The sequence below is a fragment of the Acetobacter syzygii genome (assembly GCF_000964225.1).
In the GTDB taxonomy this organism is placed as follows: Bacteria; Pseudomonadota; Alphaproteobacteria; order Acetobacterales; family Acetobacteraceae; genus Acetobacter; species Acetobacter syzygii.
Genome location: NZ_BAMZ01000010.1, coordinates 1 through 56536 on the forward strand (window position 1 = coordinate 1; position 56536 = coordinate 56536).

Below are 56536 nucleotides of genomic sequence, written 5' to 3' on the forward strand. Positions count from 1 at the left end.
CCGGAAAACGGCCAAGAGTGGGAATCGGGGACGGGGCGTTCTTGTTGTCAGAACTGACCATGCGATTGTTTCCATCTTCTTTTTAGCGGGGAACGGCACACAACTGCCCTTCCAAGGCAGGGTGTAACGCCCCCCGGCGTGCCTTACATCGCGTTAACATGCCGACAGACATCGCGAACCAATGGGGTTTGGTTTAATGTTTTGTGAAAGAACGCAAGCATGGAAACAAAAGTCACTGGCGATTGTGTCTTTTTTGCAACAGGGGTCGAAAAAGACTTGAGCTTGACAAACGAGGCCACCTATATGCAGGCGAATACCTCATACACGCATGGCTATACATGTTCCGTGCCTGTCGCTCCTTCAAACAGTCCACTGGTGGAGTAGCAGGCCACGCTGGCAACAGGTCTGGTCACGCGCTTGATGGACAGACTCACTACTGATTTGTCTTAATTAACTTTACTACCAGTCACGATACGGGCGTTAAGTGGATGCGCCGAAGCGGGGGTTTATGGCCGTACCGATAATGCAGGCCGTCAGGGTCGGCAGTTACGTTGTCAAACAGCACATTACGGGGCGCAAGCGCTATCCGCTGGTGCTTATGCTTGAGCCGCTTTTTCGCTGCAATCTGGCCTGTGCAGGCTGCGGAAAAATCGATTACCCAGCGGCTATTCTCAACCAGCGCATGACCGTGCAGGAATGTCTGGATGCAGATGCGGAAGCAGGCGCACCAGTTATTGCCGTGGCCGGCGGGGAACCGCTGCTACACAAGGAAATGCCGGAAATCATCCGTGGGCTGATCGCGCGCAAGAAGTACGTTTACCTGTGCACGAACGCCCTGCTGCTTGAGAAGAAGATGGATGATTATGAACCATCTCCCTTCTTCTCATGGGATGTGCATCTGGATGGCGACAAAGCCCAGCATGATGCCTCCGTCTGCCAGGATGGTGTGTACGAACGTGCGGTTGCGGCCATTAAAAAGGCCAAGGCGCGCGGCTTCCGTGTGTCCATCAACTGCACCGTGTTTGATGGGGCAGACCCGCAGCGCATGGCCAACTTCTTTGATGAAGTGATGGCGATGGGTGTGGACGGGATTATGACTGCACCGGGCTACGCTTACGAGCGTGCGCCTGATCAGGCACACTTCCTCAACCGCCAGAAGACCAAGCAGCTCTTCCGTGATGTGTTCCGCCTTGGCAAGGGCAAGAAGTGGCGCTTTACGCAGTCTCCTCTCTTCCTCAACTTCCTTGCCGGGAACGAGCAGTACCACTGCACGCCGTGGGGCAAACCCCTGCGCAACGTGTTTGGCTGGCAGCGTCCGTGCTATCTGCTGGGTGAAGGGTATGCCAAGTCCTTCCGTGAGCTGATGGAAGACACCAAATGGGATGACTACGGCACCGGCAACTACGAAAAGTGCGCCGACTGCATGGTCCATTCCGGCTATGAATCCACAGCGGTCATGGATGCTGTGCGCCGCCCCTGGCACATTGCCAAGGTTGCGCTGTTTGGCCCTGAAACCGAAAAGCCCATGGTGCCGGAAATCTCGCTCGCTAACCAGCGGCCTGCCCAGTATGTCTTCTCCAAACAGGTGGAAGAGCAGATGGAAGCCATTGCAGCGCGCAAGCCTGCCAAGGCCCCGCGCGTTAAGGTGGTACGGACCGAAGGGGCGAATGACGAGTCCCCCAAAGCCGCAGCTCCAGCAGAAAGCACTGCGGCAGACTGATCCCGCGTTAAGCGAATCGGTTTTGCAAGCTAGAAAACGGCTCCCTCGGGGGCCGTTTTTTTATGCGCACCCAAAAAAGAATACCGATTTGGTCCGCTTTATCGGATGGGCAGACATACACTCCCCGCATGGAGTTGATGGGTGGGGTGGGTCGCACGTTCGGCGCTGGTCTCACGCGGGATCATCCCTTATCGTGCGCAGCGGGGCATTTGTTGTGCAAAGCCCGCTATAGCAAAAGGCGTGTTGGTTTTACCCATGGCACTTTCCATTCTTGTTATTTTCTTTCTGGTTTTTCTCAATGCTGTGTTCGCCATGGGTGAGCTGGCTCTTATTTCCGTGCGTAAGCCACGTCTGGCCCAGTTGCAGGAGAGTGGCGTGCGGGGGGCGGACCGCGCCATGCGTCTGGCGGAAGACCCCCAGATCTTCCTGCCCACCGTGCAGGTCGGCATGACTTTGGTTTCCATTCTGGAAGGGACGTTTGGCGGGGTTCAGATCGAAGCCCACCTGACCCCCATTCTGGAACGTTTTGCCGTGCTTAAACCGTTTGCTCCTCAGCTTTCCATGGTGGTCGTGGTGGTTTTTATTACCACGATCATGCTGGTACTGGGGGAGCTGGTGCCCAAGCAGCTGGCCCTGCGTGAACCCGAAAAAATGGCAGCCCGGCTGGCCATGCCACTGGAGATGCTGGCCAGACTGACAGGGCCGGTCGTTATGCTGCTGCGGGCCTCCTCCAACATGGTGCTGCGTTTGATGGGGGCGAGCGATGCAGTGAACCAGAGCCTGACGGAAGAGGAGCTGAAGGCCTACATTGCCGAAGGCGCACGTCTGGGCGTGCTGGAGCACGAGGAGCGGAGCATGATCGAACGGCTCCTGCGTCTGGCTGACCGGCCTGTGCGGGCGATTATGACGCCCAGAAATGAACTGTGCTGGATTGACCGCCACGCAGGGCGCGAAGCCTTGGTGCAACTGCTCAAGCAGACAAGCTATGCCCGCATTGTTGTTTGCGAAGGTGGGGTGGATAACCCGGTTGGCGTTATTCTGGCCAAGGATATGCTGGACCGGGTGCTGGAGGGGATGCCCGTGTCCATAGAGGCGGGTATGCGGCCCATGGTTGTGGTGCCAGACAGCATTTCCGCCCTTGATATGCTCGAGCGGATGCGCAGCATTACACTGGGCATGGCCTTTGTGCTGGATGAATATGGTGCTTTTGAAGGGGTGGTCACCCCTGCCGACCTGTTTGACGCCATTGTGGGGGAAACCTCGCACGAGCAGCCCCAGTCCAGCCACCATGCAGCCAACGTGCCTGCGCCGGATGCGGTGATCGTGCTCGAAGGAACCGCCTCGGTGGACGAGATCAAGGATATGCTGGGTCTGCGTTCCTTGCCCGAAGAAGGGAGCTACCACACGCTTGGCGGCCTGCTGCTGGCCTTATTGCGGCGTGTGCCTGCAGCGGGTGACAAGGTGGCTTACGATGGCTGGCTGTTTGAGGTGCTGGAGGTTGAAGGTCGTCGGGTTGCCCGTGTGCGTGCCAGCCGGCAGGCACTGGCGGAGAATTAACGGGTCCATGTTCTGTGTGGTGGGTGGAGCAGGCCCCACCGGAGGAGGGTGCGGCAGTGGGCCAGTAACTTCCCCACAGGTTGGTATGGTAAAAGGGGCGCAGCATGGCTGCGCCCCTTTTGTTTGGCCGTGTGGTCTGGTGGACCTGCGGCCTTACCGTATGACCTGAGGGTTAGTGCAGGGTGCTGGCCAGTGCGGTTTCGTCCGCAAAGTCGGGCCAGGTGCCATGGGCCAGCGCACTGAGGGAGGGGGCTGGCAGCTTCATTTTTGCTGCATAGCGCCACAGGTACGTCAGGGTCCGGTGCACGTAGTTCCGGGTCTCCTGATTGGGGAGCAACTCCATGAACAGGAGCGGATCGTCCGAGGAGGCAGCCAGATTTTCCCAGTGTGCCAGTGCATTGGGGCCTGCATTGTAGCTGGCCAGAAGGCGAATAATATCTCCGCCACGGGCTTCCGTATGGTTGGCCTGCTGGGTCAGCTTGGCCAGATACTGCACATAACGCTGCCCAATCTCCAGATTAAGGCTGGGGTCATGCAGGGCGGAGGCCGAACGCTCGAACCTGTGGTTGGGGTTGGTGGTGGAGGCACTGGTCACAAAATCTGCCGTTATGGGGCGGATTTGCATTAATCCATGCGCCCCTGCACCCGATACGGCGTGGGCATCAAAGTTGGATTCCACGCGGGCCAGCGCATAAACCAGCGCCGGGTCCATGGTAAAGCCATTGCGTGGTTTAAGCTGGGGCAGAGGGGTGTCATCCATGTTCTGCGCGGTTGCGGCCTGATTATGCAGGGAATCTTCCATCTCACGCGCAAGGTCATGCAGTCCGGCGGCATCTGCGACCAGTTGGAACGAGCGGGCCAGTGTTACGTCATGCAGGCTGGGCCATGCACGGCGCATGGCGTTTTCGGCCATTTCCGGCTCCCCGACCTGAATGAGAGCAAACACGCGGCGACCGACCTCGGTATTTCCAACAGCTTCCAGATCAATTTCGGTCAGCACCGGAGCAGAGGCAGCACTCTGGCTGGCATTGCCTGAGCTTTCCAGCGGGGCAAAGCTGGCCAGACCGTGGCGTTCGCTCAGCTTGTGGGGTGTTGTGCCTGAATGCAGCATGTTGCTGGCCAACAGCCCGTAGAACGTCCGGGGGAAGGTTGCCGCATGTTGGAGCCAGAGGTGCTGGCTGTGCGGGTTGTTGGTTTTTTCGTACGTGCGGGCAGCCCAGAAGGCGTTTGCAGCCCGCATTTCCGGCGTGGCGCGTGGCGCGTGGGAGGCCCGCTCAAAAAATGGCGTTGCCTCGCTGTAAGCCTGCTTTTGCCACAGGGCCAACCCGGCAATGTAACCTGCCAGTGCGTTTTGCTCATGTGCAACGCTCTGGGCCGTGCGGCTTATGTCCAACGCCAGATCGGTTTCCCCCGCTGCCAGCATGGCCTGTGCCGTTTCGGCCTGTAACTGGGCCGCGTAGGCAGGGGTCATGCCCGGAGTAATGCTGATCAGGTGGAGGGCACTGTGCACACCCTTAAGGCCCCATGTCGTGCGTTCGCGCAATGTGCGGTCCAGCATGGGGTTGCGGGTGAACTCCTGCAATGGCCCAGCCGCCAGAGCGGCATGTTCAGGGGCCAGATGCTCGGCAGAAGGGGCCGCAGGCATAGGCCCACCCCGCTCGGACAGGCTTGCAAGGCGTGCCCACACGGCGGGTGCATCTGCGTAGCTGGTATATTGCTTGAGCCAGTTGCGCAGTTCGGTTGCGCTGGGGTGGTAGCTTGGGTTGAGGTAACGGTTTGCTTCAACCTCGCCCAGCAGCAATGAATCGGTCAGATGGGTGGTGCTGCTGATTGCCTCGGCAAAGGCTCCCATCCGCTGAAGCCGAAAAATGGTGCGGATATGGGTGGCTACATCGGGTGGTAGTGGTTTGGGTAGAGCAAGATCATCCCCTTCCGGAAAAGCCCGGCGTGGCAGAACCATCGCAAGCTCTTCGCTGTGCGGTTCTACCCCGTGGTCCGGGGAACTGGCGTGGGCTCTCGTCGTGCTGACGGAAGCGCTGGCCAAAAGAGCGGCTCCAGCCAAAAAGGCTTTTGCCGCGATCTGATGAGGAATTTGACCTATCGCTCGCATGGCTGGCGGGGTCTAGGCGTTTTGCGCGCAAAAAGCAAGTTTACTCTGTGTAAACATTGGTCGGGGCGTTTCAAAAACTGTTTGGGTGTTTGCCGTAACGCGCCGGTTGTTGCTTGCGGAGTTCTTTGTTTTCCAAAGGTATTTGGCGTTATTTCATTCTGTAATTCTTTGTGAGGTGGGGAACGATATTTCCGGCGTGGTAATGGTTGCTTTACGGGTCGTCCCGCAGTGTTTTCATGACCATCATCAGCGTTTGCCATATCTCCCTGCGTGCCGTGGGGGAGGCCCGGAGCTGGAGCGGATGACGCATGACCACAGCGGGAATGGTCGGACCATCTGGCAGGGTCAGCGCGCTCCATTCGCGGCGTTGGGCAGGGGTGTCCCTGCCGAGCAGCATGGTTGCTGGCAGGCGGCCGCACAGCACAAGGCGGCGGGGGGCAAACAGGGTAATGGCCCGCTGTAAAAAGGGTACGCATATCCGTTGTTCCGCATCCGACGGGGGGCGGCCACCGGGCGGACGCCACGGCAGGGCGGTGGCAAGGGCCAACTGGCTGCGCTCCAGTGGAAGAGGGGCCAGCAGGGCGTCCAGCAGGGAGCCGCACAGACCGGCAAAAACCTGCCCGCTCCGGTCCTCATCCGCATCAGGCGCTTCCCCGATCAGCATCAGGGGGGCGTTGTGCGGGCCGGTCGGTGCCAGTGTGTGCATGGCCGTTGCATGGAGGGAGCAGGCGGCAAAGCCTTCCATAGCCGCACGCAGGGCATCGGGTGTTGTGGCCTGTGCCGCCGCATGTTGGGCAAGGGCAATGGACTCGCCCAGACTTGTTACACCTGCTGCTGCCGCTGGGGTGGCGGCCATTGGGGGCGTTTGGGGGGGGGCTGGCTGGTGGTGTGTGGTGTGTGGCCCCGCGGCTGGTGCGCCCGGTGTTACGCCCGATCCGGCCCGTGTTGGCGCGGCAGGGAGCCGGAACGCCCCCGCTCCGGTCTGGCGGTGGTCCGTGGCCTGATCGGTTACGGCGGTATCCACCCCCCATTCAGTATAGAGGCGGAGGAGGGAGAGGGCGTCTTGCATCATTCAGACCGTATCACAGGCGGGGTGCGGAGCAGAATATGAAGCTGATGGTTTGGTGGTTTGGCATGAGCGCGGTAGAGAAAAACCAGCCGTTCATGTTGTTCCTCTCCGCTACGCTGGCAGATGTGGGGCGTGTGGTACGGCAACCCGGTGCTGCCGCCTCAGCTTGAATAGGGTTCTTATGCTGTTTTGTCGCCTTATGCCTATGGTTTTCCTGTTGTCTGCCACAATGCTGGTGCCTCCGGCTCTTGCGGCAGCGCCCGAGCCTGCAAACGTTTTGCACAACAAAAGCAACCCGGTTGAGCCGGTGCAGACTGGGCGTGTCGATTCGCAAGCCTTCCTGCGTGGTATTGTGGCGGTTCATCTGGGGGATGATCTGGAGGCTGCCCAGGCTTATAACACTGCATTGCAGGCAGACCCCGCAAACATGGACCTGCTGCGGCAGGCTTTTGTGCGCAACATTATGGCCGGGAACCCGCAGGCGGTGGAACTGGCGCGGCAGGTGGATAAAAACATCCCAAGCCGCAGTGTTGTGTCCGCCATGGTGTTGGGGAACGATGCGGCAGTCCGCGGGGCATGGCCCGATGCGGTGCAGTATTATCATCGTGCGGGGGCGGACCCCATGGCCCACCTGATTCTGCCCCTGCTGCTCGCATGGTGCCAGCAGGCGCAAGGTCACGCGGATGCGGCAATAGAGAGCCTGCTCCATGCACAGACCTCCGTATTGCAACCGTTTTACACATTACATGCCGGGATAATTGCGCAGGTTGCAGGCCAGTCCGAACGAGCGGGAGCCCTGTTCGAGCAGGCCCAGAAGATCATGCCGGGGTACGACATGCTGCTAACGCGTTCCTACGCCGCATGGCTATGGGCGCATGGCAAGCAGGACAAGGCGCGCACCGTTATTCGCAAACTGGTGGAAACAGATGCCGTTCTGGCGCTGGCCGGACCAGCCTTGCAGGCCAATATTGCCCATTACCCCGTAACGTCCCCGCAGGCGGGCATTGCCCGTGGCTATGTGCTGACCGCATTTTTGCTGCGCCAGCAGGCGCGCGAACAGGCCCAGCAGGCCGCCAATCCGGAAAACGGAGCATTCAGCCAGCTTCAGTTTAACGAGGCCGCCCGCCTGATGCTGGGTTTTGCACTGGCCATGGACCCGACACTGGCCGATGCCCGCCTGATGCTGGCGGAAATACAGGACGACGAACAGCATTTTAACGCCGCCCGCCAGACGCTGGAACGCGTGCCCCCGCAGGACCCGCTGGCCGCAGTGGCAACGCTCCGGCTTGCTGTGCTGGAGAGCGCTAACGACCATCCGGCAGATGCCATTCCCCTGCTCAGGCATTTGGCCGAGCAGGTGCCGGGGCAGATTATTATTGAGCGCGAACTGGGCAGCGCCCTCAGCCAGACCAAGGACTGGCAGGGAGCCATAGCTGCCTATTCCCGTGCGATTGATCTGGCTAACGCACAGAAACGCCCGGACTGGACGCTCCTGTTCCTGCGCGGCATGGCCTACCATGAGGCGGGGGATTGGCCCCATGCCAAGGCGGATGCCCGGGCCGCACTGGCTTATGCGCCAGATGATTCGTTTTTGCTGAACTTTTTAGGCTACAGCATGGCCGAACAGCATGAAGACCTGAACGAAGCGGAAAAACTGCTACAGAAGGCCCATGCGCTGGATGCGCAGGATGCCGCCATAACCGACAGTCTGGGCTGGGTGCGCGTGGAGCGCGGCGACCTTGCCGGGGGCCTGCCCCTGCTGGAAAAAGCAGCGGAACAAACGCCAGAAGACCCGGAAGTCAATTACCATCTGGGCGAGGCCTACTGGCGGGCAGGGCGCAGGACCGAGGCTGTGGACCAGTGGAACATGGCCCTTGGCCTGCACCCCAGTCCTGCGGATGAGGCTCTGATTCGCGCTGCCTTGCAAAAAGCAGGCGTTCCCGCCACAACCTCAGGCGCACAGGCCACGCCCGTGCCTGCCCAACCCGCCCCGGAACAAGGAAAGCACACGCCGTGACCGTTGCCGCATTGGATGTTTCCAGCTTTGCGTTCACAGAGGCCGCACCCGCCAAGGTCAACCTGTACCTGCACGTAACAGGCCGCCGGGCGGACGGGTACCACCTGCTGGACAGTCTTGTTGTGTTTGCCGGTGCGGGGGATGTACTGCATTACCAACCGGGGCCAGAACCACTGCACCTGCATATTGTGGGCCGGTTTGGCCGTTTGCTGGATGCCTCTGCCGCTGGAGCGGATAATCTTGTGCTCAAGGCTGCCCGTGCATTGCAGGGGCTGTGCGGTACGCAGGCCCATGTGCAGGGTGGCACACTGGTGCTGGATAAAAAACTGCCTGTGGCATCGGGTATTGGCGGCGGGTCAGCGGATGCCGCAGCCACCCTGCGTTTGCTGGACAGGGCATGGAACGTGCAGGCCAGCCGGGAAGACCTGCTTAAACTGGCCGAAACACTGGGGGCGGATGTTCCCGTTTGCCTGCTAAGCCAGACTACGCGAATGGAAGGGATTGGTGAAAACCTGACCCCAGCCCCCCATTTGCCGGAATGTGGCATGGTGCTGGTCAACTGTGGGCAGGCAGTTTCCACCCCCGAAGTTTTCCGCCGCAGGGACGGGGCTTTTGCACCCCGTGCGGCCATGCCGGAGCACTGGGGCAACCTTGCAGATGTTGTGGCGTTCCTTGCGCAGCAGGGGAACAGTCTGGAAGCTCCGGCCTGTGCCGTGTGCCCGCCGGTCGGGCATGTGCTGGCCGACCTTTCCGGGCAGGATGGCTGCCTTATGGCCCGGATGAGCGGGTCTGGGGCAACGTGTTTTGCCCTGTTTGCAACGCCACAGGCCGCACGGCAGGCAGCCGACAGGCTGGAAGATGCCCACCCCGCATGGTGGGTGTGGGGTGGCGGACTGGTCTAAATTAACACCGGAGTTAATTTACCGTTAAAGCGTATTGGTCATAAAGAATTATTAACCAAATGTTATAATTCGCTCCGTATGCCTTCTTCTTCAGGCTGTTTTGAAGGGGAGGTGTCGGGGCATGGCGCATTACGTCAACACCAATGGTGTCACTTACGCGATCACTGACCATCAGGGTTTTTTGGGCGTGCGGGATGGTTACAGGGTCAGCATTACAGACCCCACTGGCGCACGTATTTATGCAGGCGTTATTCACCCGGCCATTTTTGGTGGCCAGTGCAATGGTAATGTGCTGCTTGGGGGCGGGCAGGGCTTGCCCCGTGTTGTACCAGCTCCTGCGGGGGGCACGTATATTGTGCCGCCGGGTGTATATGCCACATTTGGCATAGGCCCCGCCACAGGGCATGTGCCTTGTGGCAGTACCTTCTATATTGGTGGCAATGCCCTGTTGGGCGTAGCGCTTGGGGTGCCTGCGGGCCTGTGCGTGCATGTGGCAGGTGGATGCGCCCTGTTTGGTGCCACAGAGGCTGGGGCAACGCTGGACGGTGCGGTGCTGCGCATAACCAATGGCGGAATTTTCTCCTGCGGTGTGGGGCTGCCCGATGTGCTGTGTGGCGCCACCGTGCAGTTTGGGGCAGGGGGTGGCACATTGGTGGTTAATGCCGCTCATATGCCGTTTGACCTGTCTGGCACGGTTATTCTGGATTACAACCCGGCCCGGTCCATGATCGAGGTCCGCAATATCTGCCAACCCATTGTAACATACCACGTAACGGGGGCTGGTGCCTGCCGTACGCTTGTGCTGCGTGGGCGGGACCAAACGGAGGTGGGGCGTTTTACGGTAGAGCTGGCCAACGGTGTGGTGCTGGAAGAGGGGAACTACCCAGCCGCAGGTGGAGCCAGCGCATTCCGTATGGGGTGTGCAAAAACTCAGACCCGGACCAGAGCCTGCCTGATTGAAGGAACAGAACTGCATTCGGCAGGAAAAACCGTTGCGCTGGAAACCCTCCAGACGGGTGGCCTGGTGGATGTGTGGACACAGGGTGGAGCGCGTGTGCAGCGGCTGATGTGGGTTGAGCGCGGCCATAGGCACGCCAGACCGGAATTACCCGTGGAGGAGGCAGGCTACCCCATCCGGGTTTTGCGCCATGCTCTGGGGGCCAATATGCCAGAGCACGACCTGCTGCTAACGCCAGACCATAGCGTACTGCATAATGGGCAGTTTGTACCCGTACGTATGTTGGTGAATGAGAGTAGTATTTTTTATGACCAGAGTATTGCATCCTACCAATACATAATGCTGCAAACAGAAACGCACGCTGTACTTGTAGCCAGCGGGGTGCCGGTGGAGTTTTATCTGGCGCAGCAACCCGGCCAGCATCCAGCGTGGCAGGGGGAGGTGGTCCGCCTTGGCAGCGCAGCCGCTCATACATGGGAAAAGGAAGTGCTCCCACTCAGGCTGAGCGGGCATAAGGCTCTGGCTGAGGTGTTTGCCCAACTGCGCGCGCGGAGCCAAACCATACCGGGGTGCCGCATGGCTGCGGAGGCTCCGGAACTGAGCATGGACCCGGATCTGTTTTTGCTGACAGATGCAGGGCAGCGCATCCGCCTGTTGCGGCGCGATGGGGAGAGCTACTGCTTTATGTTGCCAGCAGGGGTGAAAAAAGTTTTTCTGACCTCCCGCACCAGCCAGCCTGCCGTGGTTATTGGGCCATATACGGATGACCGGCGCACCCTTGGCGTTGCCGTGGGGGCCATTACCCTGTTTAGCGGTGGCCGCCATGTGGTGCAGACCGGGCACCTGCGGGCGGAAGGCACTACATGGTCCGGCTGGCACAAGGCCAATGCGGATGGCACACTCCGGTGGACCACAGGTGCGGCGGAGTTACCACTCGTAGGGGTGCGGGAAGGGCAGATGGGCCTGCTGAGTATTCAGGTTCATGCCGCAGGGCCGTTTGTTGTGGAACAGCCACCCGAGGCCCAGATGGCCCAGTTGCGGGCCTGACCTTACGGCCCCCATAGCCTGATGCCGTTGTGCAGGCAGGAGGGAGGGGGCCAAAGGGCAGGGCGTGTTGGTCAGGACTTACGGCACTGGCGGATATGGTTAAGTGCCGCACTCAGCCCCATGGCAGCCAGTGCGCCAAACAGGCTGGCCCGCAAACCGGAGGAGACAAAGATGGTCCAAGGGCTGTTCAGCCTGCGGGCTTTGGCATCAAACGGACCTTCCGAGCCATAGGCACCGGGTACGGGTTTGTACAGGTCATCGGGTTGTGGGCCTTCAGCCCAGTCGTGGCTCATCTGGGCTTTGTAGCCATGGCTGGCCAGCCGTGCCTCGCGGCAGCCGGGGCCAGCAAAGCGCCATAGGGCGGCAAAGCTGTTGCTCCAGCCAATGGAAATGGAACGGCTGGTTGTAAAGGCGGCACGGCAAATGGCTTCCGCCGCAACCTCTGGTTCATAGACCGGGCCAAAGGGTTTAAGCCGCTTACCCGTCAGGTTCCGGGTCCAGTTATAGTGTGGTGTGTTAATGGCGGGCAGGTCCACCATAACCAGACGGATGTGGTCTGCATCATGGCGCAGTTCGGTGCGCAGGCTGTTGCAAAAGGCGCGCAGGGCTGCGCGGGAGCCGTTTTCTGCCGCCTGAAGGGGCAGGTCACGCAGGGTGGGAGCCAGATCAAGGTTAATAATCGCCCCTTGCCCCCTGCGGCGCATCACATGCAGGGCAGCCAGTGTGCCGTTTACGCTGCCCAGATAGGTTACCTGTGTAGCACGCTCAATATCCTGGGCACTCAGTGCTGCCACCTGCCCCACAACAGTAGCCCCGGCACAGTTGGCCCAGACGGAAATAGGGCCAAGTTCAGCCTCAATATGGTGTGCCGCGTCCTGCACGGCCTGTGCGTCTGCTACGTCCACACTGACAACAAGGGTGCGTATGGAATGTTGGGCCAGATTGTCTGCTGTGGCCTGCAGGCGCTGTGCATCCCGGCCCAGCAGGGCTACATCAAACCCTGCGCGGCCCAGTGCACGGGCTGCCGCGCGGCCAATACCCGAACCTGCTCCTGTAACGACCGCAATCTGAGTTGCCATGCCTGTTGTGCCTCCCGTGTTGGTTTTTGGTGGTGTGGATGGGTTTTTAAAACATTAATCTGTTTTACCTGCGCGTGCAGGGGGTGCAGCGCAAGGCAGTTTGGTGCGGCCCAGCCCTGTGCAAAGGCATCGTTCTCCCCCTGTCTGGACCATTTTTTACAGGTAACGCAGGGCCAGAAAGCCACCAAGCAGCATAAGGGCGAACAGGCCGGTAACCAAAGGCAGCCGGTTTTGCAGAAAGTCCTGAATACTGGGGCCAAACCGCCGCAGCAGGCCTGCAACCAGCGCAAAGCGTGCTCCGCGCGTAACAAGGCTCGCGCACATAAAGGGAATAATGGCAAAATGTGCCATGCCACTGGCAATGGTTACAAACTTGTAGGGAATGGGGGTTAGCCCCTTGAACAGGATAATCCATACCCCCCACTGGCGGAACTTGTCCTGCAAGGCGGCCAATGTATGCTCGGCATGGTAAAAATGAACAATGGGGCGGGCCAGCGTGTCCAGCAGAACTGCGCCAATCAGCCAGCCCAGCAGCCCCCCGGCCACGCTTGCCACAGTGCAGATGGCCGCGTAGCGCCATGCCTTGTCCTTCTGGGACAGAACCATGGGCACAAGCAGTGTTTCTGGCGGAAGGGGGAAAAAGCTGGCTTCCGCAAAAGCCAGTGCCGCCAGCCAGAATGGGGCATAGGGGCTGGCGGCGTGCTGGAGAACGCGGGCGTAAAGTTTATCGAGCATTCAGGTCGTTACAGTCGTTCTTGGCGCAGCACGTCTTCGGCTTTGCGGTGTATCAGGTCATATTCGGCTTGTGTCAGGTTGCCCCGATGCAGCATTTCGCTCGCACGTGCAAGGGCATCGCGGGCATGGGTTGCATCGGGTATGGGGTAGCGGCGGCCGGGTAGGGCAAAGGCGCTATCGGGCAGGGCGTTGCGTTCTTCCGTGGTCAGTTTGGACATGTGCGTATTCCTGTTCCCTCGGTTAAAGGTCGGAGGCACTTTCCACCTCGTCCAGTTCCGCCATGGCGGCTTCTGCACTGGTGGTCGGCACGTCAGAAACTGGCGTGCTCCGCAATTCCTGCGCCGGAGGGAGCGGCGCGGGAGCCGTTGCCAGTTTTCGCGTGACATGGAATGCAGTCAAGACCGCAAATGTGCCGAACAGCACAGCGCCTATGGCCTGCCCGACCTGCACACCCTGTGGGCCAAAGCGCGCGCAGAGCAGAACAAACGGAATGGTGCCCAGCGTTGCCCGCCCCCAGTTGAAGGCCGTGGAGTAAAGCGGAAAGCCAAGGTTGTTAAAGGCGGCATTGGCCACAAACAACATGCCTACAAACAGGTAGCTTCCAATGGTCCATGTGCAGAACAGGTGCAAAAGGGCGGCAGCATTCCCCTGTGCGTTGTAGATGGCAATAATTAGATCCTGAGCAAAATAGAGCACAATCCATGTCAGCCCTACGCTCAGCACAACAAGTTTAAGGGCCGCGGCCAGTGTTTCGCGCACACGGTCGGGGCGGCCTGCGCCCACGTTCTGGCCCATGATCGGGCCGACCGAGCCGGTTAGCGCGAACACAAGCGCGAACAGAACAGGCACCATACGCTCGATCGAGGCCTGCCCGGCTACGGCCTCCAGCCCAAAACCAGACATGGCGCGGGTTACGTAAACCCCACCCGCAGGGGTTGCCAGATTGGTGAGGATGGCAGGGAGCGATATGCCAGCCACCCGGCGCGTATCCGGTATAATGCGGCGCAAGCAGGGGCGGGCAAGCATATTGTGCCGCAACGCGCCCCGCAGCCCGGCCCCCGCCACCACACAGCGCGAGAGAATGGCGCTTATGGCAGCCCCCATCAGCCCTTCGTGCAGGCCAAAGATAAACAGTGGGTCTAAGGCTGCGGCTACCACAGCGCCCATGAGGGTAATGTGCATGGAGCCTTTGGCATCGCCCACAACCCGCATCAGTGCGGAGCAGCCCATGCCAATGCAGATCAGAGGCAGCGCGCCGCTTAAAATGCGCAGGTAGCCAGCGGCCTCGGCCAATGTCTGGCCTTGTGCGCCAAACAGGCTGAGTATGGGGGTTGCGGCCAATGCCGTGGTCACGCCCAGAATCCCGGTCACCACGGTCATGACAATCATGGCGGAGGCGGCAAGGCAGCGGGCCTCCTCGTGTCGTCCGGCTCCGATCTCGCGCGCGGTGGCAGCACTGATGCCAATGGTCAGACCAATGGAAATGGCAATTTGCAGCCCTATCACCGCGCTGGCAAAGCCAATTGCCGCAGTCATGGCGGTGTTGTTGAGGTGGCTGATATAGATCATGTTGAGCATATCGACCGCAAATACGGCCATAAGCCCAATGGCTCCGGTCCCGGCCATGACCAGCACGTGCCGCATGATGCTGCCTGTAGTAAAACAGGCTTTGTGACGGCTACCGGGCGAAGAAGGCCGGGTCATGCTGGCTCCGTTGGGGCTTGCCCTTGCGTGCGGGCACGCTGGGGTGGACGTTTAGGCAGGGTAGTATGTCACGTCCGGGTGGGACTGCGAATAACCTGTGCGTGGATTAAACCGCATGGCATGGCTGAGTGAAAGGTAAGGAAGCCATTGGCGGTGGCGTAAGCAGGCTGTGGAGCTGCAACCTTTGCCATGTTGTGTCGAGTTATCTGCCATGCGTTGTGTGGTATGTTAGTGACCTTCCACCCCGTTACCCGCCAATATGGCCCATGCAGGCTGGTTCTGCCTGTATGGGCACAAGGCCTGCTCGGCCTCAAGCCATGCCATTAAAGCCAGAAAACCGGGCACGCCATGCAATTTGGGTATAAAGGCAGAGCCACAAGGGCCGGAAAGGGCAAAGCCCATTTGCAGGCTGGCTTCCCCCATGTGCAGCCATTGCCCGGTGGACTGGCGGGCTTGGCGCTAACGCACACCCTTAGAGCAAAGTGGCGGAATGGCGCAAGCCATGGATGGCCAGCCACACCCCCAAACGCGGCTTTTAGGACACGCTTGCCCCGCAGACGTATGCTGCTGGCCGAAGGATGGATGACAATGGGCCGCGTGGTTGCTAAACCCCCCTCGCTGCAGTCTTCCTTCCTATTCGTGTAACAGTTGAGGCCGGGAAACGTCCTTGTCATGAAAATTGTCGCCTGTAACAGCAACCTGCCACTGGCCCAGGCCGTTGCCGCAGAGCTGAACCTGCCCCTGTGTAACGTAACCGTGCGCCGCTTTGCGGACATGGAAGTGTTTGTTGAAATTCATGAAAACGTGCGGGGCGAGGATGTTTTTGTCATCCAGAGCACCTGCACGCCCACGAATGACAACCTGATGGAACTGCTGATCATGCTGGACGCCCTGCGTCGCGGGTCGGCCAAGCGCATTACGGCTGTTATTCCCTACTTCGGGTATGCCCGTCAGGACCGCAAGTCCGGCCCCCGTACACCCATTAGCGCCAAGCTGGTTGCCAATCTTCTGGTCGAAGCCGGGGCAAGCCGCGTGCTTACATTGGACCTGCATGCCATGCAGATTCAGGGCTTCTTTGATATTCCGGTGGACAATTTGTACGCAGCGCCGCTGTTTGTGCGTGATATTCGCGCCCAGTACGGCGATCGTGATCTGATGATTGTTTCCCCCGATGTGGGCGGTGTTGTGCGTGCGCGCCAGCTTGCCCAGCGCCTGAACACCGATCTGGCGATTATTGACAAGCGGCGCGAACGTGCTGGTGTGTCCGAAGTCATGAATGTGATCGGGGATGTCAGTGGTCGCCACTGTCTGCTGGTGGACGATATTGTAGATAGTGGCGGCTCACTGTGCAACGCAGCCCGCGCTATTGCCAAGCAGGGTGCTGCATCCGTTGGTGCGTATGTGACCCATGGTGTGCTGACCGGGCAGGCTGTGCCCCGTATTGCCGATTCCCCGATTGAAATGCTGACCCTGACGGACAGTATTCAGGCAACAGAAGCGGTTATGGCAGCCAGCAATATTCGCCAGATTACCATTTCTGGTCTGCTGGCACGGGCCATGCGTGCCGTTGCGGATGAAAGTTCCGTATCGTCCCTGTTTGACTGAGGTGTCATGAGCCAGCTTCTCCCCCGCCCGTACTGGTATTTGCGCCACGGTCAGACCGACTGGAACCGGGCTGGTCTGTCGCAGGGGCGCACGGATGTTCCCTTGAACGAAACCGGCATTGAGCAGGCGGTAGAGGCAGGTAAACTGATCGAGCAGGCCATACGTGCGGCGGAGCAGGGGCGCATTACGCGCATTGTGTGTTCACCCTTGGAGCGCGCACACCGGACCGCCGTGATTGTGCGTGACCAGCTGGTGGCCCACGGCCTGCCCGCACTCCCCCTGAGTGTGGATGACGGTCTGGCCGAAGTCTGCTTTGGCGAGCAGGAAGGCCAGCCCATTGCCGACTGGTATGATGACTGGATAGCAGAGCACTATACACCACCCGGCGCAGAACCTTTTGCCGCGCTTAAAGTCCGTGCGGCGGCGGCGCTGAACCGTGCAACAGCGCAGGATGGTCTGCCACTGGTTGTGGCACATGGTGCCTTGTTTCGGGCTTTGCGTGCCGTTATGGCGCTGCCTGCCAATGTTCGCCTGCCCAATGCCATTCCGCTGAGCATTGTGCATGATGCGCAGGCTGGCTGGAACCTGACTGAACTTTCCTGATTGTTCTCAACTCCTTATGCCCGCAGCTTTGCCAGAGCGGGTAGGGGGGGAGAACAACCTGATGTGCAGGAAACCCTTTACGGTGTGGTGATGTGCGTTACCCACCACACCGTATGGGCCGCGCGGACCCTCATACCCGGTTTGTGGGCGGCTGAGGGAACAGCGAAGGGTCATGGATGGCCCGGAGTCGCACGCATTGCGGTAGCATTTTGCGAATCATCTTCATGGTTGCCAGATCGGACAGACCTGTCTGTTCGGAAAACCAGTCCAATTCTTCCTGCAAAAAGAACCCGCGCACTTCCGCCTCGGTTGCAGGCGGGCTGTGCGGCGCGCTCTGCCAGCGGCGGATGGTGTTGATCATGCCCATGGCCTGTGCGCGCTTTTCCAGCTTACTCGGGCGGTCCGGGCGGGGAACGGGGCCAAGCACTTCGTTGAGTGCCGTGAGCAGTCCGGATTTGTCGGACGTAGCACCGGTGATAAAATCCCCAACATGGGTAATGGCATTGGTGACAGAGTTAAGGAATGTCATGGAAGCCCCCTGTTTTCTAAAAAGGAGATACAGGTGCAACGAACTCCATATGGGCAGAGTTGCGGTCTGGTAGATTAAATAAAAAACATCTTGGCCTTGGGTAATCCACGGCATGGCCTGCCCCCCACTTGGGCGGCAGCGCGTGGGCAGCCCTGTGCCGGAGGCTCTGGCAAAGGTTTGGCCCCGTCCCTACATTATGGGTGTTACGCGCTGCTGTTCCCGTTTGGGGCAGGCCGCAAAAGAAGGAAATACCATGTCTGATCTGATCGTTCTGGGCTTTGACCATATTGATGATGCCGCGAAGGTGCTGACGGAATGCCGCGCACTCCAGAAGGAATATCTGCTGGATATGGAAGATGCCGTTGTGGTCACGCGGGATGCCAATGGCAAAACACACCTGCACCAGAGCGTTAATCTGGAAAAAGCCGGGGCGTCCTGGGGGCTGTTCTCTGGCGGGTTCTGGGGTGCCGTGGTGGGGCTTTTGTGCCTTAACCCGCTGGCAGGCTTTGTGATTGGCAGCGCGGTCGGGGCCGGGGCGGGGGCTCTGGCTGGCAAAATGTCCGATTACGGGATTGATGACGGGTTTATTACCAAGCTGGGGGATACCATTCCACCCAACACATCGGCCCTTTTTGTGCTGGTGCGCAAATCCCAGCCGGATAAGGTTCTGGCCGACCTGCAACAGTTCAAGGGCCACGCCCGCATTTTGCAGACCTCGCTTTCCCCCGAGGCGGAAGCCAAACTCAAAGCGGCACTGGGTGATACGTCCGCGGCCACAACGCCTGCGGCTTGACCCTTCTTTTTTAAGGGTTGCACGCAATAGGAGAGGCTGGTGGGCGTGGGCCTGCCAGCCTCTTTTTTATGGACGGGGCATGGCTGAAGCAGACTTTATGGATATGAACATTGTGCACGGTGGTTGGGCATAGTAGGGGCCAAAGTGGTTTTTCCTTTTATGTCGGGTTGTGCAGCTATGGTGCGTCTTGTCATGCTTTCGGTCGGGGCGTTTGTGTGGCTTGTAACCGAGGTCATGCCCATTGGCCTGTTGACCGATATTGCGCAGGGGCTGCACGTTTCCCCCGCGCAGGTGGGGCTGCTGGTGACAGGCTATGCCTGGCTGGTGGCATTAACGGCTATCCCCCTGACGTTGCTGACCTCTGGTGTGGACCGGCGGACCCTTGTTGCAGGTCTGCTGCTGCTGGCCGGAGGGGTGGATGTTGCCTGTGCGTTTGTAACCAATTACGCGGTTATGGCGGTGCTGCGCATTATGCTTGCATTGGGGCACGGGGTTTTTTGGTCGGTTATAGCCAGTGTGGCGGTCCGTCTGGCGCCGGATATTCCTGTGGCGCGGGCAACCGGGTGGGCTTTTACCGGCGTTGCGGTGGGGTTTGCCGGGGGGATTCCCCTTGTGTCTGCCATTGGGCAATGGTTGGGCTGGCGCGCGGCCTTTGTAGCCTGTGGTGGTGCTGCCCTTGCGGTGTTTGCCGCAGCTCTTGTGCTGTTGCCCCCCATGCCTGCGCAACGGCGGCACATGGACCTGCGGCGTCTGCTCCGCCAGCCGGTACTGGTGTATATTGCCGTGCTGACCATGCTGGTTATTACCGCACATTTTGCGGCCTATACTTACATTATTCCATTATTGCAGACGATTCCGCATAGTCCTGAACAGCTTATTCCCGTGCTGCTACTGGTTTATGGCGTTGTGGGTATTGGGGGCAACTGGGTTGGAGCCCGTCTGCCCTGGTCGGCAGGCCGGTTGATTGGCATGTCCACGGCAGGCCTTATTGCCACCCACGGGATTATGGTTGCCTCCGGGTGGATTCCGGGTCTGGTGTGGGTGGATATGGTGGTGTGGGGCATTGTCAGTGCGGTTCTGAACATGGCACCGCAAAATTATGCCATGGAACTGGCCCCCAATGAGCGCGAGGCCGCCTGCTCTTTTAGTGTTACCGGGTTTAATGCGGGTATTGGGGCCGGGGCGTTGTGTGGTGGGGTTGTTCTGGGCGCTGCGGGGTCTTATGCGGTGCTGGCATGGAGTGCGGGAATTGCCGTGTTGGCGCTGATCGTATTCTGGGCCGGGCGGTTTGTTGTGGGTAAGGCGGATCAGCCATAGAATGTGCAGCGTTCATACCCCAATGGGCAAAATCCGTAAGGAGGGGAACGCTGCACAGGTGGCGGGTTAAAGGCCGTCTGGCTGGCAAAAACCTGTTGTTCTGCCAGCCATTTGTTATCAGAACCCTTGCGAAACCCCACACAGGATGGTCCGGCGCAGGCCATATTGTGGCGCACCCACACCAATGCCCGATCCATCGCGCAGCAGGTAGGTGTGGTCTCCCAGATTGATGACATCCAGACGGAGCTGCGTATCCCCGTGCCATGCGGAGCCAAATGTATTGTGGATGGTCTGCACGGCAGAAAAATTAACCGTAGCATAAGGCTTTAACGCCAGTCCGTTGGGTATGCCGTTCACATCATCATCCGCGCGCAGTCCGCTGCCATAAACCATGGTGGCCGACAGGCGCAGAGGTGTGCGGGTTTTGCGGAACAGCGTATAGGTTGCACCCGCGGATGCCGTCCAGCGCTGGTCGTGGTCCAGATGGACCCAGCGGTTGTTGATGTAGTTCAGTTCATCAGCATCAAAGTTGAACTGTGCACTGGTAATTTTTTTACCAATAGCACGGGACCATGCAAAGTTACCGTAAATGGAGAGAGGTCCGTGGTCGTAAGATGTGCTGACCTCGTACCCATTGACCTGCCCATGGCGGTAGTTAAAGCCGCTCATAATAATGGGGGCGCCAAACTGGCCCTCATCAATCAGGTTTTTGGCCAGTTTGTAATAGGCATCGAACGAAACGCGCCAGCCGGGCAGAATGGTCTGCTCAAAGCCTGCATCAAAATAATGGTCGCGCTCGGCACGGACTTTGCTGTTGGTGGTGGAGCTGGGGGCGGCGGTTGTGTTGGCAAACTGCGCGAGGGAGCTGCTGCTGACAACCTCAAACGGTGGGGGTGTAAAATAGCGCGAATACCCGGCATGGAGGGTGCCACCCTGCCATGGTTTCCATACAACGTTTACGCGGGGGCTAAACTGGTGTTCGGCAGTGTATTCGCTCACACCATCAAACCGCATTCCGTAGTTTATGGTCAGGTTGCGCAGGGGCTGCCATTCGTCCTGTGCGTACAGGCCATAGACCATGCCGGTTTTGCCGCTGCCATCATGCAGGGTCAGGAGTTGGTTATCCAATGTGCTGAGAACATTGGACGTTGTTTTGGAAACATTACGCTCCACAAAAGCCTGAAAACCAAAACGCACGGTATGGTCGCGTGCTGCGCGCCAGGTTACGTCATGCTGTGTGCCGGTAGAAAAAACAGACCTCGCGGCCTGCTGTGCATTGCCAAGGTAGAGCAGATCCCCTGTTAGGTCGGGGGAGTAACGCAGGCTGCTGTACCGGGTAAATACGGAATCCTGCAGGCTGAATGCGCCAATTTCCTTTTGCAGGGCCAGAACGGCAAAGTCGGTAATCTGCTTCTGGTGTTCGTTCAGGCTGTCGCTGCTGGTGGCGGCTCCGGCAGGTGGGGTGTAGTTGTGGCTCCAGTCCTGCGGAAGTTGCCCCGGATTATTGGGGAGCTGATATTCCGCGTTGGAAATGCCAGCAATCAGGCTTATGCGTGTATCTTCATCCACTGTGTAGCGGGCATGGCCCAAAAAGTGGTACTGGTTGCTCAGGTCGTGTGGCGCATTAAAAGAGCTTGTTGTGTTTTCGATCCCTACGCGGTCATGCACAAAGTCCGCCGTGGCAAAAAAATCCCACTTCCCTTTGTGAAAACCGTATTGCAGGGAAGGGAAAAAATAATCCCGCGCCCCACCGTAAAAAGAGAGGTTCCCCCCTGCGTTGGTGGTGCCGTTCTTTGTGGTAATGTCCACCACGGCAGCCTGTAGGAACCCGAACTGGCTGGGCAGTGCGCCCGTGGTCAGGGACATGTTGTCCGCAAAACGGGTCATCAATGCCTGCCCGAACACACTGAGCCCTTCGGGGAGCTGCACCCCATCCAGCCGGAACTGGACCTCGTTATGGTCTCCACGGACGTGGATCTGGCCGTAGCTGTCCTGTGCGACACCGGGCGCTTGCAAAAGAACCTGATTAAGCGGGGCATTATCCCCACCCGGAATATTTTCCAGTGCCTGCCTGCTAAAGCGGTACACCGTAGCTCCTGTGGTGGGGGACAGTTCGGAGCGCGCGCGGTCCAGATGAGCGGTCACAATAACCTGCTCTGCGGTATGCTGGGCATTCTGGGGAATAACCTTGACCGTCTCGCTGCCTTTGCGCACCGGAAGTTTGGCTGCCGTATGTGCGGCCGGAGCGTTATGGGGGATGGTCGTGGCCGTTACCTGCGTGGTGGGTGTGGCCGTCTGGGCTGCTGCCGTATGGCCTGTTGCCAGCAGGCTGCTCAGAAAAGAGGAGCAGAGGAGAAGACCAGAAGGTCGGTAGGTCATGGATACATGCCGCCTGAATTGGAGTGTGCCAAGGGCCGCATAGCTATTAGTTATATTATAACATAACAATCAAATTCTGAACGTTGGGATAACGTGGCAAAACGGTTGTTGTATTTGTGCAACGCATGGCTGAGGTGCCATAAACAGGGGCAAGGGGAGCAATGCCCAAAAAAAACAACGGCTCCCCCACCTTATTTGGTGTTGGGGAGCCGTTTTGGAACAGGCTGTATTCAGCCGTGACCTATTTGGTGGTGTACCCACCGTTAACCAGAATGGTCTGCCCGGTCATCCACCATCCATCGGACACCATAAAGCGCACATGCGGCACAATATCTTCCACATCCGTCAGGCCCGTGTGGCTAAAACCGGAAAGAGCTGCTGCGGTTTTGTGGTAAGTCACAGCCTCTGGTTCTTCCTGCCCATAAAAGAACGGGGTATCCATTGGCCCCGGACCAATGGCGTTAACCGAAATGCCGCGTGCTCCCAGTTCTTTGGAGGCTGCACGGGTAAAGTGCTCCACAGCCGCTTTGGCTCCAGCATACGTGCTGTAGAAGGGCGTGTATGCCCCGAGGAGTGAGGTCACAATGCTCAGGAGTTTGCCATTGTTGCCCAGGTGTTGCCCGGCCTCGCGTATAAACTGGAAGGCCACTTTGGTGTTAATGGCAAACATGGCATCGAATTCTGCATCTGTTGTGTCGGCTATGGGTTTTTTAAGCACCTTGCCTATGGTGTTGATTGCAATATCCAAAGACCCTGCTGCCTGCATGGTTTTTGCAAACAGGTCTGCCATGGCACCGGGCTGTGTTAAATCTGCCTGAAAAACAAAGGCTTTTGCTCCGGCCAGTTCCACCGCCTGTGCGGTTGCCTGCGCTGCGGCTGCGCTTGTGTGGTTATGGTGGTGGATAACAATGGTTTTGGCCCCCTGTTTGGCCAGATCGCGCGCAATCTGCCCGCCAAGGTTTTTGGCTCCTCCGGCAATCAGGATGGTTTTGCCGGTTATGCTGTGTGTGGTCATGTCTGTGCTGCCTTGCTGGTGCAAACAGGCCCATGCCCGTTTTTCTGTGTGGCACAGTATCATCTGAAAAATGCAAATAAAGTTCCCATATATGATAAGACCTGTCAGAATTTACGAACAATCTGGTGCAAACAGGCAGGGGTAAGGGTGTGGACCGTATTGATCAATGCCGCATTTTTGCGCGGGTGGTGGAAACGGGGAGCTTTACCCGTGCGGCGGAAACGCTCGGTCTGCCCCGCTCTACCGTTTCCACCGCTGTGCAGGTGCTGGAAACCCGCGTGGGGGCAAGGCTTTTAACCCGCACCACCCGCTCAGTAACCCCAACGCCCGATGGCCACGCATTTTACGAACATTGCGTAAGGCTTGTAGCCGACATGGACGAGGCGGAAGACCTGTTCCGGCGTGAGCGTGGGCATGTGCGCGGCGTGTTGCGGGTAAGCTTGCCCGCCCGCATTGGCCGCCTGATTGTTGCTCCGGCTCTGCCGGGGTTTGTTGCGGCTCACCCCGGCATAAAGCTGGAGCTGGGCGTAACGGACCGTCCGGTCAACCTGACGGAGGAAGGGCTGGACTGTGTGCTACGGGTTGGCACCTTGCATGATTCGGGGTTGATCGCACGGCGTATGGGGCAGATGAGCCTGCTCAATGTTGCCAGCCCCGCGTACCTTGCCCGCCATGGTGTTCCCCGGACCCCTGATGATCTGGTGCGTAATGGGCATTTGGCCGTGCGTTACATGTCCCCCGCCAATGGACGGGTGGAGGCGTGGGAGTGGGAGGCAGAGGGCGCGCTCCACACGCTGGACCTGCCGGGGGCGGTTACGGTGAACAGTGCGGAAATGCAGATTGCCTGCTGCATGGCGGGGTTGGGGCTTATTCAGGTCCCCGCGTATGATGTGCGCTCACTGGTGGATAATGACCAGTTGCGCGTGGTGCTTCCCCAATGGTGCGCGCCCGCCATGCCTGTGGCCTTGCTGTATCCGCACAGGCGGCACCTTTCCTCCCGCCTGCAGGCGTTTGCTGGCTGGCTGGAGGTCTTACTGGCCGGGCATCTGCTATAAAAACCGTGGGGCGGATGGGCTTACGGTTTGCGCGGAATAATGACCGGATCGGTTGAGTTGGGGTTGGGGTTCAGTTCCACCGTACCAGCCTGCGGGGAATAGGTGGCGGAAGTGGACTGGTTTGTCCCCTTGGGTTCATGGAAGGCGGAGACAGGGCCAAACAGAAGGCTGCCGGTCTGCTTGTTCATTGTGCCTTCGGGGCGGCGCGAGCAGCCGCGGGTAATAATGGAACAGATTCCATCCGTGCCAATCAGTTCGTCATTATTGCCCGTATAATGCACATCGGCCACGCGGTCGTGGTCAAGGCGAATAACGGCGGAGCATGTGGTGCCGCCACCGCCACCAAGCTGGGCAACGGTTGTCACAATATCGCCAACCGGAATAAGGGTGGAGCCACCGTAGCTGGGCTGTGGCTGTGTGCCATTGTAGATGAAAATCTGGGTCGTATCGTTAATCTGCTTGGTGGCGGCAGGCAGACCTGCGCAGGACTGAAGGTCGTAGGAGGTCATGCCGATCATGGTCAACTGCGCCTTATGGGCTGCGCGTGAGTCAAAATAACCGCACCCGCTCAACCCCAGAGAGAGGGAGGAAAGAGCCAGTAAGTTTAAAAGACGACCGTTCATGTAATGGAATATCCCAACATCCAGAATTGGCGCATGTCCTCGCACGGTATGCCCGCCTTTGCCAGCCTACTGTGTTCTGCTGGCGTGATGCAAGGCGCAAACAAAGTGTAAAATACCTCCACACCAGTAAAATGCGTGGGGGGTGGAATTATAAATCAGCCACCGCTGCGGTCATACTCACCAGCTTTGCAACAAATAAATGCGACTGCTCCAGTCTTGCCTTTGGGTGTGTATGCTTTCATCATGGCATGTACGGCCATGCAGGGTGGACTCTGTTGCGGGCGTAAACAGTACAAGTGCAACCAGCCTGTTTGCTGCTGGCAAACATTGCTCTCAATATTTGGGCATATTCATATGCCATGCTTTGGACCGTGTAAGGGAGAACTGCCGGTTATGTCGTTTCTGTTCCGCCATAAGGCGTGTGTGTTCTCCCCCCTGTTAGTTCTGCTGCTGGGTGTAAGCGGGTGTGCTTATGTTACGCCGGGGCAGCCCCCGGCACCGCCCTTGCCTGCGCTGGCCAAGCCTGCACCCTTTACGGCAGCGGATGCGGCGTTTGTGCAAAAGCTCAATGCGTTCGATCTGGTGCAGATCGCCCTTGCCAATACCGCCAAAACCCATGCGGCACGGAACGATCTGGCACTTCTGGGCGCATCCATGACCAAGGACCTGACTGATGCCCAGACCAAGCTTGCAAAGCTTGCCTCCACCCACAGTCTGACCCTGCCCACCAAACCCACGGCAGCGGAGCAAAAACAGATTGACCGCCTGGGGCAGGCGCATGGTGCCGGGTTTGACCGGCGCTACATCCGCCTGTTCACCACGGCACATGGCAGAATAAAGCCAGTGCTTGCCAGCCAGATCGCTCTTTCCAAAAATTCGGATTTGGTGGCCATCGCACGGAATGTGCAAACCAGACTGGCCGATTATCAGGCGGTTATGAAGTAAGGCCCAGTCTGGGCCTTCCAGCCTGCTCCCCCCCTTATGGTGCAGAGATTTGATAATCACTTGCACAAAAACAAGAAGCCCCGCAAAGGGCATGCACCATGCTGACCATTGAACTTATTCTGCTCTTGCTGCTGCTGACTGCCGTAAGCAGCCTGATCGCCCTGCGCTTCCGTCAGAAGGTGCCGCAGCCTGTTATTCTTATTGCATTGGGCGTAGGGGCCGGGCTTGCGGGTATGCACCTGCGCCTGCACCCCGAACTGTTCATGTTCGTCTTTTTGCCGCCCCTGCTGTTTGCCGATGCGTTCCGTATGCCCCTGCGCGAATTTGGTGAACTGCGTGGGCCAATCCTGTTTTTGGCCTTTGGGCTGGTGGTGTTGAGCACGCTGCTGTGTGGCTATGCCATCCACTGGATTTTGCCGGTTATGAGCCTGCCTGTCTGCTTTACGCTGGCGGCGGCTCTTTCCCCCACGGATACGGTTGCGGTCAGCAGCCTTATCAAGGGGCGGCGGGTGCCTACCCGGCTGTTGCAGCTCCTCTCGGGCGAGGCGCTGTTTAACGACGCATCGGGCCTTGTCTGCTTCCGTTTTGCCATGGCAGATGCCCTTACGGGCGAGTTTTCCTACCAGCAGGCTTTTGGCACGTTTCTGCTCGTGGCATGTGGTGGTCTGGCCATTGGCGGGGCCGTGGCATGGGTCGCAACCCGGTTTAATAAAATGCTGACCCGATCAGGATATGATGAGACCCAGTCCCAGATCGTGCTTGTGCTGCTGTTGCCGTTTTTAATGTATGCCATGGCGGAAGCCGTGGGGTGCTCGGGTATTCTGGCTGCTGTTGCGGGCTGTATGGTGGTCAAACTTTCTGGTATTATTGAGGATGCCTCGACCACCACGCGCCTGCAGTCGACCACGGTGTGGACCATGGTCAGCTATGTTTTTAACGCGCTTATTTTTCTATTTCTGGGCTTGCAGTTGCCAAGTCTGCTGCAAAGTGCGCGCACGCTGGTGCTGGCCCAGCATGTTGGCATGTGGCGGCTTGGCCTGCTGGTGGTGGAAATTTACGGCATTATGCTGGTCATGCGCTTTGCGGGGGTGTGGCTGTCCATTGCCTGCCGCTGGGCTTCCGCACGGATCAACCGTGTGCCGTTTGACCACCCCACGGGTTTTGCCGCCAGCCTGCTCCTGACTTTTGCCGGGGTACGGGGTGCGGTTACGCTGGCTGCGGTTCTGTCCCTGCCAACGGGGGAGGATGGCACCATGTCCTTCCCTGCGCGTGAGCCGGTGGTGGTGATTGCAGCGGGTGTCATCATTCTCTCCTTACTGGTGGCGAGTGTGGTTATTCCATTTTGCCTCAGGTTCATTCCTCCCGAAGAGGTGGATAAAAACGCGCAGGAGGAAAACATGGCCCGCCAGAAGCTGCTGCGCGCCGCGCTTGAACTGCTGCACAAGGCGCAGACCATACCGGCCATAGAAACCCCGCCCGAAACCGAGGAAGAGAAGGCCGCGCTGGAGGAAGCCCGCGTGGAGGTTATTGACCGGTTGACCAAGCTCTACCAGACCCGTCTGGAGCAGGAGGATGCAACCCCCCGCATTGCACAGGCTGACCGGCGGAACGCCATTCGCCATGCCCGCATGGAACTGGCCCTGCGTTTGCAGATTTTGCGGGCCGAGCGCCAGACCATGCGCACACTGGTGGCCGAGCAGGAGATTAATGACCAGACGGAGTGGAAGTTGCAGCAGGAGCTGGATTACGAGGAGGAGGTGATCCACGCCCTTGCCCAGCGCCTCCCGCGGGAGGGCTGATTGCGTGGCGGAAGGTGGGCGTGCCGGTGTGCTCCCGCCTACGGCATGGCCTGATCAAGGAGTATTTCCACCCCCGGCACAATCCGTTGGATCAGATCCCCTGCGGGTTGTGGCGTGTTGGTCACGACATGAATACTGGCTGAGGCGGCAATGCCCCGCTTGGCATCGTTCAGCGCCTCCCGCGCGTTTTCGCGCCAGTTAAGCGTATGGGCGGTGCCAAGGGCTGCAAGCCCCGCACGGGCCAGCCGTGCCAGTTGGGCCGAAGCAGCCATGGCTGGGGTCAATGCCGCATTGTGTGCGGCTGCGTGTTCGAACGCGCTGTTGTTGTTGGCCCATAGTGTTAACAGCCGCTCCAGTTCGGGGCGTAGTTCTGTGTGCCCGCTCATAAAAGCCTGTGCCAGAGCATTAAAATTTTCGGCTTCAAAGCTATCGGGGCTGGCAATGTCTGCTGGTGTGCCAAGGGGCTGCAAGGTGGCGGTCTGTTTGTGCCGGATCTGTAAAAATTCATGGTTGTGGGCGTAATTGCGCACGGGGGAGACAACGCTGAACAGCCTGCTGGCGGCTTCGGTCTGGCCCGGGGCCAGCCGTTCCAGCATATGCCGGGTATTGGTGCGGGCGTTCAGGCCCAGCAGGTCCAGCCGGTCTTCCATAATGGCCAGTCTGGGGTACAGGGTGGCTGCATTGCATTGTGCAGCAGGCGACCAGAACCGCTCAGCCAGTGCCGCAGTGCGTGGCCACAGACGGGCATCCAGCATTTCGGGCGAGACAACCTCGGTCCATAAGGCGGCCTCAGCCCCCATTACATGGCTTTTCTGCTCATTGGTAAGGGGGGGCAGGGGGGCATCTGCCGGTTTATCCGCCACGGCCGGGGGAGGCGTGGTGGGTGTGTCCGGCGGGGTGGGGCCGGTGGTCTGGGCTGCGGCCTGTGCTTCTGCCGCGTCCTTGCGGGTGTCCAGCGGGTCGGTGGTGTAATAGGCGCTGGCAGGGAGTAAGCGGTCCAGATAATACGGGCCGGACACAACCGTGGGGTGGCCTGCTGCCGTTGCCTGAGCCGTATGGGCAGGGCCGCGCCAGCTTTCTATAATGGTATCGGGCGGTATGTCCGCCTCCTGTACCTCGTCCCAGCCCATAATGGTTTTGCCCTGCTGGCGTAAGGCATGGGCCACGCGGCGGGTATAGTCTGCCTGCAAAGCCGCGACCGAGGCTATGTGGTGCTGCTTCATGTAGGCTGCAATATGGGGGGACTGCGTCCATTGTCTGGCGACAACCTCATCCCCCCCAATATGAAAAACAGGGTCGGGGAACAGGGCTGCCATTTCAGCGTACACAGCGCTGACAAAGCCGGGAGTTGCGGGGTTTGTCGGGTCGAGTGCTGCCCGGTTGATCTCTGCGCGGTCTGTGGTGTTGAGCGGCAGATTGGCAGCGTAGCGGGGGTAAGCCAGCAGCATGGCGTAGCTGTGGCCGGGGGTATCAAACTCCGGCACAACGCGAATGCCCCTGTCCGCAGCTTCGCGCACAAGCTGGTGGATCTGTTCCTGCGTGTAATACTGCCCGTGGCTGCCAATTTTATGCAGGCGCGGGAAGCGTTTGCTTTCCACCCTGAATGCCGCCCCATCTGAAAGATGTATGTGCAGCACATTCAGTTTGACCATTTCCATTGCGTCCAGCTGGCGCAAAAGATCTGGCAGCGGCATAAAGTGCCTGCTTGTATCCAGCATCAGCCCGCGCCATGCAAAACGGGGCATGTCCTCCATATGGGCCTGTGCAAGCACTGGCCCATCCAGCTCCTGCCTTACAAGCTGGCTCAGGCTGGTCATGCCGTGCAGCGCGCCTGCTGGCCCTTGGGCGGTAAGGGTTATGCCGGAAGGGGCTACGTCCAGCCTGTATCCTTCCTGCATGGCAGGACCGGGGAAGGCAGGGTCTTTGGCAAGCTGAATATGCAGCACAAGCCCCCCTTGCGTGGGAGGTGTGTTAGCAAAAGTGATCTGCTGGCCAGCAAGAGTGGAAAGTCTTATGCGTAGGCGCTCTGCTGCGCGGAGCAGTAAGGGGGTAGGGGCTGTGCTCCACTGCACAGTCAGGCTGGACGGCAGGGCAAAAGCTGCCCCTGTGGTTTGCAGGATGGCCGGAGCAGGCATAACCAGCGGCGGCTGCACCTGATTGCGGGCAAAGGCCGGGGGCATGTTGGCCTGCTGCCCATCCAGCCCTGTTTGTGCCAGAGTTGGGTGTGGCATGGCGCACAAACCAAGAAGGCTGGAGGCAAGCAGGAGCCCGGAGGGAAGTTTTTTGAAAAACTGGTAGGTCATGGCAAGGGGTTTTTCTGCATGGTCTGCTGGAAAAGGGGGAATGGTCCGTGCCGCATCCATTGGCCCACCTGCATGATTATGATGAGGGCTGGTTGCTGGCCATGGGGCCTACGCCGCGTGCGGCCTGCACGGCCAGCAGATCAAGCGCTCTGCGTAAATGGCCGTCGCACAGGCGCAGCAGCATCCGACCCTGTGCGGGTTCCAGCCCCTGGCGGAGCAATATGGCCAGTTTGATCGATCCATCGGCTTTAAGCAGAGCCGCCTGCGCCTGCTCGTCCGAACAGTCGGTCAGTTTTGTAATCATACGCAGGGCGCGGTGGACCAGCTTGGCGTTTACAATCCGCATGTCCACCATATGCCCCCGCCATGTATGGCCCAGACGCACCATAAGGGTGGTGGAGAGCAGGTTGAGGCAGATTTTTTGCGCTGTTCCCGCCTTCATACGCGTGGAACCTGCAACGACTTCCGGCCCGGTTTCGGTCAGAATGCCAATATCGGTTTCGGCCAGCAGGCGTGCGTTGGGGGTGCAGGACAGGCCAATGGTCAGGCTGCCACAAAAGCGCGCACTGGCAAGGGCGGCGCAGGTGTAAGGGGTGCCCCCACTGGCGGCAATGCCAATAACCACATCGTCCGCAGTGGGTGTGTGGCTGCTTATGGCGCGCTGGGCTTCCTCCTCGTCATCCTCCGCCCCTTCCACAGGGCTGAACAGGGCTGCCTCTCCCCCGGCCAGAAGCAGGACCAGCCGCTCGGATGGCCAGCCATAGGTGGGGATCAGTTCCACGCCATCCTGCAACCCAATACGGCCCGATGTTCCTGCGCCAACGTAAAAAAGCCTTCCTCCCCGTTCCAGTCGGGGAAGAGCCTGGGCAATGGCGTCTTCCATGTTGGGCAAGGCGGCCTTAACGGCGGCTGTGGCGGCAAGCTGGCTTTCCAGCAGGGCCTCCAGCACGGTGCCGGTGGGCCATGTATCCAGCCCATCGTACCGGGGGTCCTGCATTTCGGTCCGGGGGGGCTGGTGGGGAGTGTGCTGTGTGGTCATGGTGGCGGCTTCCGGTTGCGGACACGCAGGGTGCAAAGAACAGGGTGCACCATATGGAACAACCCTGCCAGTCCGAACAGGGCAACCATGCCCAGCACAATAAGCCACGGAAAGGCGAGGGACTGCCCATATGGGCGGAACACAAGCATGGTCCACACCATAAGTGGTATGCTTATGGCAAAGGCGGGTGCCAGAACCCGCGCGGTGGCCCGGCGCATGGCCATGCCAGCTACAAAGGTGCCCAGCATGGGCCCATAGCCGCAGGCTGCTATGGACAGACCGAGTATAACGGCGGACTGGCTCCCATGGGCAAACAGGCCCGCGCAGCCAACAAGCGCGCAGGCCCATGCCACAGTAATGAGCCGTGCAAAACCCAGTGCCGAACACCCCATAGCGCGGGCGGCACGGGCGCACAGGGGCGCAAAATCTCCCACACTGGCCGCAGTCATGGCGGAGAGCGTGGCTGAGAGCGAGCCCATGGTGGCGGCCAGAATACCCGCAAGCATAAGCCCCCGCAGACCCGGTGGCAGGTCCTGCACAATATAGGCGGGAAAAATGGCATCCGTGCTGGCAAAGCCCATCTGGGCCAGTGTTTGCCCGCCGTTGCGGGCCCAGAGCAGCACCCCGGTCAGGGAGAGCAGGGCAAACAGTATGCCCACCCCTACCGCACTGCCCATAAGAGCCAGCCGGGCATCCCGCAGGCTACGGGCCGCCAGCATACGCTGGACCATAAGCTGGTCAGTGCCGTGGGAGGCAACGGAGAGCAGTGCGCCACCGCCAATGGCTGCAAATGGGGTAAATGCGCTGTGCAGGAAGGACGCATGGTGGGCAAACAGGTGTAGCCGCCCCGCCTGTTGCAGCGTATGCCACGTGCCCGCCGGAGCCTTGTGCCAAAGCAGGGCAACGCAGGCCAGAGCACCGGAGAGGTAAAGGCAGAACTGAATACTGTCCGACCAGACTACGGCCTTTAAGCCACCGCAGACTGTGTAGAGCAGGGTGAGCAGCATAATCACGCCCAGCAGCAGGGGCTGGGGCAGGTGCCACTGCATGGCGGCCAGCATGGTGGCAAGGGGGAGCATTCCGGCAAACAGACGCACGGCCTCCGCCAGCAGCCGGGTGACCAAAAACGTGGCGGATGCCAGCCGTTGCATGGTTGGCCCAAAGCGCTGGCCCAGCCAGTCATATGCGCTGAGCATCCGCCCCTGCTGGTACAGAGGTAAAAACAGCCATGCCACAAGAGCGCGCCCAAGCAGGTAACCCACGGCCAACCCAACAAAAACCATACCCGACTGGTAGGCAATGCCCGGAACACCAATAACGGTGAGTGTTGAGGTCTCCGTGGCAACAAGGGAAAGGCAGAGTGCCCACCATGGCAGATCTCCATGCCCTTCCAGATAGGACATGGAGGAGGACTGACGCCCCGCCAGCACAAGGGCTGCAACCGGCATGGCCGCCAGATAGGCCAGCATGACCAGCAGGTCGGTAAGGCTCATGGTGCGGTCCTGTTCATGCCGGGCCGCAGGTGCGGGGCAGGGTAAAAGTAGGGTGGAGCAAAGTCTTGGGGCACGGGCCAGACAGACAAAAAGCACAATGTGGCGGAAGTGTAGGAACAGCGCGTGCGGGCATCAACCCACTATTGCATTCTGTGTGCGCCGGTTCCACGCACGGAGGAGGAACATTCCTCGCCGGAGTGTGAAAACAGTGTGCTTGGCGCAGGGGGCTGGCGGGCGGTAACCTGCCGGGTAACAAATGCCTGCGATCAGGTCTGGTCTGGTCGATGTGCCAGTGGAGGAACCGTTATGACCAAAGAATGCAGTTCTGGTGGGTGTGGCCCCCGTGCGCCCCTGACCGCGGAACAGGAGCAGATTCTGCTTGGCCACGGTACGGAATACCCCGGCTCCAGCCCGTTGAATGGGGAAAAACGGCAGGGCACTTACCATTGTGCTGCCTGTGGCACCCTGCTGTTCCGCTCCACCGCCAAGTACGAGAGCGGGAGCGGCTGGCCCTCCTTCTGGGCGGCGGAGCCAGAAGGCGTGGCTACCCGGCGGGATACAAGCCACGGCATGGTCCGGCAGGAGGTGCATTGTGCGGAGTGCGGAGGGCACCTGGGCCATGTTTTCCCCGATGGGCCACCGCCCACGGGGTTGCGTTACTGCATGAACGGGCTTGCGCTGGATTTCAGACCCGAGCAGCCGGGTAAGGCGGCCTCCTCTTCCTCCGTGGAACAGGGTGGCTGGTGCGCCTGATGCCCGTTATGCCGGAGCTTCCTGCGTGGAGAGGGAGGGGGCGACTGGCCTGCCCCCCACGGCACTGAGGAAAAAAGACCACGCCTCGTTAAAAAACAGATCGCGCTCAGGCTCGGTCTGCAGGGGGTTCAGGCCAAACAGGCTGTCTTCCATGGGCCAGCCGGTAATCATGCCTGTCAGCAGGCGGGCGGTGGTGTCCGTTGCGTAGCCGGGGTTAATCTGCCCCTTCTGTTCCGCCGCCTTGAGCAGACGGACAAAATTATTATGGAATGGCTGGCCAATGGCCATAACCGCCTGCTGCTGCAGGGAGGGATGGCGGTGCCCATCCGCTATGAGAATGCGGTAGGTGCCCAGTGCATCTGGCCGCAAGGTCAGGTCGAGCATCAGGCGGCTTATGTGGCGCAGTTCTTCCAGCGGGTTGGTCAGAGGGGTTTCCTCCATCGCGCGTAGGACCGAGCCGGTCAGGTTGGTCACAACCGCAATGAACAGCGCCTCCTTGGAAGGGTAACGCCGGTAGAGGGTCTGCTTGCTGGCGCACGCCTTACGCGCGATCTGGTCTATGGATGTGCCTGCATAGCCATGCTGCACAAACAGACCGGCCGCGATTTCCAGCAGATACTGGTCCAGATCTTCGGTTACATCGGTTGTTGGTCGTCCACAGCGCCGTTTACGCCCCTGCAGGCAAGGGTTTGCCATGTCCAGCGGACGAGCGGCAAAGGTAAGGGCCTTGCTCAGGTACCCTTTGGGCGAACGGGAGGTGGGGGGCTTAGACAACGATTATCCGCTTTGTGTGAACCGGGCAGGGGGGCGCAGTTGTTAACATATTTGCAATGTGGCTATTTTATATCTGGATCCTGCTTATATTTCGAGGTCTTTTCCGCGCGACGCAAGAATGTGTTGCAAGAAAAAGGGGGTGTTCAGCCCACTCTTTTCCGCCACACACAAAACAGATGTCCTTTGTGGCAAGCGATCATGTCAGGAAACAACCTCAGTGGAACAGCACAGAGTAGAGGGTGCACACGAACAGGGGCAGGGCTGCTGCCCCCCAACCAGTGCGCCCGTTGAGCCTTCTTCCCCCATGCCTGTGCGGGCCGGAATTGCTGATGGCGCGGCGCAGATAGCCGATCTGGCTGTTGCGACCCAGAAGCTGGAGCGCGTTATGCGGCGCTTTTACCAGCTTGCGGTTATGGTCGTGGCCGCCATGTGCGTGGGGCTGTTTATTTATGCCGGGGGCGCTGTGGTCATGGTGGTGTTTGCCTCGGCCCTGGTGGCTGTGGTGCTCCATGGAGCGGCACGGCTGATCTGCCGGGTGTTGCCCATACGGCAATGGGTGGCGGTGGTGCTGTTCCTTGCCGCCCTTGTGGGTGGGGTGTCTGGTGTTGTGCATGTTTCCGGCCCCGAACTGGTGACCCAGCTTTCCCACCTGTATGCAGCCCTGACCCACGAGCGCGATGCTCTCCATGCAACGCTGGACCAGAACCCGGTCGGTCATTCGGTCCTTAACCATATTCCACGCTTTTTTGGAGGTAACCAGACATCCGGCCCCCTTGGATCGGAGGGAGCAGGCGGTGGTATGGATTTTGCCGGGTCCATGACCAATGTGCTCACATCCACCTTTGGTTCGGCTGGTACGCTGGTGGTTATTGTGATTGCGGGGGTGTATTTTGCGCTCTCTCCGCATTTGTATGCCAATGGCCTGTTGCGGCTGGTGCCTACGCGCTACCGGCCCACAGCGCGCGCGTTAATCCGCACTACGGCGCATGTGCTGTCCGCCTGGGTTGCCGGGCAGCTGCTGGATATGACCGTGGTGGGGGTGCTGACATGGGTCGGCCTTTCCCTGCTGGGAATGCCGCTGGCTTTTCCGTTGGGGCTTGTGGCCGGGACAGCCAACTTCATTCCCTATCTGGGCACATTTATCGGGGCTGTGCCCGCGCTGCTTATTGCCTTGTCCATCAGCCCGCGGGAGGCCCTTATGGTGGCCGGGCTGTATGCGTTTATTCAGGCGTTTGAGGGGTATGTCATGTCTCCCTTCATTCAAAAACGCGCGGTCAGTATGCCGCCTGCACTGACCATTCTGTCCCAGACTATTTTTGGGGCTTTTCTGGGCATGTGGGGGTTTGCTTTTGCCTCCCCCATTACTGCGGTGCTGCTGGCCATGGTCGATCATCTGACCACCCCTTTGCCAGAGGACGAGCAGGTCTGATGTGTGCCATTGCGCCGCCTGCACGCCTTGATCCAGACCAAATTGGTCAAAACAGGAGCAGGCTGCGTTTTTGGGGGTGGTTTTCGCACGCCTGTCCATGCACATTCCACACAACAAAAATATCCGTTTGAAGGAAGCACGGGATGTCCAGCCCAGCCGACGATTTTCAAAAATACAGGCACCTCAGCCCGTTTGAACTCAAGGACCAGCTTATTCGGCTGGCGTCCGGTCGTGCGCAGCGGGCCATGCTGGACGCAGGGCGCGGCAACCCCAATTTTTTGGCGACCCTGCCCCGGCAGGGTTTTTTTCAGCTCGGGATGTTTGCCGCGGCCGATTCTGCCTTAACCTTCTCCTACATGGCGGAGGGAGTGGGGGGTCTGCCCCGGCGCGAAGGGATAGAAGCCCGGTTTGAGGCTTTTCTTGTTGCCAACAAGGATGTGCCGGGGGTGCCTTTTCTGCGCCGTGCACTCTCGTACGTGCGTGACCAGCTTGGCCTGCCAGCAGATAGGTTTTTGCTGGAACTGACCTCTGGCATTCTGGGGTGCGATTACCCGACCCCACCGCGCATGTTGCGCTATGCTGAAAAAGTGGTGCGCCACTACCTGCTGCACGAAATGGCGGGCGGCTCCATGCCCGAGAGCACAACAGACCTGTTTGCGCTTGAAGGCGGGACTGCGGCCATCAGCTATATTTTTGCCTCCCTGCGGGAGAACGGGCTGATCCGTCCGGGCGACAAAGCGGCAATTGGTATGCCGGTTTTTACCCCGTATGTGGAAATTCCCGAACTGCGGGATTACCAGTTGCAGGAAGTCGCCATTAACGCCGACCCGGAGGCAGGCTGGCAATATCCACCAGAAGAGCTGGACAAGTTGCTCGACCCGTCGGTCAAGATTTTTCTGGTTGTTAATCCCAGCAACCCGCCTTCGGTCCGTATGAGTGATGCCGGGTTGGCCCATATTGCCGAAATTGTTAAAAAACGGCCCGACCTGATTATTGTAACCGATGATGTGTACGGCACATTCGCGGATAATTTTAAGTCCATCTACGCGATTTGCCCGTACAATACGGTGCTGGTTTATTCTTTTTCCAAGTATTTTGGTTCCACGGGCTGGCGGCTTGGCGTTGTGGCCATGCACCAGAACAATGTGCTGGACCACGCGCTGGCTGCATTGCCAGAGCCGGAAAAGGAGGAACTGGACAAACGCTATGCCTCCCTGACCCCGGATGTGCGGGCGCTCAAATTTATTGACCGTCTGGTCGCAGACAGCCGGACTGTGGCCCTTAACCACACGGCAGGTCTGTCCACCCCACAGCAGGTGCAGATGGTGCTGTTCGCCCTGTTTGCCCTTATGGATGGACGCGATGCTTATAAAAGCGCGCTCAAGCGCCTGCTCCACCGGCGCGAACTGGCTCTGTACCGCGACCTTGGGGTTAAAGCACCAGATGACGATGGCAGCACCCACTATTATACGCTGATCGACCTGTCCAACGTGGTGACCCAACTGTATGGCCGCCGCTTTGCCCGCTGGTTGATGACAAAGGTGGACTACCAGACCATTCTGTTCCGCATTGCGGAGGAAACAGGCGTTGTGCTGCTGCCCGGTGATGGGTTTGCCGTCAAGCGCCCTTCGGCACGGGCGTCCCTGGCTAATCTGAACGAATACCAGTATGCCGCCATTGGCGAAGCCCTGCGGCGTATGGCGGATGAATATTATGCCCGCTACTGTGCGGAAAAAGGGGCTGGTGGAGCTGCTCCCACGCCCTGAAGGATCTGCGGGTTCCAAGCAAGGCCGGGGCAGGGGGTAAACCCTGCTCCAGCCGTGTGAATGGGGTGCTTAGTCGTTTTTGCCAAAAACCGGACGAGTGCTTTCAAACAGGAACCATGTGCGGCGCTCTGTTTCATCAATCCAGTTTTCCAGCAGGCTGGCTGTGGCAACGTCATGTGCATCATCACACAGCTCATGCACGGCACGCAGGCGTCTGGTGAGGGTCTGATTATCCTCGCGGAGTTCTGCCAGCATGTCCTCCGGGGTCACGTAGAGGGCATCGTTATCCAAAATGGCGGTTTTGCGGCCTATCTCGCCAACGGAGTGCAGGGTGGTTCCACCAATCTTGCGCGCACGTTCGGCCAGCGGGTCGGTCATGGCAAAAATCTGCTGGCTCTGCTCATCCAAAAGCAGGTGGTAGTCACGGAAGTGGCGACCGCTCATATGCCAGTGGAAGTTCTTGGTCTTGATGTACAGGGCAAACACATCTGCCAGTACCTCGGCCAGCCCTGCCACAACAGCTTTGACCTTGTCGGCCTTCAGGTCTGTGGGGGTGCCAAGATATTCTTTGACGTGAAGCTCAGAAGCATTGGGTTTGGTCATGGGAATGCCAGCCTTTCCAACAAATGTCTGTCTGCGGGTACGCTATGGTCGGCCCGCAGCACTCAACGTGGCAAGCGGGCAGGCAGATACAAGGCCGCGCTGGCAAAGACTCCACCCCTCACATAAACGTGACGGTACATGTGTATGGCGCAACCCAGCCCCATAAGCAGACTTTTGGCAGGGTAGGAGGTATCAGACCTCGCTTTTAAGCGGGCGGCTGAGCAGGCTGTGTGTGGCCTGGGGCAGACTTATCTGCCCCTCCATAAAGGCTGCAATACAGTCGGTAATGGGGGTTTCCACCCCGTGGCTCCGTGCAAGGGCCTGTAGGGCGGAAGCTGTTGTAACCCCTTCCGCCACACCGGGCAGGCTGTTCAGGGCAGTGTGGGTGGTCATACCCTGCCCCAGCGCCATGCCAAGTTGATAATTGCGGGATGCGGCCCCCGTACAGGTCAGCAGCAGGTCGCCCAGCCCCGCAAGCCCTGCCAGTGTGGCAGCGTGCCCCCCAAGGGCTATGGCCAGTCGGGTTATTTCTGCCAGTCCACGGGTAATCAGGGCCGCGCGGGCGTTTTCGCCCAGTCCAGCACCTATGGTCACGCCGGAAGCAACAGCAATGACGTTTTTGGCAGCCGCCCCGAGTTGCACACCCACGCAATCCGTACTGGCATACAGGCGGAATAGAGGGGTGGAAAGCAGGCTGCTCAAAGCCTGTGCCCTAGTGTGGTCGGGGGCGGCCAGAACGGCTGCTGCGGGGAGCCCGGCAGCAATTTCGCGCGCAAAGTTGGGGCCGCAGAGTACGGCACCGGGCACGTCCGGGCGTTCGCGTGCCAGAATATCCAGCGGAAAAGCCAGTGTCTGGCGTTCTATGCCCTTGCAGCACAAGACCGCGTTAATGCCAGCGGGGAGCATGGGCAGGACCGTGGCAAGGTGCTGGGTAGGAATGGCCACCAGCACACAGCCTGGTGTGACTGCAGGCAAGGTGGAGCAAGCCTGTACTGCAGGAGGTAACGGATAATCCGGCAGGCGCGGCATGGCTCCGTTGGGCAGGGTCTGGGTATTGCGCGCCCACAGATGCACCTGTGCTCCGGTGCGTGCGGCGTGCAGGGCAAGTGCGGTACCCCACGCACCACCACCCAAAACAAAAACAGGATCGCTCATGCCCGTATCGGTGCCAGAAGCCTTGCCACTGCGCAAGCCGTGGTGGCGCGGTGTCATCCGTTCGGTGGTCTGGCGTTATTGTTCAGGCGGATGCAGCAATGGCCATGTTGGGCTGGCGGGCAGCATGGGCGGCCAGTTCGGCCTGCTGCATGTGCCGCTTTTTGGCCTCGCGCAGCAGGCACACAACGCCTTTAACGCAGTTCCCGCACTGGGCCTTGCAGCCACGGGCCGCATAAATCTCGCGCGGGTGGTTTGCGCCGTCAGCCACGGCGGCTTCAACATCTTTATGTGTCAGCAGGTTGCAGGAGCAGACAACCATCCCTTTGGCACCTCAATGTTACGAGTCTGACCTTACTCAAACATAAATGAGAATTAGTCGCAACATATTCCGTGCATCAAGGTCTCTGCGCCCTTCAAAAAGTGATCGGGCGTGAGCGCTATCCGCACCCCGCCCTTTAGCGGGCGGGCGAGGCGTTCAGTTATTTGGCAGGGAGGGGGAAGGCCCGGTCGTAGCCAATGTTGAACACAAAAGCATAAGCCAGATAAAACAGGGCGAGTGAGAGCGAGAGCGAAAATGTCGCCCATAGTGAACGGTGCATATACAGGGCAATGCCCGGCAGCAGTGCAACCTGCAAACCCGCTTCGAACAGAAGCGTATGTACCACCCGTACCCGCACGGTTTTGTGGGTGGTGTGGTAAAGCCGGGCCATGGCCCGGTCAAAAATCAGATTGTAAATGTAGTTCCACACCATGGCGGTTACGGCGCTGCCAACACCGATAATGCCCATAGCGGATTCGTGCAGGCCAAACAGGCTGCTGCCGGTGGGAATAACAATAACCAGTGCCAGCAGTTCAAACAGGAGAACATGGCGCAGGCGGTCCATGCCTGAACGCATGGAAACCTGCGCGGCGGGCTCGGTTGTGGTGTGCATGGCCGGGGTCTGGGTGGAAGAGTGCATTGACATGGCGGCAATCTATCTCGCCTCCTCTTAAAGGAAAGATGGAACCTATCGGAAAAACAGATGGATGAATGTTTCTCTCGAACAGCTTGAAGCCTTTGTGACCACGGTGGATGCCGGGTCTTTTTCCGCTGCGGCGCGCAGGCTGGGGCGGGCGCAGTCGGCCATAAGCACCCATGTTGCCAATCTGGAGGTGGATCTGGGGGTGGTGCTGTTTGTGCGCACGGGCCGCACCCCGGTGTTGAGCGTGGATGGCGAACGGCTATTGCGCGAGGCCCGCGTGGTGCTGGACCGGCGCGAACATCTGATAGGTGTTGCCCGCTCCCTGGAAAGTGGGGTGGAGAACAAGCTGGTTGTTGCCATAGACGAGCTGTACCCCGAACACGCGCTTGGCCCGGTTTTTGCTGAATTTGCGCAGGTCTTCCCCCATGTGGAAATGGAAATCCTGTTCCCGCTCATGGAGGATGTGGGCCAACTGGTGCGCGATGGTGCGGCCCAGCTTGGGGTGATGTGGCAGCAGAATCGGATGCTGCCCGAACTGGCCTTCCGTACCATTGACCGTGTTCCCCTCAAGCTGGTGTGTGGGCGTAACCATCCGTTGGCTCAGGGTGGCCCCGTGGCGCTGGAGGACCTTAAACGCCATCGCCAGATTCTGGTCGCAGCGCGTGGGCAGGAGCGCGAACGTCACTACCTGCGGGTCGCGGGGGAGGTATGGTGGGTGGAAAGCCACTGGGTCATTCTGGAACTGGTCCGCCACGGCATTGGCTGGGCGTTTGTGTCCGACCATGTTCTGGCGGCTTCTCCCGCTGCGCCCGATATTGTTGCATTAACGCAACAATTTGACGCGGGCGACCGGCTGGTGCCTCTTGCCGTGGTCTGGCACGCCAAGGGTTCCCACGGTGTTGCGGCACGGTGGCTTTTGCAACGCTTCTGTAAAAAAGAAGGGGATTTTTAGAGGGCGGGTCAGGGTTTCTGCGGCTTGCAGGCGGGGGCGGGCTTAATTGTAAGGTGTGCTCATATTTTGTGTTGAAAATGCAACAGTAACGACTATGATATGAAAACCTTGCAGGAAAAGAGAGAAAAAACAGGTCCGCATGTCCTTTCTTAGCCCCCGTAAATCTTGGCTTGGCCTGCTCCTTGGGAGCGCGGCCTTTTTTTCAGCCGCAGCCGTTCAGGCCGCCGAACCCGTTCTGCAGACCGAGCAGAGCGATGTGATCACCCTCAAGCCCTACAGCCCCCACACCATTCTGGTGGAGGACGCGGTTTACGCCCACAATAAGGATGGCCGCGTAGATGTGGTGGATGCCGACCGTGGCGTGCTGCTGGGCATGGTGCAGGCTGCATACAACCCCAACGTTGTGCTTGCCCCCGATGCCAGCCGTTTTTATGTGGGCGAAACCACATGGGCACGTGGCAACCGTGGCGAGCGGAATGATCTGCTGGCCGAATACGATGCCCAGACCCTTAAAATCACATCGGATGAAAAACTCCCCTCCCGCGCGTTGGTAACTCCCAAACGCAACGATCTGGCCATTAGTGCCGATGGCGCGCGCGTGTATGTGTACCAGATGAGCCCCGCCAACGCGGTGGAAGTTGTGGACACAAAGGAACACAAGGTCAGCCAGACGGTGGAAATTCCCGGCTGTGCACTGGCTTATGCGTGGGGTAATGCCGGGTTCTCCTCCCTTTGTGCCGATGGTACGCTGACCAACGTCAGCCTCGGTGCGGATGGCAAGGCGAGTGTGACCCACAGCGCTCCGTTCTTTGAGCCGGATAAAGACGGGATTTTTGAACAGAGCCCCACCGTTGCCAAAGACGGTTCAACGTATTTCATCAGCTATAGCGGCAAGGTTTACCCAACAACCCTGTCCGCCAACAGCACGGTGCAGGCTCCGTGGTCCTTGCAGGAAGGCGCAGGGCTTAAGGCTGCGTCCAACGCCTCTGCCCCGTTCGAGGTGACGTGGCGTCCGGGTGGATGGCAGATGGCCGCCCTGCACAAGAACACACATGAGCTGTATGTGCTTATGCACCGCGGAACCTTCTGGACCCACAAGGATTCGGGGACCGAAGTGTGGGTGTACAACACGGAAACCCACAAACGTATCCGCCGTATGCCGCTCAAGGTCGCCAGCACCATGGTGGGCGTAACGCAGGACGAAAATCCCCTGATGTTTACAGCGGATGAAGATGGCAGCTTCTTCATTTCCGATGCACGCACGGGCAAGCTCCTGCGGACCATGAAAGGGCTTGGCACCTCCCTTATCTTCACGGTTGCGCCGGGTGAAGGATGAGCCTGCCTGCTTCGGTCTCTACGGTGCCAGTCTGGTGCGCTGAGACAGGGCATCTGGCTGCAGCCGTCTGTGCTGGTGGCATTGGTGCCATGTTTTTGGCTGCCGGTGTTGCCAAGCTCCGTGCGCACGACACGTTTTTGGGCACGCTGGCATCCTACCGCCTGCTGCCCGGCTGGTCGTACGAGGGCGTGGCATGGGGGCTTGGCGTAGCCGAAGTTGGTGTGGCGGCTCTGCTGTTCTGCGGTGTGGGTGCCTATGTGGGCAGCCTTGCCGCAGCAGCTCTGCTGGTCGTGTTTGCCTGTGCCATGGGCATTAATGTCCTGCGTGGTCGCACCGATCTGTCCTGTGGCTGCACACCCGGCCTTGTGAGCGAAAAGCTCTCGTGGGCTGTGGTGTGGCGCACTGTTGCCTGTGCTGTTCTGGCCCTTGTGCCGTGGGCAGGGCTTGCCGCTGGTGGTGGGGTTTCTCCCCTGCTGTGGGTGGAAGGCGTTGCGGGTGGTGTGTGTGCGTATTTGCTGTGGCAGGCCATGCAGGTGCTGCCGGCAGTGCATGTTCCCGGTTCCTCAGCGCAGGAGCACAGCGCATGATGATGGTGTTGTTGTGTGTGTGGCAGGTTGTTCTGGTGCTGGCGTTGCTGGTGCTGGCGGTCATGCTGGTTGCTCTGGCCCGCCAGATCGGTGTGCTGCACGAACGCCTGGCACCGCTTGGCGATCAGGAGGTCAAACCCGGTCTGGACGTGGGGCAGGTTGTGCCACGTCTGATTCTGCACACGCTCGAAGGTCAGCCCTTTACCGTGGGGGATGTGCTGCCCGCAGGCCGTAAGCAGCTTTTGCTGTTTGTGGCGGCAGAGTGCCCTGTTTGCAAACGCGTTTCTCCCATTGTGCGGCAGATTGCAGCCGAACGTGGGCTGGACCTTGTGTTTGTGGGGGATGGCCCCGAACCCGAGCTTAAAGCCATGCAGCAGAGCCGGCCGGAAATGCAGGGACTGCCACTTATAACCGGGGTTGAACTGGCTCTGGTTCTTCAAATCAATCGTATGCCCTCTGTGGTGGTGCTTGATGAGCGCGGCACCATACTGGCCAAAGATCTTGTTAATACCCGCCGTCAGATTGAAGGGGTGCTGGATGGCATAGCCACCACCCACCCCGCATTGCCTAGCGATACAGGAGCGAATGCCCATGTTGCCTTCTGAAAACACTCAAAAAACAGAACAGGGCGCGTCCCTGTTCGACCGCGTGACCGAATCCGTACTGCGCCGTTTTGCTGGCCACACATCCCGCCGTGGTGTGGTGGCCCGGCTGGGTGGTCTTGCGGCTGCCGTGCCGCTTTTCCCGCTGTTGCCGGTAAGCCGTGCTTCTGCCGCAACTCCGGCTGCTGGCAAGGTTGCTGCCAAAGCGCCCTCTCCATTTGCGGCCAAGGCACAGGCCAAAGACCCCAATGCGTGCGACTACTGGCGTTACTGCGCCATTGACGGCAATCTCTGCACGTCTTGCGGTGGTGGCGTGCATAGCTGCCCACCCGGTACGGCGCCATCCCCCACATCGTGGATCGGGAGTTGCTACAACCCGCAGGATGGTAATTCCTACATGATTGCCTACCGTGACTGCTGTGGTCAGGATTCCTGTAACGAGGTGACCTGCCTTGGCACGGACGGCGACCAGCCCTCCTACCGCCCCATGGCCAATAACGACATTATCTGGTGCTTTGGTACCGGCACGTCGGAAATGTACAACTGCTCCACCGCCGCCGTGATCGGCAAAACGTCCTGATCATGCGGGTTGCGGTGTTACGTTACGTGACTGCGGCTTGTGTTGCGGTGCTTGCCATAACGGCAGGTGCCGTGCGCGCCCATGCTGCGCCCGATGCAGTGGCCGGGGCTACAACCCTGAGCCACACGCAGTCTGTCTATGTCTCCCATTGTGGTGGCTGCCATGGGATTGAGGGCATATCCGGCCCAACTTTTGTGCCCATGCTGCGCAATAGCGTGGGCAGTTTTGCCTGCACGGACGAGGGGCGTGCCTATCTGGTACGCGTACCCGGTGTTTCCATGTCCCTCATCCGGGATGATCAGACCTTGGCGGATGTCATGAATTTTGTGCTGATCACGCTGGGTGGGTCCAGTACGCCGCCGGGGTTCAAGCCCTATACGGCGGCGGAAGTGCATACATGGCGGCAGCATCCCCTGTCTGGTCCAGATTTTATGGCTCTGCGCGCTCATGTACTGGAACGGTCGCTTGCAGCCTGTGCGCGCAAGCAGGGCAAGGGGTAACCTCCTGCCCTGACCGGCAGGCGGCCGGGGCGTTGGGTATGACATGAAATCTTAAAATGACTTTTGGCCGCGCCTCATCCAGCCTGTACCAGCCAAAAACAGTATTTGCCCGGTAAGCCGGGTGCCGTGTGGATAGTTTTCGTTCTGATCTTTGGAGCAAAAAAAGAATGGTTCTTCGCCGTCCGTTACCCGTAGGGATGTGGCTTGCCCTGCAACTGGCGGCGCTGCCCGCACTGGCACAGGAAAAAACACTCCCCGGTGATGCCGCACGCCCGCTGGTGCTGGAAGAAACCCCGGCGGAAAAAGTGCAGGCGGAGAAGGAAGAAGTTAACCTGAAGCCCACCAAAGATCACACATGGTTTGATGATCTGGAGGGGCATCTTGTGGTCGAGGCCGGTGTGAACGGCAACCCATGGACGCATACGGGCCGTAACTGGGCCCAGTCCTACGTGGACCGTGCCAACACGGCAACGCTGAACCAGATAACAGGCACACTCTCCCACCCGACAACGGATATTGGCGGCGGCTACGGGCTGGGCTTTGTGTTTGAAGTGCTTTACGGTTCAGATGCGCGCTTTAACCCCACCATTGGCATGGGGGATGGCAGTTTGACGGGCATGTACCAGTGGACACCCACACAGGCCCATATTGATGCGCACCTGCCGTGGCTGAGCAAGGGGGGGATAGACCTCCAGATTGGTCAGCAATACGGTATTCAGGGGTTTGAGGGAACGGACGCGCTGGAACGTCCTTTTTATTCCTACAACTATTCATCCGATTACATTGTACCGTTTGAAACGGTGGGCGTGCTGGCAACATGGCATATGACCGATACCGTGGCGTGGGTCATGGGGGTTAATGCCGGGAACTCCACCACATTTGGAGGTGCCAAAAACAATAAGCGCCCCAAAGGATATTTTGGTGTGCAGTTGACAGGTCTGGCGGACGGCAAGCTGGATGTGGCGGCCATTGCCTATCTTGGCCCGCAGCAGAGCGTATATGCCATTGGTAACGCTGCTAACCACGAAATGGAATATGTGGGCGACCTGCTGGCAACCTATAAGCTGAGCGATACAAGCTCCATTACGCTGAACGGCACATATTACCATGACGATTATCTGAGAGATGACGTGTATGGTATTACAACGTATTTCTCGCATGATTTCTCACCCTCGCTGACCTTTAATGCGCGTGGTGAAATTTTTCGGGATAATAACGGGGGTGTTGTGGGCAACAACACGTCCACCATGTCGTATGTTAACGAACTGCGTGGCAGAAATTACCCTTACGATTCCGCACCCGGTACTACGTATGGGGAGCTGACGGTGGGTGTGACTTACAGGCCAGAGTTCCTTAAGCTGCCCAGAGGCAGCTTTTCCATCCGTCCGGAAGTGCGGCTGGACAAGTCGCTCAATGGCACACGTCCGTTTAACCGTGTTTCACCCACGGCGGATTCCAGCGTTAACTATGCCAACAATGGCACTAACAACATGTTCTGGTTCAGTTGCGATGCCATCTGGTCTTATTAAGGCAGGCATAACGGGTTTGTGGAGCACAATATGACACAGGCAACCTTGCAGACCCTTGTGGTTATCAATGTTATGTTAACGCTTGTGCTGTTGGCCGCCTTTATTGTGGCATACCGCATGGTGTTGAGAATACGCAGGCTTTTTCAGGAAATTGCACCCGTGGGTGCGCTGACCAATGCCCGTGGCCCCCAGCCGGGAGATACCTGCCCCGCTCAGCCGTTTGCCACGCTGGATGGGCGCACTCTGGAACTGGCTGGTGGCGCCATGCCCCGCCTGCTGCTGTTTGTTTCCTCATCCTGCCCCATTTCTCGTAAGGTTATTCCCATTGCGCGTAATTTTTGCGCCAAGGAGCAACTGGAGCTGGTGCTGGCCGGGGATGATGATCTGGTGGTGCAAACCCACTTTGCCCAGCAGACGGGCACATCGCCTGCTCTGTTTGTGAACGACCCTGCACTGGGCCGTGCGCTGGAGGTGGATAAGCTGCCTGCGGCCTTCCTGCTTGACCAGCAGGGCGTGCTGATCGCGCGTGGGCTTGTAAATAACCGCGAACATCTGGAAAGTCTGCTGAACGCGTGGGAGAGCGGGTTTAACACGGTGCAGGCCTACATTAACCACACCCGTAAGCAGAACCGCCCAGGCTGACGCGGTTTTTATGTGCCCTCCCTGCTGCCTTGGGGTGGGGGGGGGCGGTGTGTGGCAGTTAGCCCACGCACCATGCGTTATGGGCTTACCTGATCCTGTCTTGTGGATGACGGAACCTTCATGCACACAATGGCGTTGAGGTTAATCTGTGCGGGGAACTTGCACGGGTCCATCCATAATCAAGGAGAAATCAGGCGTGAGCATTCCTGAACTAACCCTGAACGATGGCCGGAGCTTTCCACTTATAGCTTTTGGTACATATAAACTTAACGGCGCAGCAGGCGTGCAGGGCATGGTGAGCGCGCTGGACGTAGGTTACCGGGCGCTCGATAGTGCTTTTAATTACGAAAACGAAGGTGCCGTGGGCGAGGCCGTGCGCAAAAGTGGACGCAAGCGCGAGGAGCTGAACATTGCCTCCAAACTGCCCGGCCGCCACCATAAGTATGACGAAGCCTTGGCCTGTATTGAGGAATCCCTCTACCGTGCAGGGCTGGAATATTATGATCTGTATTTTATCCACTGGCCCAATCCCAAACAGGGGCTTTATGTGGAGGCATGGCAGGCACTGATTGAAGCCAAAAAACGCGGATATGTGCGCACCATTGCCGTCTGTAACTTTCTGGCCGAGCATCTGGACAAGCTGAATAACGAGACAGGCGTGCTGCCTGCCATTAACCAGATCGAACTTTCGCCTTACTTCCCGCAGGATGATATGCGGGCTTACCACCAAAAACACGGCATTGTGACCGAAGGTTGGAGCCCGATTGGCCGGGGCGGCAAAATTCTGTCGGATCCGTTGATCGGGGGCATTGCCAGCCGCCTTGGCAAAACACCGGCACAGGTTGTGCTGCGCTGGCATGTGCAGGTCGGGTCTGTGCCTATTCCCAAGGCATCTCACCGCGAGCGGCAGTTGGAAAACATGTCCGTGTTCGACTTTGAACTTACCGAACAGGATATGAAGGATATTGCCACACTGGCCCGCCCGGACGGGCGCTCCTTTGGGCAGGACCCGGCGACGTACGAAGAGTTCTAAGGGGTTTGAGGCATGGATAGCCTCAGACTTGCGCAGCTTCGCTTTTTTTGCGCAGTTATGGAGGAGGGGTCGGTTGTTGCCGCATCCCGCCGCCTTAACTGCGTTGCCTCCAACGTAACCGCGCGTTTGCGGGAACTGGAGCTGATTGTGCAGCAGCCCTTGTTCCTGCGGGAAAAAGGGCGGTTGATTGAAACACCAGCAGGGCGTGCTTTTTACGATCAGGCGCGTGAGGTCGTGCACAAAGCCTCGGCACTGGAGCATTTTTTTCAACCCGATGTGCCGCGTGGTGTTATCAGGCTTGGCGCGCTGGATGTGGCGTTGCAGCATTTTCTGCCCCAGCGGCTTCCGGCTTTTATGCACGATTGCCCGGATGTGGTGCTGCATGTGCTCAAACGTGCCAGCTACACGCTGGAGCATATGCTGGTCGAGCGAGAGATTGATCTGGCCCTGACCGATGGCCCGATTGAACACCCCTTATTGGAAAGTCGTCTGGTTTTTACCGAACATCTCCGGCTTGTTGTGCCAGATTACGTGCAAACATTGCAGGCAATCGACTGGGCCAGAACGGATGTGCTGGTATTCAATACCGACTGTTATTACCGCAGTGTGTTTGAAAGCTGGATGCAAAACAATGGTGTTGCGCCACGGCGTATCCAGACCATTGAGTCCTACCCTGTTATTTTTGCCTGCGTGCGCGCAGGTCTGGGTGTGTGCTGTTGCCCGGATGTTATGTTGCCTCAAAATCCCGCACCGGGTTTGCAAGTTATGACCCCGCCAGACCTCCCCGTCGCACCCGTGTACAGCGTATGGCGGCGCGCGGGTGCAGACCCTTTGCTTATGCGGTTTGTGGAGCACCTTGGTGCATCCGGTTTGTAGGCCTGTTCATTTTTTGTGTGGTCGTGGCTCGCATATCATTACTTTTCCATCGCTATATTTTCCCTGATAATCAGCCCACAAAAAAGAGGATACTTTAAAAATGTCTTTGAAAAAACATGATCTGTTCATAAACGGCCAGTGGGTTAAACCTGAGTCTGGCCAGTATGTGACCATTAAAAATCCGGCTAATGGTGCGGAGGTAGCCGCCGTTGCCAAAGGCAATGCACAGGATGTGGACAAGGCGGTAGCCCTTGCGCACAAAGCTTTTGGTCCGTGGAGCCGTAAAACGGCAAGTGCCCGGGCCGACTACCTGTATGCGCTGGAAAAACTGCTTGTGCGCGACAAGGAAAAGCTGGCCGCGATTATTACATCCGAAATGGGTAAACCCATTACCGAAGCGCGGGTGGAGGTGGATTTTGCCGCAGGCCTTATGCGCTTTGCAGCAGAAAATACACGCCGCATCCAAGGCGAGATTATTCCGGGCGAGCGGGAGGGAGAGAAAATTCTGATCGACCGGGTGCCCCATGGCGTTGTGGGGGGGATTGCTGCGTGGAATTTTCCGCTCGCATTATGTGCGCGCAAAATTGCCCCGGCATTGGCTGCGGGGAATACCATTGTTGTTAAACCACACGAACTAAGCCCGCTTTCTGGTCTGGCACTGGCAGCTCTGGCGCAGGAAGCCGGATTGCCAGAAGGGGTATTGAACGTGATTACGGGCGATGGCCCCGATGTTGGTGTGCCGCTGGTTGCCCACAGGAATGTACCGCTTATTACCATGACCGGTTCTACGCCCGCAGGTAAAAAAATTATGGCTGCTGCTGCCGAACATCTTAAGGAAGTGCGGCTGGAGCTGGGCGGTAAGGCACCGTTTATTGTTATGGAGGATGCAGATATTGAGGCTGCGGTTGAGGCCGCGGTGACTGCACGCTTTTTTAACTGCGGTCAGGTCTGCACATCCAACGAACGGACTTATGTGCATGAGGCCGTATATGAGCGTTTTGCTAAAAGCCTGCGTGCCAAAGTGGAAAAGCTGAAAGTGGGCAATCCCATGGACGATGGAACGGACATGGGGCCAAAGGTCAGTCTGGCAGAGTTGGAAAAAGTGGATGCCATGGTGCACAAAGCCGTTGCACAAGGCGCAAAGCTGGAACTGGGTGGGCACAGGCTGACGGGTGGCCTGTATGACCATGGCACGTATTATGCGCCAACCCTGCTCAGCCATGTGACGCATGATATGGATATTGTGCAGAACGAGGTTTTTGGCCCCGTGTTATCCCTGCTTAAAGTGCGCGACTTTGACGAAGCACTTAAACTGGCAAACGAGAGCGCGTATGGCCTGTCGGCTTACCTGTTCACCAAAGATCTGGGCCGGGTGCTGCGTATGACGCGGGAACTGGAATTTGGGGAAGTGTATGTTAACCGTGGCGCAGGGGAAGAACCGCAGGGCTTCCACCACGGTTACAAGAACAGTGGTCTTGGCGGGGAAGATGGGCAGCACGGGCTGGAAGCCTATGTGCAGACCAAGACCATTTACCTGAATGCCTGATACGGCGGTTAACGCCGGTAACCAAGGTTTTATGGCAGGCTGCGGGGCGTTATGGCTCCGCAGCCTGTTTTTTGTGGGGTGCATTTTGCCGCCCCATTGCGTTAGGGAGCCTGTTTGGCGTCCCGCACAGCCTGTTCCATGTTATGGGGCGTGGCTGTGGTAAAGTGGGTCATAACAAAGCTGGCAATATCGGCCAGATCCCGGTCACTCAGTCCACCCCCGGTAAAATGAGGCATGATCTGCACACCTGTTGCGGTTTGCATACCACTGCCCTGCACCAGAACCTGCACAAGGTTGCGCCCGTTATCGGCCCCAAGGGAACGTGCGCCCGTTATGGTGCCAAAGCTGGACTGGCGGCCCGTACCATCGGCCGTATGGCATCCAGCACAGGCGGAGGCATACAGGCGTGCGCCGCGCGTGGTCTGGGGCAGAGAGCTATCGCCCGCAGGGGGTGTTTTGCGCTCGACCATATCTGCCTCGGTGCGGAGTGGAGGAATACTCCGCAAATAGACAACCATGGCATGGATATCCTGCGCATTCAGGTAGCGCAGGCTGTGGCCAACAACGTCTGCCATATCCCCCGATGCTGTGCCGTGGCCATCGGCATGGCCGGTGGATAGGTACTGCGCCAGATCCTGGTCGCTCCATGCGCCAAGGCCACTCAGCTTATCCGATGTCAGGTTGTAAGCGCGCCAGCCATTAACAGGGCTACCGCCAAGCGTTTTGCTGCTGTCCAACCCGAAGGACAGGGTGCGCGGGGTATGGCAGTCCCCACAGTGGCCGGGGCCTTCCACAAGGTAGCGACCCCGGTTCCATTCCGCCGATTTGCCCGGATCGTCCGGGTAGGAGGAGGCAGGGCCATTCAGAATATTCCAGAACACCATAAAGCTACGGATCGAAAATGGGAATTTGACCGAATTTTCAGGTGTTTTTTTGGAAGAGGGAGGCAACGTTGCCAGATAAGCCCGTATATCCCTGACCTGCGCATCGCTCATGCGGGCGTATGCGGGGTACGGCATGGCGGGGTAAAGATGCTTCCACCCGGGGGATATGCCTTTACGCACGGCATCCACAAACTGCTGGTCTGTCCATGCCCCAATGCCAGCGGTTTTGTCTGGTGTAATGTTGGGGGCATACATGACCCCGATCCCCGGCAGGTTAAAAGCCCGCCCACCGGCATAGGGCGTGCCCCCTTCCTCGGTATGGCAAACCTCGCAGTCTGCTGCGCGGGCCAGATAACGCCCGTTTTCCACGTTGGCCGGTGGGGTTGCTGCATGGGCGGCGTGGGCTGGAAGGGTGCTGAGGAATGCTACGCCAGCCAGCAGGCCAAACAGTGTGGGAATGCGGTTTTTGCTTATGCCGTGCATTAGCCGTGCTCCTTGCCATCGGCCGCATTGTTGCGCGGGGAGAGCAGCGGTAAGGTGCGGAAGCGCCGCCCTTGTGCTGCGGCCATGGCGTTGGCCAGAACGGGGGCTGCGGCTGCGGTGCCCACCTCGCCAATGCCACCGGGGTCTTCCGCACTGGGCATGAGCAGCACATCAATTTTACGGGGTGCTTCGTTCATGCGCATGATGCGCCATGTGTTAAAGTTGTTCTGCTGCACCCGCCCGCCTTCGAGCGTGATTTCGTTATACAGTGCCGCACTAAAGCCAAAGATCAGCCCGCCTTCGATCTGGGATATGACCTGATCGGGGTTAAGCACGCGCCCGCAATCCACCACGGCCGTAACACGGTGGATAATAACGTTGTCAGGCTCGGGCATTTCCACTTCCGCAATGCTGGCCATGTAGGAGCCAAAGGCAAACTGCACGGCCACACCCCGCGCGCGGCCGGGGGGGAGAGGGGTGTTCCAGCCTGCGGCCTGTGCCACCTTGTCCAGCACAGCCAGTGCGCGTGGGTTATGGGCCAGCATGGCTCGCCTGTAAGCTACCGGGTCCACGCCCGCGCGGTGGGCCAGTTCGTCAATAAACCCTTCCACCACAAACAGGCCACGGGTGCCGCCAACGCCACGCCACCATGCGGTTGTAATACCGGGGGCTTCCCGCCGTGCAAATTCCAGCCGGTAAGCCGGGTAGCTGTAGGGCGTAATCACGGTGGCGACCGAAAGGTCCTCGTCATACCCATCCTTGGTCAGCTCGGCGGGGTCCCAGCGTGCCACCACGGCGGGGCCGACTATGCGGTGGGTCAGGGCGGTTATGTAGCCCTTGTCATCCAGTGCCGCAGTCATCTGGTCCACATAGGCGGGGCGGTAGCGGTCGCGCGTCAGATCTTCCTCCCGGCTCCAGATGATTTTGAGCGGGTAGGGCACCTGGCGTGCAAACTGTACGCACTGGGTAACGTATTCATGCTCCAGCCTGCGGCCAAAGCCTCCGCCAATATACTGGCAGTGTATGGCTATTTTATCTTTGGGCAGGCCGGTCAGTTCGGCAGCGGTATCCAGCGCCCGGTCGGCAATCTGGGTGCCAGTCCATACGTCGCACCCATCGGGGCGGACATGGGCTGTGCAGTTTATGGGCTCCATAGGAGCATGGGCCAGCAGTGGCTGCTGGTAGGTGGCCGTGTGTGTGGCGTGGGCACGGGCAATAACGCCTGGTGCATCTGCCTTGGTGTTGGCAACAATGGCCGGACCACTCAACCCCTGATGGAGCTGGTCGTAAATGGTCTGGGTGGTTACATGGGCATTGGGGCCATTATGCCACTGGGGCTTAAGGGCGCGCAGGCCTTTGCGGGCCGCCCAGTAGTGGTCAGCAACAACACAGACGGTATTATTCTGTTCGTTGACCAGCACAGCCTGCACACCGCGTATGGCAAGGGCTGCCTGCCTGTCCATCCCTGCGAGTGTGCCACCTTCCACCGGGCAGGCGGCAACGGTGCCAATTTTTTGGCCCGGAACCTGCACATCCATGCCAAAAACCGCGCGACCCTGCACTTTTATGGTGCTGTCTATGCGGTGTTGGGAATGGCCGAGCAGCGTATAGGTTGCAGGGTCTTTAAGAGGTGGGTTTTTGGGTATGGGCAGTGCCGCAGCCTGCGCTGCAACCGCACCAAACGGCAGGGTGCGGCCAGTTGGCACATGGGTAATGATGGCGGAGCGGGTTGAACATTCTTCCGGTTTGGCCTGCCAGTGTGTGGCTGCGGCCTGCACCAACATGCTGCGCGCAGCAGCCCCGGCCTGACGGAGCGGGAGCCATTCGGTCATGACCGAGGTGGACCCGCCCGTAATTTCGGCCCCGGCTCCGGGGGGAGCGGCCTCAATATCCACCTGAGCCATGTCTATGCCCAGTTCTTCGGCAATAAGCATGACGGAGGATGTGTAAATACCCTGACCCATTTCCACATTGGGCAGAATAAGGGTTATGCGGTTGTCTGCCGCAATGCGGATATAGGCGTTGGGGGCAAAAGCTCCTTGTGCGCCTTCAACCAGCATACCCTGTTGTGGGCGTGGGGCGGCCTGTGCACGGCCACGGGGCGTGGGCCAGAGCGTTGCCAGTAGCAGGGCTCCTCCGGCTCCCAGAATGTGCCGTCGGGTTGGTGGGGCGGATGGGGTGCGTGGCGGTGTGGTCATGCCAGTGCTCCCGCTGCGTGGTGGATGGCGGCGCGGATACGCATATATGTGCCACAACGGCACAGGTTGGCGGACATGGCGCTATCAATCTGCTCATCCGTGGGTTTGGGCGTGCTGCGGAGCAGGGCAATGGCGGCCATGATCTGCCCGGGCTGGCAGTAACCACACTGCACCACATCCAGCGCAACCCATGCAGCCTGCACGGCATTTGCGACCGGGTCCGTGTTGTCCAGCCCTTCCAGCGTGCTAATGCGCCGTTCTCCAATAAGGCCAACGGGCAGGTTGCAGGCTCTTACGGCCTGTCCATCCATATGGACCGTACAGGCCCCACACTGAGCTATGCCGCAGCCAAATTTGGTGGCGTTCATGCCCAGAACATCGCGTAGGACCCACAGAAGGGGAGTGTCAGGATCGACATCCACCTGATGGGGTTGTCCGTTTATGTTCAGGCTTAGCATGGGGGCTCCTTCTGGCGGGTCGGAGCGCGCAATGTAATAGATTTGATTTGTTTCCGAAATGGGTGGGAGAGATAAAAAGACCGTATTTTTAAAATTTTAGTTGTATATTCAAGAATATAATGAGGTGAAAAACCATAGTGCGCAAAAGCACCAGCGCGCGCCGTGTGTGCAGGGTGAGGCCATTTGCTTGGCAGTTTTATGCAGGCAGGTATTGTGCGCATAAACCAGCAGACAGACCCAACGTAGTCGCTCGTTGCCAGCAAAGGTATTTGCGAACAATGGAACGCTATAGTGGTTTGTTGCCCTGATATGCCTCATTGTTTTCAAAAAAAGCACGGTGCATAAGTTTTGGAGTGAGGGTTTTGGAAAAATAAAATCTTCAAAACCATAGGGATATGCTTAAAATTTTTAATATGATGAGAATAAATAATATTGGAATGGCATAACAAGGACCATGCACATTGCTGCGCGTGTAACCAGTTCATGTCTGGTTGTATCTCAGGAAAGTGGGATTTGCGCGCCTGTTAAGGAGGGCAACAAAGCAGGGTCTAAGAGAAAAATATTCTTACAGAATATACAATATTTTAAAAGGCAGGAAGTAACTTTGAGCGGTTACTTCCTGTTGTAATAACTTTAGTTAAGGACGCCGGTCCCTGTTACAGTCTTGGAGCTGGCCATTGTATGATGGAGCACTTTATTGCCGTCAAAAATAATAGCTAACTGTTTGGAAATCCCGTGGTTTCGTGATCCAAAATAAGCCATTCCAGGAACAAAGTTGATTCCGTCCACAGAGCTATGAACCATCTCGTACTTCCAGATTTCTTTACCGCTATCCGTATAGTTTACGTTCAGTGGATCACCAAACATCTGCTTGACTTGTTCTTTTGTGGTAACGCCATCAATAATTTTTGTATCGACTGTAGCCTGAGTTTCATTTTTTAAGCTTTTATTTACCGGAGTTGGAGCACGCTACAGTAGCCATAGGCAAAGCCAGCGTCGCCATCATTATAGCAGTCCTAAATTTCATTTTTTCCATTCTTCCAATGTCGTATTAAACAAACGTAACCTTCATGCCACAGAGCAATTTTCTTGGAAACCCATACATTTATAACAGCTCATCTTGAGTGTTACGCTTAAGGGTAGGGGTATTTATAAAGTGTTTCTATGTTTGTGATTTAAATTGTAAACCTAATGGGCTATGGTTTACAAAATTATCAATTTTTCTCATGAAAACAATAACATAACAAGGCGGTTGGTGGAGCTGAGGGGAATCGAACCCCTGACCTCCTCATTGCGAACGAGGCGCTCTCCCATCTGAGCTACAGCCCCGCCTGTTTTGTTAGCGAGAGGTTTATAGGGCTTACCAATTTTCTGTCAAGTTGTATTGTAAGGCGTATAACCATAAGGTGGTTGGCCTTCGGGCTGTTTGTAAGGAGCTGGTTTTTTATCGTGTTTTTGCTCTTCATGGTGCTGACGCGGATACTGGAAATTTACTGTTGGATTCTTCTGGTATCTTGCATTTTTGTTAATCTGTATGCGTTTGGCATACTGGACAGCCGCAACCAGCTTGTCTGGAAAATCGGGATGTTTCTGGAGCGGTTGACCGAGCCGGTTCTGGCCCCGGTCCGGCGTATTCTGCCTACACCCGGCGGTGTGGACTTTAGCCCCATGGTGGTGCTGCTGGGCATACAGTATGTGCTGCAACCCTTACTGGTGGAAGTCTTTCGAGCACTTATCCTGCATTAAGGAATACCCAGTAAAAAAGCCGCCAGATCATATGATCTGGCGGCTTTTTTTTAACGGTTAACCCGTAAAGGCTCAGTGATGAGCGTCGGGGGTGCCGTCTTTTTCAATGTGGGTCAGCGTGTATCCGCTCATGATGACGACCGGAACAAGGAAAGCCACAACCGCAATGCCCAGAGCTGCAGTGTTGCCACCCAGCAGGTAAGCGATCAGGTCAAGACCCAGAAGCGTTACGCACAGATAAATGCCCATTCCAAAAAACCCTTTTGTAGCCTGTAAGGCAGGAGCTGCTGGCGTTTTGGCGCGGAATGCCTACTGTTACAGACCCTGCCGGATTCATTCACAAATCTGACAGCGTCACACTACTCCTTTGGTTTTAGGGGTCAACAGCTATCTGTTGCATGGCGTTGTGGCGTTTTCGGGCTAGGTCATGCCAGAGGCGGTTCAGGGTGTGCTCTGCTGCGTTGTGGGCGCAGTGGGGGGTGGTGTTGTGGTGGGGGTTGCTGGCTCCGATGGCAGGTGAATGTTCTGCTCTTTGGAAAAACGCGCAATATCAGGCGTATGGAAGGCAGAAACAGGGCCAAAAATGGTGCCCGATACATTATGCCCCGAAGGCACCGGGGTGTTCAGGCACCCTTTGACAATGGTTGCGCATACGCCATCGGTGCCAATCATCTGGTCATTATCCCCGCTGTAATGCATGTCTGTGACCTTGCCATCCACCAGCCGGATGGAGGCAACACAGCTTG

Annotated in this window: 52 protein-coding genes and 1 tRNA gene (1 of these 53 cut by a window edge); 28 read left to right on the forward strand and 25 right to left on the reverse strand. The window is 58.5% G+C overall.

Translation table 11 applies throughout. From position 1 onward, the window contains the following. Positions 1-508 precede the first annotated feature (508 nt). Both hpnH and Absy_RS04785 read left to right on the forward strand, forming a co-directional pair. Positions 509-1720: an adenosyl-hopene transferase HpnH gene (gene hpnH / locus Absy_RS04780; RefSeq protein WP_048853609.1), complete on the forward strand. Its 1212-nt coding sequence runs from the start codon at positions 509-511 to the stop codon at positions 1718-1720. Positions 1721-1975: 255 nt separating this feature from the next. Beyond that, positions 1976-3277 (forward strand): hemolysin family protein, encoded by a 1302-nt coding sequence (locus Absy_RS04785; RefSeq protein ID WP_048853610.1) that lies wholly within the window; start codon positions 1976-1978, stop codon positions 3275-3277. Between the two features lie 172 nt (positions 3278-3449). Here Absy_RS04785 and Absy_RS04790 read toward each other — a convergent pair whose 3' ends face one another. Both Absy_RS04790 and Absy_RS04795 read right to left on the reverse strand, forming a co-directional pair. Continuing rightward, the gene (locus Absy_RS04790; RefSeq protein WP_048853611.1) at positions 3450-5387 is read right to left on the reverse strand and encodes a transglycosylase SLT domain-containing protein; all 1938 of its coding nucleotides are present in this window, start codon (positions 5385-5387) and stop codon (positions 3450-3452) included. Between the two features lie 211 nt (positions 5388-5598). Then, positions 5599-6459: a uracil-DNA glycosylase gene (locus Absy_RS04795; RefSeq protein ID WP_048853612.1), complete on the reverse strand. Its 861-nt coding sequence runs from the start codon at positions 6457-6459 to the stop codon at positions 5599-5601. Between the two features lie 35 nt (positions 6460-6494). Between Absy_RS04795 and Absy_RS12860 the strand changes: the two genes are divergently transcribed. The 4 genes from Absy_RS12860 to Absy_RS04810 all read left to right on the forward strand — a co-directional run bounded on the left by Absy_RS12860 (position 6495) and on the right by Absy_RS04810 (position 11380). Beyond that, the gene (locus Absy_RS12860; protein WP_257006302.1) at positions 6495-6626 is read left to right on the forward strand and encodes a hypothetical protein; all 132 of its coding nucleotides are present in this window, start codon (positions 6495-6497) and stop codon (positions 6624-6626) included. A 47-nt stretch (positions 6627-6673) separates the two neighbouring features. Then, positions 6674-8473, forward strand: a complete 1800-nt coding sequence (locus Absy_RS04800; RefSeq protein ID WP_245614731.1) for a tetratricopeptide repeat protein — start codon at positions 6674-6676, stop codon at positions 8471-8473. Next, positions 8470-9375, forward strand: a complete 906-nt coding sequence (locus Absy_RS04805; protein WP_048853614.1) for a 4-(cytidine 5'-diphospho)-2-C-methyl-D-erythritol kinase — start codon at positions 8470-8472, stop codon at positions 9373-9375. The genes Absy_RS04800 and Absy_RS04805 overlap by 4 nt, the downstream gene beginning before the upstream one ends. 121 nt (positions 9376-9496) lie before the next feature. Then, positions 9497-11380 (forward strand): Hint domain-containing protein, encoded by a 1884-nt coding sequence (locus Absy_RS04810; RefSeq protein WP_048853615.1) that lies wholly within the window; start codon positions 9497-9499, stop codon positions 11378-11380. A 71-nt stretch (positions 11381-11451) separates the two neighbouring features. On the opposite strand, the gene Absy_RS04815 is transcribed toward Absy_RS04810, so the two are convergent. The 5 genes from Absy_RS04815 to Absy_RS04835 all read right to left on the reverse strand — a co-directional run bounded on the left by Absy_RS04815 (position 11452) and on the right by Absy_RS04835 (position 15321). After that, positions 11452-12459, reverse strand: a complete 1008-nt coding sequence (locus tag Absy_RS04815; protein ID WP_048853616.1) for an SDR family oxidoreductase — start codon at positions 12457-12459, stop codon at positions 11452-11454. 156 nt (positions 12460-12615) lie between these two features. After that, the gene (locus Absy_RS04820; RefSeq protein ID WP_048853617.1) at positions 12616-13194 is read right to left on the reverse strand and encodes a YqaA family protein; all 579 of its coding nucleotides are present in this window, start codon (positions 13192-13194) and stop codon (positions 12616-12618) included. 8 nt (positions 13195-13202) lie between these two features. Beyond that, complete coding sequence (locus tag Absy_RS04825) at positions 13203-13412, reverse strand: hypothetical protein (protein WP_048853618.1); 210 nt, start codon at positions 13410-13412, stop codon at positions 13203-13205. A 22-nt stretch (positions 13413-13434) separates the two neighbouring features. Then, entirely contained in the window at positions 13435-14898 is a 1464-nt protein-coding gene (locus tag Absy_RS04830) for an MATE family efflux transporter (protein ID WP_048853619.1), read from the reverse strand. A gap of 228 nt (positions 14899-15126) precedes the next feature. Further along, complete coding sequence (locus Absy_RS04835; RefSeq protein WP_048853620.1) at positions 15127-15321, reverse strand: hypothetical protein; 195 nt, start codon at positions 15319-15321, stop codon at positions 15127-15129. A gap of 249 nt (positions 15322-15570) precedes the next feature. Between Absy_RS04835 and Absy_RS04840 the strand changes: the two genes are divergently transcribed. Both Absy_RS04840 and Absy_RS04845 read left to right on the forward strand, forming a co-directional pair. Next, positions 15571-16503 carry a ribose-phosphate pyrophosphokinase gene (locus Absy_RS04840; protein ID WP_048853621.1) on the forward strand — a complete coding sequence of 311 codons (933 nt, stop codon included), beginning with the start codon at positions 15571-15573 and terminating at the stop codon, positions 16501-16503. A gap of 6 nt (positions 16504-16509) precedes the next feature. After that, entirely contained in the window at positions 16510-17106 is a 597-nt protein-coding gene (locus Absy_RS04845) for a histidine phosphatase family protein (protein ID WP_048853622.1), read from the forward strand. A gap of 130 nt (positions 17107-17236) precedes the next feature. Here the strand turns inward: Absy_RS04845 and Absy_RS04850 are convergent, their stop codons facing one another. Further along, on the reverse strand, positions 17237-17635 hold the full coding sequence (locus Absy_RS04850) for a hypothetical protein (protein WP_048853687.1): 399 nt from the start codon (positions 17633-17635) through the stop codon (positions 17237-17239). 253 nt (positions 17636-17888) lie between these two features. Between Absy_RS04850 and Absy_RS04855 the strand changes: the two genes are divergently transcribed. Both Absy_RS04855 and Absy_RS04860 read left to right on the forward strand, forming a co-directional pair. Then, a complete protein-coding gene (locus tag Absy_RS04855; RefSeq protein WP_048853688.1) occupies positions 17889-18428 on the forward strand; it encodes a DUF1269 domain-containing protein in 540 nt (179 codons plus the stop codon). A gap of 177 nt (positions 18429-18605) precedes the next feature. Continuing rightward, positions 18606-19745, forward strand: a complete 1140-nt coding sequence (locus Absy_RS04860) for an MFS transporter (RefSeq protein ID WP_048853623.1) — start codon at positions 18606-18608, stop codon at positions 19743-19745. Positions 19746-19862: 117 nt separating this feature from the next. Here Absy_RS04860 and Absy_RS04865 read toward each other — a convergent pair whose 3' ends face one another. Next, a complete protein-coding gene (locus Absy_RS04865; protein WP_048853624.1) occupies positions 19863-22124 on the reverse strand; it encodes a TonB-dependent receptor in 2262 nt (753 codons plus the stop codon). A 241-nt stretch (positions 22125-22365) separates the two neighbouring features. Next, positions 22366-23139 (reverse strand): SDR family oxidoreductase, encoded by a 774-nt coding sequence (locus tag Absy_RS04870; RefSeq protein ID WP_048853625.1) that lies wholly within the window; start codon positions 23137-23139, stop codon positions 22366-22368. A 149-nt stretch (positions 23140-23288) separates the two neighbouring features. Here Absy_RS04870 and Absy_RS04875 point away from each other — a divergent pair, with 149 nt between their 5' ends. Next, positions 23289-24194 carry a LysR family transcriptional regulator gene (locus tag Absy_RS04875; RefSeq protein WP_048853626.1) on the forward strand — a complete coding sequence of 302 codons (906 nt, stop codon included), beginning with the start codon at positions 23289-23291 and terminating at the stop codon, positions 24192-24194. A 20-nt stretch (positions 24195-24214) separates the two neighbouring features. Here the strand turns inward: Absy_RS04875 and Absy_RS04880 are convergent, their stop codons facing one another. Beyond that, the gene (locus Absy_RS04880; RefSeq protein WP_048853689.1) at positions 24215-24712 is read right to left on the reverse strand and encodes a hypothetical protein; all 498 of its coding nucleotides are present in this window, start codon (positions 24710-24712) and stop codon (positions 24215-24217) included. Between the two features lie 498 nt (positions 24713-25210). Here Absy_RS04880 and Absy_RS04885 point away from each other — a divergent pair, with 498 nt between their 5' ends. Together Absy_RS04885 and Absy_RS04890 are read left to right on the forward strand one after the other, a co-directional pair. Then, positions 25211-25762, forward strand: a complete 552-nt coding sequence (locus Absy_RS04885) for a DUF4142 domain-containing protein (protein ID WP_048853627.1) — start codon at positions 25211-25213, stop codon at positions 25760-25762. Between the two features lie 98 nt (positions 25763-25860). Beyond that, entirely contained in the window at positions 25861-27561 is a 1701-nt protein-coding gene (locus tag Absy_RS04890) for a Na+/H+ antiporter (protein ID WP_048853628.1), read from the forward strand. Between the two features lie 38 nt (positions 27562-27599). Here the strand turns inward: Absy_RS04890 and Absy_RS04895 are convergent, their stop codons facing one another. The 3 genes from Absy_RS04895 to Absy_RS04905 are packed head-to-tail and all read right to left on the reverse strand — an operon-like array spanning position 27600 to position 32396. Further along, positions 27600-29924 (reverse strand): beta-N-acetylhexosaminidase, encoded by a 2325-nt coding sequence (locus Absy_RS04895; RefSeq protein ID WP_052945701.1) that lies wholly within the window; start codon positions 29922-29924, stop codon positions 27600-27602. 16 nt (positions 29925-29940) lie between these two features. Further along, on the reverse strand, positions 29941-30903 hold the full coding sequence (locus tag Absy_RS04900; RefSeq protein WP_048853629.1) for an N-acetylmuramic acid 6-phosphate etherase: 963 nt from the start codon (positions 30901-30903) through the stop codon (positions 29941-29943). Continuing rightward, complete coding sequence (locus Absy_RS04905; protein WP_048853630.1) at positions 30900-32396, reverse strand: sodium:solute symporter; 1497 nt, start codon at positions 32394-32396, stop codon at positions 30900-30902. The genes Absy_RS04900 and Absy_RS04905 overlap by 4 nt, the downstream gene beginning before the upstream one ends. A gap of 306 nt (positions 32397-32702) precedes the next feature. On the opposite strand from Absy_RS04905, the gene msrB reads away from it, so the two are divergent. Then, the gene (gene msrB, locus Absy_RS04910; RefSeq protein WP_048853631.1) at positions 32703-33149 is read left to right on the forward strand and encodes a peptide-methionine (R)-S-oxide reductase MsrB; all 447 of its coding nucleotides are present in this window, start codon (positions 32703-32705) and stop codon (positions 33147-33149) included. A 6-nt stretch (positions 33150-33155) separates the two neighbouring features. Here the strand turns inward: msrB and Absy_RS04915 are convergent, their stop codons facing one another. Then, positions 33156-33923 (reverse strand): TetR/AcrR family transcriptional regulator, encoded by a 768-nt coding sequence (locus Absy_RS04915; protein ID WP_048853632.1) that lies wholly within the window; start codon positions 33921-33923, stop codon positions 33156-33158. Between the two features lie 304 nt (positions 33924-34227). Here Absy_RS04915 and Absy_RS04920 point away from each other — a divergent pair, with 304 nt between their 5' ends. Together Absy_RS04920 and Absy_RS04925 are read left to right on the forward strand one after the other, a co-directional pair. Beyond that, on the forward strand, positions 34228-35352 hold the full coding sequence (locus tag Absy_RS04920; protein WP_048853691.1) for an AI-2E family transporter: 1125 nt from the start codon (positions 34228-34230) through the stop codon (positions 35350-35352). A 143-nt stretch (positions 35353-35495) separates the two neighbouring features. After that, complete coding sequence (locus Absy_RS04925) at positions 35496-37118, forward strand: bifunctional aspartate transaminase/aspartate 4-decarboxylase (protein WP_048853633.1); 1623 nt, start codon at positions 35496-35498, stop codon at positions 37116-37118. A gap of 69 nt (positions 37119-37187) precedes the next feature. On the opposite strand, the gene Absy_RS04930 is transcribed toward Absy_RS04925, so the two are convergent. From Absy_RS04930 to Absy_RS04945, 4 genes are all read right to left on the reverse strand, one after another. Then, on the reverse strand, positions 37188-37721 hold the full coding sequence (locus Absy_RS04930; RefSeq protein WP_048853634.1) for a Dps family protein: 534 nt from the start codon (positions 37719-37721) through the stop codon (positions 37188-37190). A 192-nt stretch (positions 37722-37913) separates the two neighbouring features. Further along, the gene (locus tag Absy_RS04935; RefSeq protein ID WP_048853692.1) at positions 37914-38876 is read right to left on the reverse strand and encodes an NAD(P)H-dependent glycerol-3-phosphate dehydrogenase; all 963 of its coding nucleotides are present in this window, start codon (positions 38874-38876) and stop codon (positions 37914-37916) included. 82 nt (positions 38877-38958) lie between these two features. Further along, positions 38959-39195: a (2Fe-2S)-binding protein gene (locus Absy_RS04940; protein WP_048853635.1), complete on the reverse strand. Its 237-nt coding sequence runs from the start codon at positions 39193-39195 to the stop codon at positions 38959-38961. A gap of 160 nt (positions 39196-39355) precedes the next feature. After that, positions 39356-39841: a PACE efflux transporter gene (locus Absy_RS04945; protein WP_245614735.1), complete on the reverse strand. Its 486-nt coding sequence runs from the start codon at positions 39839-39841 to the stop codon at positions 39356-39358. Between the two features lie 61 nt (positions 39842-39902). Here Absy_RS04945 and Absy_RS04950 point away from each other — a divergent pair, with 61 nt between their 5' ends. From Absy_RS04950 to aldA, 11 genes are all read left to right on the forward strand, one after another. Continuing rightward, on the forward strand, positions 39903-40790 hold the full coding sequence (locus tag Absy_RS04950) for a LysR family transcriptional regulator (RefSeq protein WP_048853636.1): 888 nt from the start codon (positions 39903-39905) through the stop codon (positions 40788-40790). 139 nt (positions 40791-40929) lie between these two features. Continuing rightward, positions 40930-42126 carry an amine dehydrogenase large subunit gene (locus tag Absy_RS04955; RefSeq protein ID WP_048853637.1) on the forward strand — a complete coding sequence of 399 codons (1197 nt, stop codon included), beginning with the start codon at positions 40930-40932 and terminating at the stop codon, positions 42124-42126. Next, positions 42123-42713, forward strand: a complete 591-nt coding sequence (locus Absy_RS04960; RefSeq protein ID WP_048853638.1) for a MauE/DoxX family redox-associated membrane protein — start codon at positions 42123-42125, stop codon at positions 42711-42713. The genes Absy_RS04955 and Absy_RS04960 overlap by 4 nt, the downstream gene beginning before the upstream one ends. A gap of 2 nt (positions 42714-42715) precedes the next feature. Next, positions 42716-43318 (forward strand): redoxin family protein, encoded by a 603-nt coding sequence (locus Absy_RS04965; RefSeq protein WP_173958219.1) that lies wholly within the window; start codon positions 42716-42718, stop codon positions 43316-43318. Beyond that, positions 43305-43895 carry a methylamine dehydrogenase (amicyanin) small subunit gene (gene mauA, locus Absy_RS04970; protein WP_048853639.1) on the forward strand — a complete coding sequence of 197 codons (591 nt, stop codon included), beginning with the start codon at positions 43305-43307 and terminating at the stop codon, positions 43893-43895. Before Absy_RS04965 ends, mauA begins: the two co-directional genes overlap by 14 nt. Positions 43896-43897: 2 nt before the next feature. Then, positions 43898-44395 (forward strand): c-type cytochrome, encoded by a 498-nt coding sequence (locus Absy_RS04975; protein ID WP_048853640.1) that lies wholly within the window; start codon positions 43898-43900, stop codon positions 44393-44395. A gap of 167 nt (positions 44396-44562) precedes the next feature. Next, positions 44563-45924, forward strand: coding sequence for an outer membrane beta-barrel protein (locus Absy_RS04980; protein WP_048853641.1), 1362 nt, complete (start codon positions 44563-44565; stop codon positions 45922-45924). Between the two features lie 30 nt (positions 45925-45954). Then, positions 45955-46566, forward strand: a complete 612-nt coding sequence (locus Absy_RS04985; protein WP_245614739.1) for a thioredoxin domain-containing protein — start codon at positions 45955-45957, stop codon at positions 46564-46566. Between the two features lie 196 nt (positions 46567-46762). Continuing rightward, positions 46763-47599 (forward strand): aldo/keto reductase, encoded by an 837-nt coding sequence (locus Absy_RS04990; RefSeq protein WP_048853642.1) that lies wholly within the window; start codon positions 46763-46765, stop codon positions 47597-47599. Between the two features lie 12 nt (positions 47600-47611). Then, positions 47612-48475, forward strand: coding sequence for a LysR family transcriptional regulator (locus Absy_RS04995; RefSeq protein ID WP_048853643.1), 864 nt, complete (start codon positions 47612-47614; stop codon positions 48473-48475). Between the two features lie 100 nt (positions 48476-48575). Then, positions 48576-50021, forward strand: a complete 1446-nt coding sequence (aldA, locus tag Absy_RS05000; protein ID WP_048853644.1) for an aldehyde dehydrogenase — start codon at positions 48576-48578, stop codon at positions 50019-50021. A 101-nt stretch (positions 50022-50122) separates the two neighbouring features. Here the strand turns inward: aldA and Absy_RS05005 are convergent, their stop codons facing one another. The 4 genes from Absy_RS05005 to Absy_RS05020 all read right to left on the reverse strand — a co-directional run bounded on the left by Absy_RS05005 (position 50123) and on the right by Absy_RS05020 (position 55373). After that, positions 50123-51388 (reverse strand): cytochrome c, encoded by a 1266-nt coding sequence (locus tag Absy_RS05005; RefSeq protein WP_048853645.1) that lies wholly within the window; start codon positions 51386-51388, stop codon positions 50123-50125. Next, the gene (locus Absy_RS05010; protein ID WP_048853646.1) at positions 51388-53586 is read right to left on the reverse strand and encodes a xanthine dehydrogenase family protein molybdopterin-binding subunit; all 2199 of its coding nucleotides are present in this window, start codon (positions 53584-53586) and stop codon (positions 51388-51390) included. The genes Absy_RS05005 and Absy_RS05010 overlap by 1 nt, the downstream gene beginning before the upstream one ends. Continuing rightward, the gene (locus Absy_RS05015; protein ID WP_048853647.1) at positions 53583-54044 is read right to left on the reverse strand and encodes a (2Fe-2S)-binding protein; all 462 of its coding nucleotides are present in this window, start codon (positions 54042-54044) and stop codon (positions 53583-53585) included. The genes Absy_RS05010 and Absy_RS05015 overlap by 4 nt, the downstream gene beginning before the upstream one ends. A gap of 1253 nt (positions 54045-55297) precedes the next feature. Then, positions 55298-55373: transfer RNA gene (locus tag Absy_RS05020), tRNA-Ala, on the reverse strand. 120 nt (positions 55374-55493) lie between these two features. On the opposite strand from Absy_RS05020, the gene Absy_RS05025 reads away from it, so the two are divergent. Then, the gene (locus tag Absy_RS05025; RefSeq protein ID WP_143221449.1) at positions 55494-55790 is read left to right on the forward strand and encodes a YggT family protein; all 297 of its coding nucleotides are present in this window, start codon (positions 55494-55496) and stop codon (positions 55788-55790) included. Positions 55791-55862: 72 nt separating this feature from the next. On the opposite strand, the gene Absy_RS05030 is transcribed toward Absy_RS05025, so the two are convergent. After that, a complete protein-coding gene (locus Absy_RS05030) occupies positions 55863-56039 on the reverse strand; it encodes a hypothetical protein (RefSeq protein WP_173958177.1) in 177 nt (58 codons plus the stop codon). 192 nt (positions 56040-56231) lie between these two features. After that, on the reverse strand, positions 56232-56536 hold the final stretch of the coding sequence (locus Absy_RS05035; protein WP_048853649.1) for a hypothetical protein. 325 nt of this gene lie beyond the right edge of the window; the window shows 305 of its 630 coding nt (coding positions 326-630); the start codon falls outside the window, past its right edge — the gene reads right to left on this strand; its stop codon occupies positions 56232-56234.

What these genes read in the sequence shown, in the direction of transcription:
- hpnH (WP_048853609.1), top strand. Translation starts at nt 509, where the DNA reads ATGGCCGTACCGATAATGCAGGCCGTCAGGGTCGGCAGTTACGTTGTC.
- Absy_RS04785 (WP_048853610.1), top strand. Translation starts at nt 1,976, where the DNA reads ATGGCACTTTCCATTCTTGTTATTTTCTTTCTGGTTTTTCTCAATGCT.
- Absy_RS04790 (WP_048853611.1), bottom strand. Translation starts at nt 5,387, where the DNA reads ATGCGAGCGATAGGTCAAATTCCTCATCAGATCGCGGCAAAAGCCTTT.
- Absy_RS04795 (WP_048853612.1), bottom strand. Translation starts at nt 6,459, where the DNA reads ATGATGCAAGACGCCCTCTCCCTCCTCCGCCTCTATACTGAATGGGGG.
- Absy_RS12860 (WP_257006302.1), top strand. Translation starts at nt 6,495, where the DNA reads ATGAAGCTGATGGTTTGGTGGTTTGGCATGAGCGCGGTAGAGAAAAAC.
- Absy_RS04810 (WP_048853615.1), top strand. Translation starts at nt 9,497, where the DNA reads ATGGCGCATTACGTCAACACCAATGGTGTCACTTACGCGATCACTGAC.
- Absy_RS04815 (WP_048853616.1), bottom strand. Translation starts at nt 12,459, where the DNA reads ATGGCAACTCAGATTGCGGTCGTTACAGGAGCAGGTTCGGGTATTGGC.
- Absy_RS04820 (WP_048853617.1), bottom strand. Translation starts at nt 13,194, where the DNA reads ATGCTCGATAAACTTTACGCCCGCGTTCTCCAGCACGCCGCCAGCCCC.
- Absy_RS04825 (WP_048853618.1), bottom strand. Translation starts at nt 13,412, where the DNA reads ATGTCCAAACTGACCACGGAAGAACGCAACGCCCTGCCCGATAGCGCC.
- Absy_RS04830 (WP_048853619.1), bottom strand. Translation starts at nt 14,898, where the DNA reads ATGACCCGGCCTTCTTCGCCCGGTAGCCGTCACAAAGCCTGTTTTACT.
- Absy_RS04835 (WP_048853620.1), bottom strand. Translation starts at nt 15,321, where the DNA reads ATGGGGGAAGCCAGCCTGCAAATGGGCTTTGCCCTTTCCGGCCCTTGT.
- Absy_RS04840 (WP_048853621.1), top strand. Translation starts at nt 15,571, where the DNA reads ATGAAAATTGTCGCCTGTAACAGCAACCTGCCACTGGCCCAGGCCGTT.
- Absy_RS04845 (WP_048853622.1), top strand. Translation starts at nt 16,510, where the DNA reads ATGAGCCAGCTTCTCCCCCGCCCGTACTGGTATTTGCGCCACGGTCAG.
- Absy_RS04850 (WP_048853687.1), bottom strand. Translation starts at nt 17,635, where the DNA reads ATGACATTCCTTAACTCTGTCACCAATGCCATTACCCATGTTGGGGAT.
- Absy_RS04855 (WP_048853688.1), top strand. Translation starts at nt 17,889, where the DNA reads ATGTCTGATCTGATCGTTCTGGGCTTTGACCATATTGATGATGCCGCG.
- Absy_RS04860 (WP_048853623.1), top strand. Translation starts at nt 18,606, where the DNA reads ATGGTGCGTCTTGTCATGCTTTCGGTCGGGGCGTTTGTGTGGCTTGTA.
- Absy_RS04865 (WP_048853624.1), bottom strand. Translation starts at nt 22,124, where the DNA reads ATGACCTACCGACCTTCTGGTCTTCTCCTCTGCTCCTCTTTTCTGAGC.
- Absy_RS04870 (WP_048853625.1), bottom strand. Translation starts at nt 23,139, where the DNA reads ATGACCACACACAGCATAACCGGCAAAACCATCCTGATTGCCGGAGGA.
- Absy_RS04880 (WP_048853689.1), bottom strand. Translation starts at nt 24,712, where the DNA reads ATGATCGGCATGACCTCCTACGACCTTCAGTCCTGCGCAGGTCTGCCT.
- Absy_RS04885 (WP_048853627.1), top strand. Translation starts at nt 25,211, where the DNA reads ATGTCGTTTCTGTTCCGCCATAAGGCGTGTGTGTTCTCCCCCCTGTTA.
- Absy_RS04890 (WP_048853628.1), top strand. Translation starts at nt 25,861, where the DNA reads ATGCTGACCATTGAACTTATTCTGCTCTTGCTGCTGCTGACTGCCGTA.
- Absy_RS04895 (WP_052945701.1), bottom strand. Translation starts at nt 29,924, where the DNA reads ATGGATGCGGCACGGACCATTCCCCCTTTTCCAGCAGACCATGCAGAA.
- Absy_RS04900 (WP_048853629.1), bottom strand. Translation starts at nt 30,903, where the DNA reads ATGACCACACAGCACACTCCCCACCAGCCCCCCCGGACCGAAATGCAG.
- Absy_RS04905 (WP_048853630.1), bottom strand. Translation starts at nt 32,396, where the DNA reads ATGAGCCTTACCGACCTGCTGGTCATGCTGGCCTATCTGGCGGCCATG.
- msrB (WP_048853631.1), top strand. Translation starts at nt 32,703, where the DNA reads ATGACCAAAGAATGCAGTTCTGGTGGGTGTGGCCCCCGTGCGCCCCTG.
- Absy_RS04920 (WP_048853691.1), top strand. Translation starts at nt 34,228, where the DNA reads ATGCCTGTGCGGGCCGGAATTGCTGATGGCGCGGCGCAGATAGCCGAT.
- Absy_RS04925 (WP_048853633.1), top strand. Translation starts at nt 35,496, where the DNA reads ATGTCCAGCCCAGCCGACGATTTTCAAAAATACAGGCACCTCAGCCCG.
- Absy_RS04930 (WP_048853634.1), bottom strand. Translation starts at nt 37,721, where the DNA reads ATGACCAAACCCAATGCTTCTGAGCTTCACGTCAAAGAATATCTTGGC.
- Absy_RS04935 (WP_048853692.1), bottom strand. Translation starts at nt 38,876, where the DNA reads ATGAGCGATCCTGTTTTTGTTTTGGGTGGTGGTGCGTGGGGTACCGCA.
- Absy_RS04940 (WP_048853635.1), bottom strand. Translation starts at nt 39,195, where the DNA reads ATGGTTGTCTGCTCCTGCAACCTGCTGACACATAAAGATGTTGAAGCC.
- Absy_RS04945 (WP_245614735.1), bottom strand. Translation starts at nt 39,841, where the DNA reads ATGTCAATGCACTCTTCCACCCAGACCCCGGCCATGCACACCACAACC.
- Absy_RS04950 (WP_048853636.1), top strand. Translation starts at nt 39,903, where the DNA reads ATGAATGTTTCTCTCGAACAGCTTGAAGCCTTTGTGACCACGGTGGAT.
- Absy_RS04955 (WP_048853637.1), top strand. Translation starts at nt 40,930, where the DNA reads ATGTCCTTTCTTAGCCCCCGTAAATCTTGGCTTGGCCTGCTCCTTGGG.
- Absy_RS04960 (WP_048853638.1), top strand. Translation starts at nt 42,123, where the DNA reads ATGAGCCTGCCTGCTTCGGTCTCTACGGTGCCAGTCTGGTGCGCTGAG.
- Absy_RS04965 (WP_173958219.1), top strand. Translation starts at nt 42,716, where the DNA reads ATGGTGTTGTTGTGTGTGTGGCAGGTTGTTCTGGTGCTGGCGTTGCTG.
- mauA (WP_048853639.1), top strand. Translation starts at nt 43,305, where the DNA reads ATGTTGCCTTCTGAAAACACTCAAAAAACAGAACAGGGCGCGTCCCTG.
- Absy_RS04975 (WP_048853640.1), top strand. Translation starts at nt 43,898, where the DNA reads ATGCGGGTTGCGGTGTTACGTTACGTGACTGCGGCTTGTGTTGCGGTG.
- Absy_RS04980 (WP_048853641.1), top strand. Translation starts at nt 44,563, where the DNA reads ATGGTTCTTCGCCGTCCGTTACCCGTAGGGATGTGGCTTGCCCTGCAA.
- Absy_RS04985 (WP_245614739.1), top strand. Translation starts at nt 45,955, where the DNA reads ATGACACAGGCAACCTTGCAGACCCTTGTGGTTATCAATGTTATGTTA.
- Absy_RS04995 (WP_048853643.1), top strand. Translation starts at nt 47,612, where the DNA reads ATGGATAGCCTCAGACTTGCGCAGCTTCGCTTTTTTTGCGCAGTTATG.
- aldA (WP_048853644.1), top strand. Translation starts at nt 48,576, where the DNA reads ATGTCTTTGAAAAAACATGATCTGTTCATAAACGGCCAGTGGGTTAAA.
- Absy_RS05005 (WP_048853645.1), bottom strand. Translation starts at nt 51,388, where the DNA reads ATGCACGGCATAAGCAAAAACCGCATTCCCACACTGTTTGGCCTGCTG.
- Absy_RS05010 (WP_048853646.1), bottom strand. Translation starts at nt 53,586, where the DNA reads ATGACCACACCGCCACGCACCCCATCCGCCCCACCAACCCGACGGCAC.
- Absy_RS05015 (WP_048853647.1), bottom strand. Translation starts at nt 54,044, where the DNA reads ATGCTAAGCCTGAACATAAACGGACAACCCCATCAGGTGGATGTCGAT.
- Absy_RS05030 (WP_173958177.1), bottom strand. Translation starts at nt 56,039, where the DNA reads ATGGGCATTTATCTGTGCGTAACGCTTCTGGGTCTTGACCTGATCGCT.